General features: G+C 67.6%; 45 protein-coding genes and 1 pseudogene (1 of these 46 running past the window's edge). 18 read left to right on the plus strand and 28 right to left on the minus strand.

From position 1 onward, the window contains the following. The 8 genes and pseudogenes from MHZ91_RS19300 to MHZ91_RS19335 all read right to left on the minus strand — a co-directional run. Positions 1-282: pseudogene (locus MHZ91_RS19300) on the minus strand (hypothetical protein); the annotation flags it as partial. 5 nt (positions 283-287) lie between these two features. Further along, the gene (locus MHZ91_RS19305; protein ID WP_239215238.1) at positions 288-989 is read right to left on the minus strand and encodes a CpaD family pilus assembly lipoprotein; all 702 of its coding nucleotides are present in this window, start codon (positions 987-989) and stop codon (positions 288-290) included. Between the two features lie 20 nt (positions 990-1009). Continuing rightward, positions 1010-2593, minus strand: coding sequence for a type II and III secretion system protein family protein (locus tag MHZ91_RS19310; protein WP_239215239.1), 1584 nt, complete (start codon positions 2591-2593; stop codon positions 1010-1012). Positions 2594-2596: 3 nt separating this feature from the next. Then, positions 2597-3568, minus strand: a complete 972-nt coding sequence (gene cpaB, locus MHZ91_RS19315) for a Flp pilus assembly protein CpaB (protein WP_239215240.1) — start codon at positions 3566-3568, stop codon at positions 2597-2599. Between the two features lie 95 nt (positions 3569-3663). Next, positions 3664-4194: a prepilin peptidase gene (locus MHZ91_RS19320; protein ID WP_239215241.1), complete on the minus strand. Its 531-nt coding sequence runs from the start codon at positions 4192-4194 to the stop codon at positions 3664-3666. 14 nt (positions 4195-4208) lie between these two features. Then, a complete protein-coding gene (locus MHZ91_RS19325) occupies positions 4209-4412 on the minus strand; it encodes a Flp family type IVb pilin (protein ID WP_105241336.1) in 204 nt (67 codons plus the stop codon). A gap of 123 nt (positions 4413-4535) precedes the next feature. Next, a complete protein-coding gene (locus tag MHZ91_RS19330; RefSeq protein ID WP_239215242.1) occupies positions 4536-6089 on the minus strand; it encodes a HAMP domain-containing sensor histidine kinase in 1554 nt (517 codons plus the stop codon). A gap of 4 nt (positions 6090-6093) precedes the next feature. Continuing rightward, entirely contained in the window at positions 6094-6762 is a 669-nt protein-coding gene (locus tag MHZ91_RS19335) for a response regulator transcription factor (RefSeq protein ID WP_056565307.1), read from the minus strand. A gap of 279 nt (positions 6763-7041) precedes the next feature. Here MHZ91_RS19335 and MHZ91_RS19340 point away from each other — a divergent pair, with 279 nt between their 5' ends. Beyond that, positions 7042-7806, plus strand: coding sequence for a lytic transglycosylase domain-containing protein (locus tag MHZ91_RS19340; protein ID WP_239215244.1), 765 nt, complete (start codon positions 7042-7044; stop codon positions 7804-7806). A gap of 4 nt (positions 7807-7810) precedes the next feature. Here MHZ91_RS19340 and MHZ91_RS19345 read toward each other — a convergent pair whose 3' ends face one another. Beyond that, positions 7811-8623 (minus strand): hypothetical protein, encoded by an 813-nt coding sequence (locus MHZ91_RS19345; protein WP_239215245.1) that lies wholly within the window; start codon positions 8621-8623, stop codon positions 7811-7813. A 220-nt stretch (positions 8624-8843) separates the two neighbouring features. Between MHZ91_RS19345 and MHZ91_RS19350 the strand changes: the two genes are divergently transcribed. Then, positions 8844-9881 (plus strand): alpha/beta fold hydrolase, encoded by a 1038-nt coding sequence (locus MHZ91_RS19350; protein ID WP_239215246.1) that lies wholly within the window; start codon positions 8844-8846, stop codon positions 9879-9881. A gap of 46 nt (positions 9882-9927) precedes the next feature. On the opposite strand, the gene MHZ91_RS19355 is transcribed toward MHZ91_RS19350, so the two are convergent. Next, positions 9928-10725, minus strand: coding sequence for an alpha/beta fold hydrolase (locus tag MHZ91_RS19355; protein ID WP_239215247.1), 798 nt, complete (start codon positions 10723-10725; stop codon positions 9928-9930). Between the two features lie 772 nt (positions 10726-11497). Here MHZ91_RS19355 and MHZ91_RS19360 point away from each other — a divergent pair. Next, on the plus strand, positions 11498-11977 hold the full coding sequence (locus MHZ91_RS19360) for a DUF2501 domain-containing protein (protein WP_239215248.1): 480 nt from the start codon (positions 11498-11500) through the stop codon (positions 11975-11977). 40 nt (positions 11978-12017) lie between these two features. On the opposite strand, the gene nhaR is transcribed toward MHZ91_RS19360, so the two are convergent. Then, positions 12018-12926, minus strand: a complete 909-nt coding sequence (gene nhaR / locus MHZ91_RS19365; RefSeq protein ID WP_175123805.1) for a transcriptional activator NhaR — start codon at positions 12924-12926, stop codon at positions 12018-12020. A 148-nt stretch (positions 12927-13074) separates the two neighbouring features. Here nhaR and MHZ91_RS19370 point away from each other — a divergent pair, with 148 nt between their 5' ends. From MHZ91_RS19370 to MHZ91_RS19380, 3 genes are all read left to right on the plus strand, one after another. Continuing rightward, positions 13075-14067, plus strand: a complete 993-nt coding sequence (locus MHZ91_RS19370; protein WP_239215249.1) for a TerC family protein — start codon at positions 13075-13077, stop codon at positions 14065-14067. Between the two features lie 14 nt (positions 14068-14081). Beyond that, a complete protein-coding gene (locus MHZ91_RS19375; RefSeq protein WP_175123803.1) occupies positions 14082-14501 on the plus strand; it encodes a universal stress protein in 420 nt (139 codons plus the stop codon). Between the two features lie 115 nt (positions 14502-14616). After that, positions 14617-15393: a fused MFS/spermidine synthase gene (locus tag MHZ91_RS19380; protein WP_239215250.1), complete on the plus strand. Its 777-nt coding sequence runs from the start codon at positions 14617-14619 to the stop codon at positions 15391-15393. A 13-nt stretch (positions 15394-15406) separates the two neighbouring features. On the opposite strand, the gene MHZ91_RS19385 is transcribed toward MHZ91_RS19380, so the two are convergent. The 7 genes from MHZ91_RS19385 to MHZ91_RS19415 form a co-directional block, all read right to left on the minus strand. Continuing rightward, positions 15407-16732, minus strand: coding sequence for a hypothetical protein (locus MHZ91_RS19385; protein WP_239215251.1), 1326 nt, complete (start codon positions 16730-16732; stop codon positions 15407-15409). Positions 16733-16765: 33 nt separating this feature from the next. Further along, entirely contained in the window at positions 16766-18430 is a 1665-nt protein-coding gene (locus tag MHZ91_RS19390) for a CHAT domain-containing protein (protein ID WP_175123800.1), read from the minus strand. A 26-nt stretch (positions 18431-18456) separates the two neighbouring features. Further along, entirely contained in the window at positions 18457-21276 is a 2820-nt protein-coding gene (locus tag MHZ91_RS19395; RefSeq protein ID WP_239215252.1) for a PAS domain-containing protein, read from the minus strand. 22 nt (positions 21277-21298) lie between these two features. Beyond that, on the minus strand, positions 21299-23323 hold the full coding sequence (locus MHZ91_RS19400; protein ID WP_239215253.1) for a C1 family peptidase: 2025 nt from the start codon (positions 23321-23323) through the stop codon (positions 21299-21301). Positions 23324-23349: 26 nt separating this feature from the next. Next, positions 23350-24804 (minus strand): peptidoglycan recognition family protein, encoded by a 1455-nt coding sequence (locus MHZ91_RS19405; protein WP_239215255.1) that lies wholly within the window; start codon positions 24802-24804, stop codon positions 23350-23352. A 218-nt stretch (positions 24805-25022) separates the two neighbouring features. Next, the gene (locus tag MHZ91_RS19410) at positions 25023-27290 is read right to left on the minus strand and encodes an FdhF/YdeP family oxidoreductase (protein ID WP_239215257.1); all 2268 of its coding nucleotides are present in this window, start codon (positions 27288-27290) and stop codon (positions 25023-25025) included. Positions 27291-27305: 15 nt separating this feature from the next. Next, a complete protein-coding gene (locus MHZ91_RS19415; RefSeq protein WP_239215259.1) occupies positions 27306-28610 on the minus strand; it encodes a chloride channel protein in 1305 nt (434 codons plus the stop codon). A 295-nt stretch (positions 28611-28905) separates the two neighbouring features. Between MHZ91_RS19415 and MHZ91_RS19420 the strand changes: the two genes are divergently transcribed. From MHZ91_RS19420 to MHZ91_RS19430, 3 genes are read left to right on the plus strand one after another with little or no spacing between them, the layout of a single operon-like run. Further along, a complete protein-coding gene (locus MHZ91_RS19420; protein ID WP_175123795.1) occupies positions 28906-29583 on the plus strand; it encodes a CsgG/HfaB family protein in 678 nt (225 codons plus the stop codon). An 11-nt stretch (positions 29584-29594) separates the two neighbouring features. Next, positions 29595-30131: a DUF4810 domain-containing protein gene (locus MHZ91_RS19425; RefSeq protein ID WP_239215261.1), complete on the plus strand. Its 537-nt coding sequence runs from the start codon at positions 29595-29597 to the stop codon at positions 30129-30131. Further along, positions 30131-30787 carry a DUF799 domain-containing protein gene (locus MHZ91_RS19430; protein WP_175123793.1) on the plus strand — a complete coding sequence of 219 codons (657 nt, stop codon included), beginning with the start codon at positions 30131-30133 and terminating at the stop codon, positions 30785-30787. Before MHZ91_RS19425 ends, MHZ91_RS19430 begins: the two co-directional genes overlap by 1 nt. Before the next feature lie 73 nt (positions 30788-30860). On the opposite strand, the gene MHZ91_RS19435 is transcribed toward MHZ91_RS19430, so the two are convergent. Next, entirely contained in the window at positions 30861-31970 is a 1110-nt protein-coding gene (locus tag MHZ91_RS19435) for an alkene reductase (protein WP_239215263.1), read from the minus strand. 48 nt (positions 31971-32018) lie between these two features. Then, complete coding sequence (gene dkgB / locus MHZ91_RS19440; RefSeq protein ID WP_239215264.1) at positions 32019-32822, minus strand: 2,5-didehydrogluconate reductase DkgB; 804 nt, start codon at positions 32820-32822, stop codon at positions 32019-32021. Positions 32823-32944: 122 nt separating this feature from the next. Between dkgB and MHZ91_RS19445 the strand changes: the two genes are divergently transcribed. Together MHZ91_RS19445 and MHZ91_RS19450 are read left to right on the plus strand one after the other, a co-directional pair. Further along, a complete protein-coding gene (locus tag MHZ91_RS19445; RefSeq protein ID WP_175137126.1) occupies positions 32945-33847 on the plus strand; it encodes a LysR substrate-binding domain-containing protein in 903 nt (300 codons plus the stop codon). Between the two features lie 97 nt (positions 33848-33944). Continuing rightward, on the plus strand, positions 33945-34856 hold the full coding sequence (locus MHZ91_RS19450; protein WP_175123789.1) for a DUF4261 domain-containing protein: 912 nt from the start codon (positions 33945-33947) through the stop codon (positions 34854-34856). A 105-nt stretch (positions 34857-34961) separates the two neighbouring features. Here MHZ91_RS19450 and MHZ91_RS19455 read toward each other — a convergent pair whose 3' ends face one another. Next, positions 34962-37655, minus strand: a complete 2694-nt coding sequence (locus MHZ91_RS19455; protein ID WP_239215265.1) for a LuxR C-terminal-related transcriptional regulator — start codon at positions 37653-37655, stop codon at positions 34962-34964. A gap of 180 nt (positions 37656-37835) precedes the next feature. On the opposite strand from MHZ91_RS19455, the gene MHZ91_RS19460 reads away from it, so the two are divergent. The 3 genes from MHZ91_RS19460 to MHZ91_RS19470 are packed head-to-tail and all read left to right on the plus strand — an operon-like array spanning position 37836 to position 41589. Then, positions 37836-39062: an ABC transporter substrate-binding protein gene (locus MHZ91_RS19460; protein ID WP_239215266.1), complete on the plus strand. Its 1227-nt coding sequence runs from the start codon at positions 37836-37838 to the stop codon at positions 39060-39062. Then, complete coding sequence (locus MHZ91_RS19465; protein ID WP_239215267.1) at positions 39059-40171, plus strand: alcohol dehydrogenase; 1113 nt, start codon at positions 39059-39061, stop codon at positions 40169-40171. Before MHZ91_RS19460 ends, MHZ91_RS19465 begins: the two co-directional genes overlap by 4 nt. Further along, positions 40168-41589, plus strand: coding sequence for an aldehyde dehydrogenase family protein (locus tag MHZ91_RS19470; RefSeq protein WP_239215268.1), 1422 nt, complete (start codon positions 40168-40170; stop codon positions 41587-41589). The genes MHZ91_RS19465 and MHZ91_RS19470 overlap by 4 nt, the downstream gene beginning before the upstream one ends. 37 nt (positions 41590-41626) lie before the next feature. Here the strand turns inward: MHZ91_RS19470 and MHZ91_RS19475 are convergent, their stop codons facing one another. Further along, positions 41627-42847, minus strand: a complete 1221-nt coding sequence (locus MHZ91_RS19475) for an MFS transporter (protein WP_239215269.1) — start codon at positions 42845-42847, stop codon at positions 41627-41629. Positions 42848-42944: 97 nt separating this feature from the next. On the opposite strand from MHZ91_RS19475, the gene MHZ91_RS19480 reads away from it, so the two are divergent. Beyond that, complete coding sequence (locus MHZ91_RS19480; RefSeq protein ID WP_239215270.1) at positions 42945-43880, plus strand: LysR family transcriptional regulator; 936 nt, start codon at positions 42945-42947, stop codon at positions 43878-43880. 7 nt (positions 43881-43887) lie between these two features. On the opposite strand, the gene MHZ91_RS19485 is transcribed toward MHZ91_RS19480, so the two are convergent. Both MHZ91_RS19485 and MHZ91_RS19490 read right to left on the minus strand, forming a co-directional pair. Continuing rightward, positions 43888-44826, minus strand: a complete 939-nt coding sequence (locus tag MHZ91_RS19485; protein WP_239215324.1) for an ornithine cyclodeaminase family protein — start codon at positions 44824-44826, stop codon at positions 43888-43890. A gap of 130 nt (positions 44827-44956) precedes the next feature. Beyond that, on the minus strand, positions 44957-45889 hold the full coding sequence (locus MHZ91_RS19490) for an N-carbamoyl-D-amino-acid hydrolase (protein WP_175123973.1): 933 nt from the start codon (positions 45887-45889) through the stop codon (positions 44957-44959). A 470-nt stretch (positions 45890-46359) separates the two neighbouring features. Between MHZ91_RS19490 and MHZ91_RS19495 the strand changes: the two genes are divergently transcribed. Continuing rightward, positions 46360-47880 carry an EAL domain-containing protein gene (locus MHZ91_RS19495; RefSeq protein ID WP_239215271.1) on the plus strand — a complete coding sequence of 507 codons (1521 nt, stop codon included), beginning with the start codon at positions 46360-46362 and terminating at the stop codon, positions 47878-47880. A 174-nt stretch (positions 47881-48054) separates the two neighbouring features. After that, positions 48055-49107: a YafY family protein gene (locus tag MHZ91_RS19500; protein ID WP_239215273.1), complete on the plus strand. Its 1053-nt coding sequence runs from the start codon at positions 48055-48057 to the stop codon at positions 49105-49107. A gap of 16 nt (positions 49108-49123) precedes the next feature. Here the strand turns inward: MHZ91_RS19500 and MHZ91_RS19505 are convergent, their stop codons facing one another. Beyond that, positions 49124-49903 carry a Sir2 family NAD-dependent protein deacetylase gene (locus tag MHZ91_RS19505; RefSeq protein WP_239215275.1) on the minus strand — a complete coding sequence of 260 codons (780 nt, stop codon included), beginning with the start codon at positions 49901-49903 and terminating at the stop codon, positions 49124-49126. Positions 49904-50150: 247 nt separating this feature from the next. On the opposite strand from MHZ91_RS19505, the gene MHZ91_RS19510 reads away from it, so the two are divergent. After that, a complete protein-coding gene (locus MHZ91_RS19510; RefSeq protein ID WP_239215277.1) occupies positions 50151-53561 on the plus strand; it encodes a TM0106 family RecB-like putative nuclease in 3411 nt (1136 codons plus the stop codon). On the opposite strand, the gene MHZ91_RS19515 is transcribed toward MHZ91_RS19510, so the two are convergent. The 3 genes from MHZ91_RS19515 to MHZ91_RS19525 form a co-directional block, all read right to left on the minus strand. Then, entirely contained in the window at positions 53549-56086 is a 2538-nt protein-coding gene (locus MHZ91_RS19515; protein WP_239215279.1) for a TonB-dependent receptor, read from the minus strand. The genes MHZ91_RS19510 and MHZ91_RS19515 overlap by 13 nt on opposite strands. A 147-nt stretch (positions 56087-56233) precedes the next feature. Next, positions 56234-57223: a FecR domain-containing protein gene (locus MHZ91_RS19520; protein ID WP_239215281.1), complete on the minus strand. Its 990-nt coding sequence runs from the start codon at positions 57221-57223 to the stop codon at positions 56234-56236. After that, a protein-coding gene (locus MHZ91_RS19525) for a sigma-70 family RNA polymerase sigma factor (RefSeq protein ID WP_239215282.1) crosses the window boundary here: on the minus strand, positions 57220-57671 show its 3' portion. Its footprint extends 94 nt past the window's final position; only the last 452 of its 546 coding nucleotides appear in the window; its start codon lies beyond the right edge, outside the window; it ends in the stop codon at positions 57220-57222. The genes MHZ91_RS19520 and MHZ91_RS19525 overlap by 4 nt, the downstream gene beginning before the upstream one ends.

Genomic DNA, 57671 nt, shown 5'->3' on the forward strand with positions numbered 1-57671 from the left:
GCCCAGCGCAACGATGCGGCACGCGGGGCCGGTCAGGGCCGCCAGTTCCAGCAGCGCGGCGATCGGATGCGGCTCGCCGGTGATGTCGGCCAGCAGCACGGCGGGCAGCGGATTCGCGGCGCACCAGGCGGCTGCGGCGGCGGGGCCGCCCGCTTGCAGCGCGCAGGCGGGACGTTGCAGGCGGACAAGTTGCTCGCCAATGACGGCCAGGTCGGCCTGGGCGGCAAAGACGGCGGGGCCAGGAGTGGGCGCGCCGTTGCGGGTCGGTGTCGTGTTGCTCATGGCCGTCAGTTGTCGAAGTCGATGTCGATCAGGTCGCGGATTTCGCCGGTCTGGTAGCGGTCGACGGCGCCAGCGGCCGCCTTGCCGTCTGCACCTTCCAGCGCGCGCGGCCGGGACAGGTCGCGCGGGTCGCTGACCATGCGCGCCAGGTTGGCGCGGTTCGCGCAGCCCAGCGTGCCGACGCCGTAGTACGGATGGATCGTCCAGTCGTCGGGATTGGCGACGGTGCAGCGCGTGGCCTGCACGGTCAGCGCTTCGGATTGCAGCTCCAGGTCCCAGCCCGCCTGTGCCGCCTCGGCCAGGCGTTGCGTGTCGCGGGGCATGGATTCGACGCGCGGGGCGCGCGCGCCGCTACGGGCCAGCGCTTGCGCCAGGCGTTGCGCCAGCGCTTCGCCGCGCGCGTTGAACGGCGTCAGCGTCAGCACCTGCGCGTCGATGCGGCCTTGGCGTGTCAGCAGTTCATTGGCGGCGTTCAGCGAATCGGCCGTCAGGCCGTTGCCGTCCGGCGCGGCCTGCAGCGCCAGCGCCACGGCGCGCGGGGCCACGGTGGGCATCTTGGCGGCCTGGCCTGCGCCGAAGCGCTTGGCGCGCATGTCGTTCAACTGCGTGCCGCAGCCGGTGAGCAGCAGGGCCGCCAACAGCGGCGCGGCGGGAAGCAGGCGGCGCAGCGCGCGGCCAGTCGGGGAGGCGGTCTTGTCGTGGTGCATGGCGTGTCTCTCGTCCGCGTTCAGTACAGGTAGCCGATGGGGGCTTGCGGCGGCAGCAGGTCGTCGATGCCGGCCAGGCCCTGGCCGGGCACCTGCAGTTCGCCGGCCGCCACGGGGTCGACCACGTTGGCAGTGACCAGGATGACCAGCTCGGTCTCGTCCTTGGCGGACACCTCGTGTTCAAACAGCCGGCCCAGCAGCGGGATGCTGCTCAGGCCCGGCACGCCGGAGACGGTCTGTGCCTGCGTCGAGCGCAGCATGCCGGCCAGCGCAAAGCTCTGGCCGCTGGCCAGTTCCACGGTGGTGTCGGCGCGGCGCACTTTCAGCGCGGGGATCGAGATGCCTTGCAACGTCACGGCGCCGTCTTCCGTCAGCTCGCTGACTTCGGGCGCGATGTGCAGGCTGATGCGATTGGCCGACAGCAGCGTCGGCGTCATGCGCAGGATCACGCCGTACGACTTGAAGTCGATCTGCACGTTGTTGTTGGTGATGATGACGATCGGCACTTCGCCGCCCGCGGCAAAGGCGGCGCTTTCGCCGGACATCGCGGTCAGGTTGGGTTCGGCCAGCACCGACGCGAAGCCTTCGGCCGACAGCGCCGAGATGAGGCCGCCCATGGTGAAGCGGCCGCGCGTGGTCATGCCGCCGGCCGCGAAGGTCGAGGTCGTGCGGCCGGGAATCAGGCTGGAGAAGTTCTTGCCGGTGACCGAATCGAACAGCGACGGATTGATGGTGTCCGTAACGGGCGCGAAGCCGCGGGCGGCGCTGCCGGTCATGATGCCCCACGCGCCGCTGCCGGAGTTGAGCGTGGCGGCCCAGTCAAAGCCCAGCTCGTGCGACAGCGTGCGCGACACTTCCACGACGCGCACCTGGATGTTGATCTGCGACGACAGCTCCACCTTGAGCTGGTTGATGACGCCATCGCGCGTGCTGCCCGCGCCGCGCGCCCCGCCGCCGCCCTGGGCGCCGGCGGACGTGCCGTCCAGATAGGCCTGCACCTGATCGACGATCTGGCGCGCCTCGATCGGCGTGCGCACGTTGCCGCGCACGATGATGCGGTTGTTCAGCGACGGTTCCAGCTCGATGTCCGCGCCCGGCACCGAACGCAGGATCTGTGTGCGCAGCGTGGACAGGTCGTGTTCGGCCACGACGCGGATCGCGGCGATGACGTTGTCCTGCGCATCCAGCGCGTACAGCGTCGTGGTGCCGACGGATTGGGCGAAGACGAAGATGTTGTTGGGCGACGGCACCTGGAAGCTGGCCACGCGCGGGTCGGCGACCAGCACCTTGGCTGCGTCGGACTTCAGTTTCAGCAACTGGCCTTCTCGCACATGCAGCGTGATCTCGCCGGTCGGCGCGATCTTCTTCAGGTTGGCGGGCAACGCCGTCGGGGTGTTCTTGACGTCGACCGCGGGGCGCTCGCTGGGCGCGGTGGCGGAGGCCGCCAGGACGCCGGCGCCGGTCAGGCACAGTGGCGCGGCCAGGCACAGGCCGGGCAACAGGAGGGCCGCGCCGCGGCGGGGCTGCTTGGGAATCATGGCGTGAACGGAGTTGAGGGCAATGGGATGCGCGGGCGTCGCCGCGGGCAGGCGTTGGGAGCGCATGGGTTACGGGGCGGCGGATTGCGGGGCGGATGCGTCTTGCGGCGCCGCCTTGTCGAAGGTCTGCGCTTTCTGCTGTTCGCCCTTGAACATCTGCACCACGACCGGCTGGCGCGGCGGCTTGTTGAAGATGTCCGTCGCGTCGTTGATCCGCGTCACCGCGCTGATGGCGTCATGCGGCTGTTCGACCGTGTCGGCCTGCGCGCTGCGCAGCGCCAGCTGCAACAGCCCGACTTCGCGGGCGAGCGCAAGACGCTCGGAGTCGTGGGGCGTGACTTCCAGCGTCAGGCTTTCGTAGTAATTGCGAGGCGGCGCGGCTTTCTTGTCCTTGTCGGCCGTGTCGGTGGGCGCATTGCTGGCGGGCGCGATGCCGGCGGGGTTGCCGTTCAGCGCCAGCACACGCACGTTGCGCACGATGGTCTGCGACGCCAGCGTGGTGAACGAGGTATCGGGCTGGCCGGGAAGGGGCGGTTGGCTCGTGTCGCGTTCCAGATGCAGGATCACGTCGACCCGGTCGCCCGCCGACACCAGGCCGGAGTTGCTGGTGACCGCGCTGGCCGGGATCGACACGGCCCGCATGTCGGGCTTGAGCACCGAGGCGACAAAGCCATGATCGCCGCTGAACACCAGCCCGTCGCGCGTCAGCGGCTGGCCGTCCTGCAGGGCGCGGCGCGGGGTGGAGCCGGCGACGGTGCGCTCGACCTTGCGGCGTTCTTCGTCGGTGTCGGCGGTGTAGTGTTCAGCCCGGATCTCGCCGGCCGGCAGTTCGCGCCACGCCAGCGTGCGGCCCGCGACGAAGTCGCCGGGCGCGAGCGGTCCGGCCGCCGACAGCACCATGCGCACCGGCGCGCGCGGCGCCTCGACCTGCTTGACGATGGTCACGGGAGGCGGCGGCCGCATGAGCGCGCGGCCCACCAGGGCCGCTCCCGCGGCCAGCGCGATCGCCGAGGCAAGCAGGATCAATGATCGGGTCTTCATAGCAAATAGGAGTGATTTGTCTTTTCAATTGCATCAGAAGTGCGCAATGACCCCTGATGGCGCGCCGTCGGCGCATGGTCGTGCCTGGATGAAAGCTAGATGGCGCTCCAGAGCACGAAGACCGCGCCGCAGGCAATCGCAAGCCCGTAGGGAATGCCTTGCATGGGCTCGTCGCGCAGGGCGTGCGGCGTGGGAATGACGAGGCCGGACAGCCAGACGTTGATCCGCATCAGGAACAGCGCCAGCGCACGCTCCAGCGCGCGCAGCAGCGGCAGCGCCAGGGCCATCGCGCCGCCGGCCAGTGCCGTCACGATGAGGAAGACGAAGGTGTGCTCGCCCAGCCACAGGCACAGTACGGCCATCAGCTTGGCGTCGCCGGCGCCCATCCAGCGCATGGCAAAGAGGCAATACCCCGCCACCAGCACGCCCGCGCCGGCCAGGATGCCGGTCGTCAGCGACGCGCGCAGCGCGGGGTTGCCCTGCGCCAGCGTCCATCCGGCATACGCGACCCATGCCAGCAGCAACGCCAGCACCAGGCGGTTGCTGATGCGGCGATAGAGCAGGTCGGACACCACCACCCACGCCAGAGCGGGCAGGAGGATGATGCTGGGCAGGGAGTACGCCACGAAACGTCCGGCGATCAGCCGCCCGAGCGGGCGTCGGTGCCGGCTTCGGTGATGTCGCTGGCGATGGCGCCGAACTTGTCGCGCAGCGCGCTGATGAACGCGCCGTCGGAGCCGAAGATCACGCCCACGGCGGCGGCCATGGCAGCGGCGAGGATGCCGTATTCAATTGCGGTCACGCCGCTTTCGTCACGAAGGAATTGTTGGATGCGGGAGGTCACGGAAAAGTCCAAAAAAGAATCGTCGTGAAGGAAAAAAACGAAGGCTTTGACAGCCGTCATTGCGCAGACGATATTAGGATTCATTTGCAGCTAGCGATCAACCTGCGAATCATTAAGACTCGTTCAGGAACTCCTGCTGGCCGCGCTTCTACAGGGCAGGCGCAGCACGGCAAGCAGGCCGCGCGCGGTGGCGCGTGCGTCCGGATCGCGCGCATCCAGATCGTTGTCGGCAAGCACCAGTGACCCCCCGTGCAGCGCGGCTACCGCGTGCACCAGCGCGAGGCCCAGGCCATGTCCGGAGATCGTCCGGTCGCGCGTCAGCCGGCGGAAACGTTGCACGGCCTGGCCGCGCTGGTCGGCGTCGATGCCGGGGCCTTCGTCGGCGGCGCCCAGTTCGATCCAGGCGCCGCGCCGCCGCGCCAGTAGCGTGACGACGGTGCCGGACGGCGCGTACTTGATGGCGTTGTCGGCCAGGTTCACCAGCGCCTGGAACAGCAGCGCGCGGTCGCCCAGCAGCGGCAGATCGTCCTCGATGCGGGTCTGCAGGACCAGACCGCGCTGCTCGGCCAGCACGTCGTAGTAGTCGTGCAGATCGGCCAGCAGGGCGTGGATGTCCAGCTCGGCGGGTTCGTGGTGGCAGCGTCCCGTCTCGACCTCGCTGATGCGCATGACGGTGCGGAACAGGTACAGGATGCGGCGCACCTCTTCTTCGGCCAACGCCATCTCCGCTTCCGCCGCGGGGTTGTTGCGCATCGACTCGGCGGCGTTGCTCAGCCGCTGCTGCAGGCGCGTGAGCGGCGTGCGCAGCTCGTGCGCGATGTGATTGGTGGCATTGCGCACCTCTTCCATCAGGAAGTCGATACGTTCCAGCGCCTGGTTCACGTCGTGTCCCAGTTCGTCGAATTCGTCCTGGCTGCCTTGCAGCGACACGCGCGCGTTCTGGTCGCCGCGTGCAAACCGCGCCATGGTCTGCCGGATGCGCGTGACGCGGTTGGCGGCGCCGATGCTGAACAGCAGGCCCGCGCCCAGGCTGAGCAGCAGCGCGGTGAAGACGCTCAGCCCAACGACCAGCGGCACGGGATAGATGCGGTTGAGCATCGGCAGGATGTCGTACGCGATGACGTAGCGGCCGCCGTCGGGCAGCAGCGACGCATGGCCCAGCCATTCGCTGGAGCCTTCGCCCGTCGTCAGCGAGGCGCGCAGCCAGCCGCGGCAGGGTTGCTGTCCGCCCCGGCACATCAGCGGCGACAGCAGTTCGCCGGCGCCGTAGAGCAGGCTGCCATCGGCTGCCTGAACGGCGATTGCGCGCTCGCGGCGCGGCACGGCGGCTTCGCGCTGGCGCAGCGCGCGCGCCAGGTCCACCGCGCTGTCGCGGCTGCTGAGCGTCTGGTGCGCGCGGATTTCGGCGGCGACCATGTCCTTCACATGCCGCACCATGACGTGCTCGAGCAGGTTCTGGCCCCAGGCGATGGAACCCAGCGTGACCAGCAGGAAGATGAACGCGAAGCACGCCGTGTAGCGGAAATGGCTGGTGGTGCGCGGGGGCGGCGGCTCCGACGCGCTCTCGGGCACGCGACCGTCGCGCCAGAACGATCGCCACGAACCGAACAGGCGGGACAGCGGTCCCTGCCTGAGCGCCCGCAAGGTCTCAGGAAAATCGAACGGCACGGTATTCATCGGATCAGCTCAGCACGTATCCCATGGCCCGCACGGTCTTGAGCAACGGCTGCGCGAAATCCTTGTCGATCTTCGAGCGCAGCTTGGAGACGTGTACGTCGATCAGGTTGGTCTGCGGATCGAACTGCAGACCCCACACCTTCTCCAGCAGCATGCCGCGCGGCACGGTCTGCCCGGCATGTTCGGCCAGCGTGCGCAGCAGCAGGAATTCCTTGTCCGTCAGGCTGATCTCGCGGCCGGACCGCGTGACCTTGCGGCGCAGCAGGTCGATCTGCAGATCCTGCACGCACAGACGCGCGGTGTTGGGCGGCGTGGCGTCGTGCCGCTGCACCAGCAGCTCCATGCGCACCATCAGTTCAAGAAAGTCGAAGGGCTTGCCGATGTGGTCCTGCGCGCCGGCGCGCAGCCCCTCGACGCGATCCGAGGCCTGGTCGACGGCTGACAGGATGATGACGGGCGGGTGCGGACGGCCTTGCAGGCGGCGCAGCACCTCGATGCCATCGATGCCCGGCAGCATGCGGTCCAGGACGGCAATGTCGAAAACCTGGCGGTCCAGGGCGATCAGCGCCTGTTCGCCCGAGTCGACGGGCACGCATTGGTGGCCGCTAGCCTGGAACTTGCTGGCCAGCCAATAGCTCACTTTGCTGTCGTCCTCGATTAACAGTATCCGCATGAATTTCCTCGCTCGCGTGTGCCTTCATTCCGCCAGCGTTTGTCGCCGAACTTCTCATGCCGCACGCATCAGAAATTCATCCCGGTAAGCCGCGAGGCTTGCGCCTTCGAGCCAGGCGCTTATGGGATCACGATTCATATCGCAACAGCAACGGGCTAAAAGTTAACAAGATTTAATCTTATTGTAAATAAGAATGATTGTTATTCTTGTAGAATTCGCTTCGTTCTGTTGATCCGATGCCCTGGCGGCTGAAGCGCGCCGTGGCTGATGCCTGCTGCCATGACCGCATTTCTTTCGCGAAGCTGCCGCTTGCTGGGCGCGGCCTTGTTGTCGCTGTCCGCCACCGCAAGTCTTGCCGCCGATGTCTACGTGTCGTTTGACGCGCAAGGCATGGCGCACTTCGCGCCCACCGCGCTGGACGACAGCTACCGGCTGCTGTTCCGCGACATGTCCGCGGGCAGCCGCGGCGCGCGCCGCGCGGCCGAACCCAGTCCGGAAGTCCGCAAGGCGCTGGAACAGGCCGCGCAGCGGCACGGGCTGGATTACGCCCTGCTGCATGCCGTGGCGCAGGCGGAGTCGGGCTTCAATACGCTGGCGGTGTCGCCCAAAGGCGCCGTCGGCCTGATGCAGCTGATGCCCGCCACCGGCAGCCAGTACGGCGTGCCCGGCACGGACGAAGCACTGCAGGCCAACCTGCGCAAGCTGGACCTGAACGTCGATGCCGGCAGCCGCTACCTGCGCGCCCTGCTCGACCGCTACGACGGCAATCTGGAACTGGCGTTGGCCGCCTACAACGCGGGCGAAGGCGCCGTGCAACGCGCCGGCAACCGGATTCCGAATTTTGAAGAGACCCGCAACTACGTCAGCCGGATCATGGCGGCGTATCAGCCGGCGGCTTCGATCACGCCGCAAGTGCAGCAGCCCCCCGCGGTGCTGGCCGACAACACCGGCATGACCCCTTCCATGTGGACGATCCAGGGCGATCAGAAAGCGGTCAGGCAGTTCGAGGCCGGCTTCATGGTGGTGCCGCCGCGCAAGCGATAACGCTTCAGGCCGGCGGGAACGGGCGGACGGTTGCGTCCGCCTCGCGCTTGCGATGCGCGAAGTTCAGCGTCACCATCAGCCCCGCCACCATCGAAAACAGATGCTTGAGCGTGTGCCCGCTGAGGAACGCAAAGGTGTCGTAGATCTGATGATCGAGCAGCTCGGCAGCCTTGGCCAGCACGTAGAACCCGATCGCCGCGCCAAAGTACAGCCGTTCCCGCATGGGTGTGCCGTTGCGCCATTGCAGCAGCGGCACCAGCACCAGCGGCATGAACTGCACGAAAAGGTACGGACGCAGATCGCCCGTCGACGTGTGATCGGTGTACCACCACCACGCCACGCTGCCCACCGCCAGCGTGGTCCACAGCACATCGACCCAGCGGCCGTCGCCCACGGTTTCGCGCCACACGGCGGACAGGATGCCGGCGCACAGCAGCGCAATGGGCAGGCGGTCCCAGATCAGGCGCGCATTGTCCGGCACCAGGTGATACCACCCCGACCCGAAGGCGGTCAGCAAAAGCGCAACGAAGAACACCGTATAGCCAGGCCGGATCGCGTCCAGCGCAGGGTGCCGGCGCGAGTGCAGCACCAGCGCCAGGCCATACCACCCGACCACCGCAAAGCCCAGGTTGGACAGCACATCGCCCGCGTTGGGAATGCCCATCCACGAGCGCTTGTCCGCAAAGTCGTGATAGTGCTCAAGCTGCGGAATCGGCCCGTAGAGCGCCAGGCCCAGCGCCACCAGGATCACCACCGTCCACGGCAGCACGCGGCGCGAGCGGGGGGAGGACATCGTTGCGGCAGATCGAGTGCTCATGCGGATTCATCCCCGGCAGGCGGGTGTGCCGGCTAGCAGTGATAGTAAAGGTGCCGCCCGGCCGCCTCCAGCCCTTCCAGGGCCCGTCCTTCAGCTTTTTTATGTCCTTGTGTATCCGCCCGCGCGGCGCGTACATGCCGACACCCAACGCCCGGCGGCCTGCGCCACAGTGACGTCCAGCAGTCATGTCCCCTTCAACACGACTTTCTGGAGCATCACCATGTCGGAACCGGTAAACGTCCAGCGGCGCCGCCTGCTGGGTACCACTTCTTCGCTGGCGGGCGCCAGCCTGCTGGGCCTCGCGCTCGGCGGCAACGCGATCGCCAAGTCCGTGGCGCAGGCCCCGCAAGGCCTCATCCCCACGTTCAACAACATCCGCCAGATCCGCGCCGGCACGCTCGACGTGGGCTACGTGGACGCCGGCCCCGCCGACGGCCCCGTCGCCATCCTGCTGCACGGCTGGCCCTATGACATCCACAGCTTCATCGACGTCGTGCCGCGCCTGACCGCCGCCGGTTACCGCGTCATCGTGCCCCATCTGCGCGGCTACGGCACCACCCGGATCGTGTCGCCCGACACCCCGCGCAACGGCGAACAGGCCGTCGTCGCCGTCGACATGATTGCGCTGATGGACGCCCTCAAGATCCGCAAGGCCGTCGTCGCCGGCTTCGACTGGGGCGCGCGCACCGCCTGCATCATGGCCGCGCTGTGGCCCGAGCGCTGCGAAGCGCTGGTGTCCGTCAGCGGTTACCTCATCGGCAGCCAGGAAGGCAACCGCAAACCGCTGCCGCCGCAGGCCGAACTGCAATGGTGGTACCAGTTCTACTTCGCCACCGAGCGCGGCGCCGCCGGCTACGCTGCCAACGTCGACAGCTTCAACAAGCTGATCTGGCAACTGGCCTCGCCCCAATGGCGCTTTGACGACGCAACGTTTGCGCGATCCGCACGCGCCTTCAACAACCCCGACCACGTCGAGATCGTCGTGCACAACTACCGCTGGCGGCTGGGGCTGGCGCAGGGCGAAGCGCAGTACGACGCGCTCGAGACGCGCCTGGCGCAACTGCCCAAAATCGGCATTCCGTCCATCACCATGGAAGGCGACGCCAACGGCGCCCCGCATCCGCCACCCGCCGCCTACGCCGGCCAGTTCACCGGCAAATACCAGCACATCGACGTCGGCACCGGCATCGGCCACAACCTGCCGCAAGAGGCGCCCAAAGCGTTTGCCGACGCCGTGCTCCGCGTCACGCGCCTGTAGCGCAGAAACGCGTCACACCGCATCACACCGCGACACCACGCGCCGCTCAGCCGGCGCGCGGCAGCCAGTCCGACACCGTCGCAAGCACCTGCTCGGGCATCTCCCGGTGCGGCACATGGCCGCAGTTCTCGAAGATAACCGGCCGCGCGCCCGCCAATCGCGCAATGCGCTCGGCGTGCACCGTGGACCCGTATTCATCATTGTCGCCATGCAGCGCCAGCGCCGGACACTTCACCTGCGCCAACTGCGGATCCAGCGTCCAGTCCGCGAAGTCCGGCGACAGCCACGTGTCGATCCACGCGCTCAGCACCCAGGCCGCCTTCTCGCCGTGATACTTCTTCAGGCGGTCCAGCTGTCCCGGCTGCGCGAAAGACTCGCGCGCCTGGCGGATCCCTTCCAATGTGCGTTCCTCGGCATAAACCTGCGCCGACTCGGTAATCAGCGCGCGGCAGGACTGCGGATAAGCCGCAGCGCTGGCAATCGCCATCCCCCCACCCACGCTGTGCCCGAACGCAGCGAACTCTTCCAGTTCAAGCGCCTCGCGCACGGCGCGAAATCCCTCGATAGCCTCGCGCACCACAAAGTCCACGCCCAGCGTGCCCTTGTACGGATCGGACCGGCCGAACCCCAGCCGGTCGTAGGCAATGACCTCGCAGCCCGTTGCGCCCGCCAACCGCTCCGGAAAGTCGCGCCACAACTCCACGCATCCAAGAGAGTCGTGCATCAGCACGATCGGCACGCCGTTGTCGGGAGACGAACCGGACGCAGCGGGCGTCCAGCGCCGCACGAAAAGCTGGCCGCCGGCGGCGGGGACGAAGATATCTTGGGGTTCGACGGAAGACATCAAGGATTCTCACGAAGTAGATGGCACGGGACACGTCAAGAATGCGGCGGCGCTACGCCAGCCGCCTCCCGGGGACAGTGCGAAATAGTAGCGTAGGCGCAGGCCACCGCTTCATCGCAGCCTGCACTGAACCTCATCAGCGGACTGAAGACATCCGCGCCGACGGCCAACAGCACACCGAAGCACAACACTCGAAAGCGCACCACCCCGCCAGCGCGCAGCGCACACCGCCACGACGCCCCACGAACCCGATGCCGGGTTGCCGCCGTCCGGGCGGCAGCAACCCGGCGGCCCCGCAGATTTCCTGCCCTGAACACAGGTCTTGTAGCGCCCATACCAAAGACCCTGGCAGCACGGCGTCGTGGTCACCGGGGAGGCGAGCGCCGTCGATGCGCCCGAGGGAATCGGAAGGCAGTCGCCGGAGGCGACAACGACGATGACGACGGGGGAGTCCGGAGCGAAGGCTCCGGACCGCAATCGTGGGCGATCGCCTCCCCGGTGACCGCGGCGTCGGGCGACCTACGAAGATCCACGTGGCAGCAAGATCACCAACCGCGAAGCCCTCACACGCCCGTCGCCCGCCCGACGTTCAACACCCTCACCCATCACACCGGTATCAAACCCGTGACGTTACGAATGCAATTGCTACGGCCCCACGGCGCACGGTATTCCCATGCACATCATTTGTCGCATTACACGCCCCGCCCGCAAGCCGATCCGCGCCAGCGCGCCGCTACGATGGCCGCACTCACCACCGCACCAGGAGCAAGTCATGAAGATCCCTTTCCGCCACCTAGCCGTCGCCGCAGCCCTCATCGCGGCGCAGTGCTACGCAGGCGCCGCCAGCGCCCAGTGGCTCGATGCCGTAAAGGGACAGATGGAGAGCCAAGGCAGCTCAACCCAAAGCGGTACAACCCAAGGCGGCATCCTGCAAGGCCTAGGCAACAGCCTGCCGCTCTCTTCGCTTACCCCCGCCTCAGCCGGCAACGCAGCCGGCGTGCTCGAGTTCTGCATGAAGAACAACTACCTCGCCGGCGGCGACGCGCAAGCCCTGAAAGAAAAACTGATGGGCAAGATCGGCGGCGGCTCAACGCAGAAAGCCAAATCGGATTCCGGATACCTAGCCGGCCTGCAAGGCCTGCTAAACGGCAGCGACGGCAAATCGGTCGACCTGAGCGGCGGCGGACTGAAAGAGGAACTCACCCGCAAGGCCTGCGATCAGGTCCTCAAACACGCGAAGTCGTTCCTGTAATCAGGCGCACACAGCGGTGCGCCAGCCTTCGCGCGCCGCGTCACTTCACCGTCCCAAAAATATCCTCCCGCGCCGCACGGCTCAACGCCACCACCGCCGGATGCTCCAACCGCTGGTCGGTCGTGATCGCGTAGAACTGCTCCTTCACGTCCGCCGCGTGCCCGATCACACGCACCCGATACTGCTTGCATAGATAGGCCGCCGTCGCCGTCGGCGCCACAAACAGCCCCGTTCCCGTCTGCCCGAAAGAATTCATCAGCGCACTATCGTCGAATTCACCCACGATGCGCGGCCGGATGTCATGCTCATCGAACCATTGCAGCAGCCGCGGCCGGATCGCGGCGTCTTCGCCCGGCAAGAGGAAGGGCGCCTGGTCCAGCAGCGCCGGGAACGTCCCCGTCAGACTGTCCAGCAACGGCGGCGATCCAAAGAACGTCAGCCCGCATTCCCCCAGCAGATGGCTGAACCCCCGCACATTCAGATTGTTCGGCATCGGCCGATCCGCGATCACCATATCGAAGCGATGCACCGCCAGATCCGCCAGTAGAAACGGCAACCGCCCCTCACGGCAGATCAGCCGCACGTCCTGGTCCAGATGCAATGCCGGCTCGATCATCCGATACACCATGGCCTTGGGCATCCCCTCAGCCACACCCACCTTGAACTCCAGCGCACGCCGCGCCGGACGCTCGCGCAGGTCGTCCAGCAGTTCGTCGCCCATCGTGAAAATGCGATCCGCATACAGCAGCGCATGGCGGCCGACATCGGTCAGTTCCAGACCGCGCCCCGCGCGCCGGAACAGTTCCGTGCCGAGTGTGGATTCCAGCTCCTGGATCTGGCCGCTGATCGATTGCGGCGTGCGCTGAAGCTGCTGTGCCGCGCGGGCGATGCTGCCCGCCTTCGCGACCGTCCAGAAATAGCGCAGATGCTTGTAGTTGAGAGTGACCATGGCTGATCAATCCAAAAAATCTGACTATCGGGTCATCATAATGCGGATTGTTGGAGGAATCGCCCCGCACTAGACTGGCTTCGTGCGATTGCAGTACCTGTTTTCCCATTGCGTGGCGCACGCGGCGCGATGGAAGGAGGCGCCTCTCATGAACCGGGTCGAAACCTTTGCCACGCTGCCGATGTGGGCGGGGTTCGTGGGATTCGTGCTGATCGTGCTGGCGCTGGACCTCTATGCGTTCGGGGGTCGTCGCGCCCACCGCGTGTCCTCGCGCGAGGCGCTCTGCTGGGTGGGCGCGTGGATGACGCTTGCCACGCTGTTCGGGGGCCTGATGTGGTGGTATCTGGACGCCACCCTGGGCCGGGCGGTCGCACATCAGAAGGCGCTGGAGTTCTACACCGGCTACCTCATCGAACTGTCCCTGTCCGTGGACAACATGTTCGTCTTCTCGCTGATCTTCACGTACTTCGCCGTGCCGCTGGAACTGCAGCGGCGCGTGCTGCTCTACGGCGTGCTGGGCGCCATCGTCATGCGCGTCAGCATGATCCTGGCCGGCGTGTGGCTGCTGTCCCAGTTCGTGTGGCTGTTCTATGTGCTGGGCGCCTTCCTGATCTTCACGGGCTTGAAGATGCTGTTCACCGCCGGCCGACAGCAGGACATAGCCCGCAATCCGCTGGTGCGCTTTCTGCGATCCACCATGCGGATCACCAAGGACTATCACGGCCAGTCGTTCTTCGTACGCATCGACGGGTTGCGCTACGCGACGCCGATGTTCGTGGTGCTGATTGTCATCGAAGCGACGGACGTGGTTTTTGCCGTGGACAGCATCCCCGCCATCTTTGCCGTGACGACCGATCCGTTCATCGTCTTCACATCCAACATTTTTGCCATCATGGGCCTGCGGGCGCTGTATTTCCTGCTGGCGGACATGGTGGCGCGGTTTCACTATCTCAAGTACGGCCTGGCATCGGTGCTGGTCATCATTGGCGGCAAGATGCTTGCCGAACAATGGGTCCACGTGCCGGTGCACTGGTCGCTTGGGGTGGTGGGCGTGATCCTGCTGGCGTCGGTGGGCGCAAGCTGGGTGATGCCCGGAAGGGGCGCGCACAAGCCCGCGCGCAACGAAGCCAGGAAGTCATGAACCGGAGGTCTGCCATGAACACGATCATTCTTGCCACCGACGGCTCGCTGCACAGCGATGCGGCGGCCCGATTTCTGGTGGAAAGTCCCTTGCTGAACCGCGATTTCGTCGTGCACGTGGTGCACTGCGAGCCCGATGTGGCCGGTGACGTGAAGTCCTTCATCGGCAAGGCGGACATCGACGCCTGGCACCACGAGGAAAGCGGCAAGGCGATGCAATCGGTGGTCGGCATCCTGACCGCCGCCAACGTCGGCCACGAATGCCACGAGCTTGTCGGCTTCACGCCGGAGAAAATTGTCGAGTATGCAAAGCAGATCGATGCCGGGGCGATCGTGATCGGCTCGCATCATCACAGCCCGCTGATCAACGCCATCCGCGGCTCGGTCAGCGGGCGGATCCTGGCGCACTCGCCCTGTCCGGTGATGCTGGTCTGAGGCGGCGGCACGGCGCAGAGCGCCGGCCCGTTTTGACACGCCGATCCCCCGGCGCGGGCCGCGGGGGTGTGGCAGTGGTATCTTCTGCGAATCTTTCGCTTTGCACCCTGCGCCCATGTCCGACGTACCCGTTCCCGCCGATTCGCCCGTTTCCGACGGGCCGGCGGCCCCCCACCGGCCCTTCATCCAGAATGCCGGCACCCGGCGCACCCTGCATTTCACGCAGCAGGAGATTCAGAGCAGCATGTCGCTGCTGAATCCGGATGCGCTCGAAATCGAATACACGCGGATGATGATGGGCTTCGTGCTGTTCAAGCCGGAGCCGGCGGACATCCTGATGGTGGGCCTGGGCGGCGGGTCGCTGCCCAAGTTCTGCCACCGTTATCTGACGGGGGCGCGCGTCACGGTGGTGGAAATCGATCCCGCCGTCATCGCGCTGCGCGACGCCTTCATGGTGCCGCCGGACAGCGCGCGCTTTCAGGTCATCCAGGCCGATGCGGCGCAGCATCTTGCCGGGCTGACGGACGCCGCCGATGTGATCCTGCTGGACGGATTCGTGGCCGGCGGCATTCCGGATGCCCTGTGTTCCGCCGCCTTCTACGCCGACTGCCATCGCGCCCTGCGCGACGACGGCATCCTGGTGATCAACTTCCACGTCAACCACCCCATGCATCACGAATACCTGGACCGCGTGCGCGCCGCGTTCGGCTCGTCGATGTTCGAGGTGGTCGACGACGACATGACCAACAGCATCGTGTTCGCCTGCAAGGGCAACCTGCTGGACAACCCGGCGGCCGCGCAACTCACGCGGCCAGCCGCGATGCCCAAGGATGCCTGGCGCCAGCTCATGCCGACGATGCGCGTGATCGGGGCGACGCTGGAACTGCGCTGATTCTGGCATTGCGCTACGCCGGATCGCTCAGCATGATGGAAAGCAGCTCCCGGGTGGCGCGCGACAGGGCGCCGGGCGTCTGCGCGCCACCTTTCTCGCCGAGTGTTTTCGTCAGGTTCGACACCGTCTGCGCGACAGCGTCGTCGTCCAGCACCTTGGGTCCGGTGTCTTCTGTTGGGACGGGCGGCGGCGTGATGTGCTTTTTGGCCGCCTTCAGCAGCTCCGCCACCGGATCGGCCTTGCCCCGCGCGTTGACGCGGTCCGTCATCGCGGTGGCGAGGCTTTTGCCGCCGCTGCGGGTACGCAGGCCGGATCGCTCGCTGGCGGCCTCCCACGCGCCGCGTTGCGCCGCATAGGCCGTCAGCAGCGCGAAGCGGTCCGCGTCGATGAGCAGCGGCGATTCCGCCACCGCGATCAACAGGGACTGGTACGCGGCGCTGGCGGCCGTGGCGTCGTTGCCGATCAGCGCCTTGGAGACGTCCTTCCACAGATGATGGAACGGCAGCGTAGTGGCCGCGGCGAACATGTCCGCGCCCAGCGTTGCGCGCTGCTCAAACGCCAGGACCAGATAGTCGACGTCGTTGACCGGCTCCGGTTTGCCTGCGCCGTTCTGGCGGTGCAGCACGCCATCGACGAGTTGCAGCCCCGACAGCTTGTCCTGCGAATCCGCGCCCGCCAGGACGCGATAGCCGCTGCGCCGCAACGCGTCGCCATCGTAGACGCCAAAGCGCACGCTGACGCCGTCGGTGCCGAACAGTTTGGCAAGCGGCGTGAGCAGGCTTTCGCCTGTCTTGACGATCGCCCCGCCGACCGGGCCGCCCAGCATCGTGACCGCGGTGGACACGAAATCCAGGATGCCGCGCGACAGGCTGCTGTCGGCGAAACGGCACAGTGCCGCGTACATCTCCAATCCATCGCTGGCGTACGGGACGTTGCGCGCAACATAGACATCCCGAAAGGCCACACGGCGCGCCCCGGCGTCGGGCGCCGCCGCGCCCAGCGCCTGCTGGATGAGGTCGTAGCCGACGATGTAGGGAATCTCGCGCCGGGTGCCCTCCGCGTCGTAGCGCAAGAAGAATGTGCACAGCGGCAGGAACTGGCTGAGATAGTTGCCCGCGTCGCACAGGCGCATTTCGACCAGCCGGACGCTGAAGTAGCACTGGCCTGGCACGAAGGCGGCGCCGTCGATGCCCGCGGTCAGCGCGGGCGTGCCGCCGGGCGGCTCGATCTCCGCGTAAAAGTTGCGTCCCGCAGGCACGGTCGGCAGCAGCGCGCCCGCGCCGTCGCCGCCAGCTGCCTTGCCGCCGATGCCGCGCAGCATGCCGAATATTCCGTCCATGTCAGCTCCTTGTGCCGCGGGACCGCCGCCCGCTCAGTCGCGCACGATGGCCATTGCCGATGCCCACGTTGGCAGGTCGCCCGCGTCGCCCTGCGCGGCCTTGCACGCATAGCGGTAGGCCTCCGCCAGGTCCTTGGGCTGCGTCGCATCCAGGTACACGTCGTAAAAGCGCTGGATGTAGCGGGCGCAGGATTCTTCCTCGACCTGCCAGCGAAAGGCCAGCACGCCGGCCGCGCCCGCGCGCATGACCTCCAGCGCGGTGCGCACCGACGCGCCGCTGCACGAAGACAGCACCAGCAGCTTGCACTTGCCCGCCTCCATCCACTGCCCGATCAGCCGGATCGACAATTGCCAGGCCTCGCCGTCCTCGCCGGGCAGCACCAGCATCGTGCTTTCGCCTTCGGACACCGAATGGCCGGCAAAGTGGAAGATGTCGTAGTTGCCCGTCCGCAGACGCTCTTCGATGCGGCGCTGCAGGTCCGCACCCACGAGCCCCGCTTCATCGGCGGCACGCACGTGGTCGATGATCAGGTGCCCCGGCGCGCGCGCGGCCAGTTCCGCAAGGTGCTCGCGCTCCTTGGCCACGGATTGCAGCGGCCCGAACTCCATCGCTGGCAGCGCGGGCCCGCCGTCCTCGCGCCGGAAGGTGACGGTGCCAAACACCGAACTGGCGTCCATGAACAGCATCCGCACCGGCTGGCCGGGCGTGCGCGCGTCCGGCTCCCAGCGCGGCGCGGGCGCCGTGCCGTCCAGATGCAGGCGCCGCGCCATCGGCAGTTCCAAACACAGGTAACGTCCGCTGTCGGCGCCGAACTCGCGGCCCATCTCGAAGGGCAGGTTGAACAGGCGCGACACCTCCTGGCTCGCCAGGTTGAATTCAAAGCGCAGGTCCAGACCCGCGAAGGCCCCCGCGCCCGGCGACACTTCCTCGTCGCGCGCCCGCTGGATCAGCTTGGCGACCGGCGCGCCCAGGCTGTGGGTCACCATGGCGCTGAAGACGTCCTCGCCCACGCCGCTCAGGTCTTTCAGCCATTGCGGCGCCTTGGTCTCGCCCAGATAAGGACTGAAGGTCTCGATACGGCCCACCAGCGCGGAGATGCGGTCGCGCTCCTTGTACGGCATGTCCTGCGACGAATACTCGTGGCGTCCCATCTGGATGCGGTAGGTGATGGAGTGCTCGCCCACGCGAATGATCAGCCGCCGCCGGCGCTTGGGCGCAAGCGGCGTCAGGCAGGTGAGCACGGTGGCGACTTCCGCGCCGCTGTTGACGTTGGCTTTCGCATCGTTGGTCCACATGAAGACCTGGGGACGTTCCAGCACATAGCGCTGCACCAGTTCGGGCGGGTCGACCGCCAGCACCAGCAGCGGGACCGACGAGCGCGCGGCGATCCATTCCAGCAGTTCCACGGCTGCCGCGCCGGGCTTGCCGCGTTTGCTGGCCGTGGAGCCGAGCCGGGCGTCGATGATGACGAGCCGGGGTTCGATGCGGGGTGTGGACATGTCCCACGATTCGAGCTGCGTCTTGGCGCTTTCGAGCGACGTGCGGCGGCGCAGCTCCGCGCCGACGAACGGCGCAATCGCGGGGTACTGCTGCACAAGGCGATGCAACTGGGCAAGGTTGTTGGCCCAGTCGTCCTCGTGCTCGTCGTTCATGCTGGCCAGCAGAATGAAATTCGGTCCGGCGGCGTCTTGTTCCATGATGGCGATTCCATGATCCCGATGGCCTAGCCGGCCCGCAGCGGCAGGATCAGCGTGAACGCGCGCCACGGCGGCGTGACGGACTCGTAGGCCTGCGGCGGCGCATCCGATAGCGGCGGGTCGGTGACAAGCGCGCCGCCGTGGTCGATCACCGTTTCCTGGATCTGCGTGATGGCGATGCTGGCGCCGTCGTGCGCCGCGCGTTCGGCGTTGAGCAGCGCGTCGTCGGGCACGGCGTGCACCGGCGGGTCGGACTCCCACACCTGCTCCTCGCTCAAGCCAAAGCGGATCTCGCAGCCGTCCGGCCCGGTGTCCAGGTCGATCGTGACGCGGGCGTCGTCCGCGTTGCGACTGCGCAGCAGGTAATCGATCATCGACCGGAAGGCCGCGGACAGCGCCTGCGCATCGCCCGACACGGTCGGACCGTCGCGCGAGGGCGAGTGGTTCGTGAACGCGATCCGGCGCTGATCGCGCGCGGGCAAGGCGGTCACCACCTCCTGCAGGCGCGCGCCCACTTCCACGTCGCTATGCATGGCGCGCGTGCGCCGCCGCGATTCGCTGGCGCCGGCCAGCCGCTCGAACGTGATGTCGGCCTTGCCGATCTCGGCCACGATGCGTTGGCTCAGATCCTGCGCCTGCGCCGCAACGACGTCCGCCGGCGCGCCCTGGCGGGCGTCGTCGTGCAGCAGCACGGTCTGCGACGTCAGGCTGCACGCCAGCGACAACGAGGTGCGTGTCTGCCGGGCCACTTCGGCCACGGTCTCGCGCAGATAACGCAGGTCGCGCGCCCAGCCCAGATCCGCGATGTCGGTGAAGAACCAGATCGACATGTCCAGGCTGGGATCCAGGTCGGTCCGCGTGGCCAGGACGGAACGCGGCTGGCCGGTGCTGTCCAGCAGTTCGATTCGCTCGCGCTTGACGGTAAAGGTGGAGGTCAACACGCCCAGCGTCGCTTCGTCGCCCGCGATGGCGTAATCGGTGATCGACGGCGATTCGGTCTGGCTGCGTCCGCGCCGCGGTTCCGCGCCCAGCATGTCGGTCGCCACGCGGTTCATCTCGATGACGGCGCCCTCGCGTCCCACAAACACCACGGCCTGCTCGGTTTCCGCCATGAGGCTTTGCTTGGTCTGGCTGAGCAGATGCTGGGCCAGGCCTTCTTCCAGCGACGCGATGATCTGCATCAGGTCGTCGATATCCGGGCCCTTGAACGCATGCGACACCGAGGACTCCACGTCCAGCAGCCACCGTATCCGGCCGTTCAGATGGATGGGGACGGTCATGGCCGAGCGCAGCGGCCGTTTCGGGCCGCCATAGCCGTGCTGCGCGTAGATGGGGTTGCCGATGTCGTCCACCGCCAGCAGGCACCCCTGCGCCAGCGTCGCGCCCAGCATGCCCTTGTCGGTGGGTTGCTGATAACCGGGCGGCAGCGCGTAGGCGGGCGCCAGGCTGTGCTGCGTGACGACTTCGAACCGGTTCTCCTGGCGGTTGACGCGGTACAGCGCCACGTGGTCCCACGAGAAATGCTGCGCGAGCTGGACGATGATCTCATCGGCCGCCTGGCGCAGCGAGGCAGCGGCCATCACCTTGCGCCGCAGGGAATCCGCGAACTCGGCGCGCTCGTCGTCGCGTTCCTTTTCAAAGCGCATCAGCACGGGTTCAAGGTCCAGCGTGCGCAGCATCTCCAGATGCCGCTCCCCATACGCGCCCGGCTGCCGCGAGCACAGGCTGAGCGCCGAGCTGTAGCCGTCCGCGCGTGTTACGGGCAGTGTGACCGAGGCCTCGATGCCCAGGTCCTGGTAGCAGCGCACGACCTCGTTGCCGGGTTCGGGCATGTTCTCGCGGACGAATGTGCCGATCTCGTCGACCCACGTCCGGCCGGAATCCAGGAACGCGCGTATCGTCGGCGGCAGGTCCATCCAGCGCGCGGGCCACAGCTCCACGCCCTCCGGACGCACGGCGATCGCGCGGAACAGCGACACGTCGTTGCCGTAGATGCCGAACACCGCGTGTTCGAACGGGATAAGACGCCGAATCTGCTCCAGGATGCGGTCCAGCTTGGCGCGCCAGCCGCCAATCGCCGGGTCCAGGGCGATGCGCCGGATCTCGTCGCGTGCGGATTCCAGCGTGCGCGACTGGATGACGGCAATCACGCCCAGCAACTGGCCGTTCGGCGCGGGATCGGGCGTCATGACCAGCTCGAACTGCCGGTCGGCGTCGTCCGGGACGGGAATGGCGATGGTCACGGCGACCATGGCATCGCCTTCCGTGTCCTCGATGCAGCGCAGGATGGCGCGCTGCACCGGTCCGCCGTCGGACGGCCGGAAATGTGCCGCCAGCCGGGTGCCGCACAGCGCGTCGCGCGGCAGGCCCAGCGTGCGCGCCGCCTCGGGGTTGGCAAAGCGGATCACGCCTTGAATGTCCAGCCGGAACACCGCGTAGGGCGTGCGCTCGAACCGGTGGGCCTCGGCGTCGCGGAACGGCGAGCCGTCATTGACCAGCACGATGAGTTCGCCGCTGTCCAGCGTGCACAGCGGGATGAGCTGCGCGGGCACGCGCGCGCCGCCGGGGCGCCGATACACGACGTCGACGGCGCCGTCGCCCATGCGCAGCGGTTTGGCAAGGCCGTAGACCTGGCTGACGTGGCGGCCGACGAGCGCATCGCGCGCCAGCGGCAGGACGCTGCTGGCCGCCACGATCTCGCCGGTGGCGGCCAGCACGAGGCAAGGCACGCCGACCTGGGACAGCACGCGCGCAACCTCCGCGGGCTCGCCAAACAGGGAAAACTCGCGCAGCGCCGCGTCCCGGGGAAGCGCCGGGGCGTCGCGATAGGGTTCCATCTCTGTCATGACAAGACCTCTTCACCTGCCGTCACCGCTTGATGAACGCGATGACCTGCTGTTGCGTGCCCTTGTCGTTGTCGAATCCGCCGTGCGTGCTGGACGCCACCGGCGCCACTCGGGCGGTGGCGGACGGGCTGCCGGCCGGCGAGACGTGGACCGCATCGCACGGAATGGCGGCCTCGCGAAAGTAGCGTTCCATGCCCAGCAGCGGCGTGGTGGTGCCGCCTTCGAACGATTCGCTGACCAGGTACAGCAGCGAGCGCCGGTACGGCCCGCAGGTCGGGTCGTCTTCTTCGGCGCGATCCGACAGATGGAATTGCTGATAGCGCTTCACGCGGCTGCCCAGGTGCGGCACGACCAGGTCCTGGAAGGTCTTCATCGTGACGGCGGGCGCCATCAGGCTCAGCGATTCCAGTTCCCCGCCGTCGGCGGTCAGGCGCTTGACGAAGTGGCTGGCGACGATGGCGCCCGCCGAATGGCCCACGATGTGCAGCCGCACGCGGCCACGTGCGACGTGCGTCTTGAAATGCTTGTACAGCAGGATCATCGCGGCCTCTTCGCCGCCGTTGATGGCCGGCTCGCTCATGGCTTCGGCGTTCTGCTTCATCTCGCCCCAGATCACCGTGCCGGGGCGCGCCAGCCAACGCTCAAGCCGCTGATTCCACCAGCGTTCCAGCCGCTCGCCGATGCCGCCGGTGGTGCGCGGCACATTGCTCGCCGCGTCGCGGATGATGTTCTTCACGGTGCTGATGAAGTCCGTTTCCCACATCAGGAAGACGGGGAAGATCTGGTTGTCGTACAGCAGCGGAATCCATTCGGCGGCGGCCTCGGCCGCGTCGTTCTCGCCGACCAGGCCGCCGTGCGCGTAGACGCAGACATCCATCGGCTTGTCCTTCAGATTCCAGCGTTCGCGCGCGGCGCCCATGTGCACATCCACGATGGCGCGCAGGTCGTCCTGTGTGGTGCGAAAGGCCCCGCTATTGCTGAGCTTGCCGTTGTTGCCGACGTTGACGATGAAGGGCGTAAGCTCGCGATCGCGCAGCACCTTGCCCGCCGCCAGCGTCACCTTCTGACCTTCCGTGCGCAGGCTGATGCTGTTGGCGATCCGCTCGTGCTCGTGTGTGACCACGCCCAGTTGCACGACCCAGCAGTCCATTGCGTTGCGCAGCCAGTCGTCATAGGTCAGCACGGCCATGCCGTGCGTGCCCCATTCCTCGCCCCACGAGTTCTGGATCAGAAAGCCGTCCTGCGTGTAGCCGACGATGACGAAGGCGTGGCCCTGCATCGCCATGTCCTGCCCGGTGGTCGGAATGACCCAGAACGGCCGGGTGACGGGCGTGGGCTCGTCATCGTGCGGCGTGACGCCGTGGCCGTCGTCCCAGCCGTCGTGGCAGCCCGCGCTGGCGTACAGAATGCCGACCTCGTTCAGCGCGGCGTGCATTTCCACGATGCTGCGCGTGTCGATCCGGTAGTAGGCGCCCAGCGGCCGCTTGACCGCGTCCAGCCACCAGTCGTCTTCGGGGCGCTTGGCGGCAGGCGGCATGTCGATGGTGGGGAACAGGCCCTGCGCGCAGGCGCCATGCCGGAACCAGCCTTTCAACGCGCCGCGCAGGCTGGAGCCGCTGTCGTCGACCGATCCCGGAAACTCGTCATAGCGCCGGGCCATGGAATACAGCATGTAGGGCGAAATGGCGGGGCGCGAGTCGCGCTCGGACTTGCGCAACAGGTATTCGACCACCGTGGACAGCGCAAAGCCGGTGCAGGCCGACGTTTCGCCCTGGTGCTTCACCGTCAGTCCCATCACGGGAATCATCTCTGCCTTGGGCGTGACGGAAATGTTGGGCCGGAACAGGATGTCGCGCGCGTCGAAGGCATCGGGCTTGGCGGACCGCTCAAATAGCCGCGCGGCCGGGGCGTCATCCTGCTTGCGGCGCTTGCGGGCCTTCGCGGGCGGATCTTCCGGCGCCGGGGCGGACGCTTGCGTCACGCGTTTGGGCTTTTTCTTTGCCGCGGGCTTGGCCGCCGTGCGCGCTGCCGCCTTTCGGGTCGCCATGTCGTTCTCCCAATGCCGGCGGCCGGCTAGGACGCCAGCTTCAAGCTGGCGATGTAGCGCGGCGCGTCGGCGGCCAGCTTGGCCTCTACGTCGTCGCGCAGCTGTTCATACAGGGCGGCGTTCAGCGTCAGGCGCTGCGCGCAGGCCCAGAAGTTCACCTGGCGCGCGCCCCACTGCGCAAACAGGAAACGCTTGCGGCTGTCCACGGCGCGAAAGTAGTAGGCGCCCAGCGCCATCGACAGCCCGCCGCCGCGATCGCGCTGCACCGCGCCCAGCTGGAAGTTGCCGCCCGACTGCGACGACGCGTGAAAGTCGAAGAGCTTCACGGTGTCGTCGTCTTCGGCCAGCTGGCCCAGCGCGGTCACGGCCTGGTCCAGCACTGCCAGCTGATCGCGCCGCGCGACGGCCAGCAGCAGGTCGACGGCCACCTGGTCCATGCGGAACTCGCGCTCGTCTTCCTCGTGATGGGTGAAACTCATCTGTCCGCTGGTCCACCCCAGGTTCTCCAGCACTTCCACGTAGGTCTGATACCAAGCCTGCGACTGGGTGAATCTGTCATGCGCGGCGCTGGCCGCGCGTTGCGCCAGTTGCAGCGAATACAGCACGTCGCCGCGTTCCTGCTCCTGCAGGCCCGCCGCAAACGACAGCACGCTGCCGGCGTTGATGCTGGCCTGCGGCGCCTGCCGTGCGGTCTTGCCCGCGGCGCCGGCACGCAAGACGGCGCCAGAACGTTTGGCGGGCGCGCGCCGCCGCGCGACGGGCATGCCGGGCGGCTCCAGCGTCTGCACCGCCAGATCGTTCAGGTAACCGTGGATACCAACCGCGTTGACGCCGTGGTCCGGCATGGTCGAGGTGGGCGCGGCGCTTTTGGATGCACGGCGCGCGGCCGGACGCGGCGGCGGGGCGGGCGACACCAGCGCCCCATCTTCCGAGAACGTGGCGGCCAGGATGAAGTCCGCTTCCGCCGCGGAATAAGCGGGGTCCCAGTGCGAGTTTTCGGGGACGTGGCAGTGGCCGAAATGCCCGCTGGCCGAATCCCAGATGGCGGGGTCGCGGTTGTGGCCGCCGGGATCCTTGCCGTTCTTGGCTGGCAGCGGGCGGCCAGACGGCCACTTGCGGGGGATGCCGTGCTGTTCCTCGATCCAGCGGCACAGGCGCGCCACGTTGGTCAGCGCGCGGCTGTCCTTGGGCAGATGCGCGAATCCCACCAGCTCGATCTGCACCGCCGAATCGCGGTTGGTCTGCACGCCGCCCGCATCGTTGCGCAGCGCTCGCGCGCCTTCTGCGGTGTCGACGTGCTGGAAGATGGTGGTGGCGTCGACCGTGAAGTGGGGGTCGGAGCGGTTGCGGCGGAACGCGTCCATCGCACCCTGCGCGGTGCTGCCCTCGGTGGTGTGATGGACGATCTTGAAGGGGCCGCCAAGATGAGGCCCGCACGAACCCGATATGGGCCGCCACGTCGCAAAAGGACATCGTGCCATCGATGGTCTCCTGGGAACGGGCGCGGGTGTTCTTGGCAAGACGACATGACGACGATGATGCGGCGCCCATTGCAGGGATATATATGCGGACCTCATCCGCCTTGCTAGTAGCCGAAAGTATTAATCCTTGAATTTGCAATGGTGCTTACGCATCATCCGGCCCCGCTTGCGCTCGTCCAGAGGGATGAGGCGCGGCGGCCGGGGGCATGCGGCGGCGCTCAGGCCGCTTTCTGGATCCGCACCGGAATCGACTTGTAGCTGGGCGTGCCGCTTGCCGAGTCCTGGTAATCCAGCGGGCACAGGTTGTTGGCTTCCGGGTAGTACGCGCCCACTGACCCTGCCGCGATGTCATGCTGGATGGCCGTCAGCCGCAGCCGCCGGTGCGTCTGGCCGGGCAGGCTGGTGACGATCTCGACCTCGTCGCCGTGCGCAATGCCGTAGCGCGCCAGGTCGGCGGCATTCATGAACAGCACGTCGCGCCGGCCGAACACGCCGCGATAGCGGTCGTCCATGCCGTAGATCGTCGTGTTGTACTGGTCGTGGCTGCGCAGCGTGGTGAGCCGCAAGATGTTGCCTTCGACGATATCCGGATCTTCGCGCAAACCCGCGAACGGAATGAATTCCGCCTTGCCCGACGCCGTCTTCCAGATGCGCTCGGTGGGCGGCAGCGGCAGCCGGAAGCCGCCGGGAATGCGGATTCGTGCGTTGTAGTCGCGGAAATCCGGATAGATCTTTTCGATCAGGTCGCGGATGCGGTCGTAGTCCTCGATCAGGTGCGCCCAGTTGACGCGGCTGTTCGGCAGCGTCGCCTGCGCCATGCCGGCGATGATGGCCGGTTCCGAACGCAGGTACGGCGAGGCGGGAACCAGCTTGCCGCGCGAGGCATGCACCATCGACATCGAATCCTCGACCGTGACCGATTGCGCGCCGCCGGCCTGCACGTCGCTCTCCGTGCGGCCCAGCACCGGCAGGATGATCGACGCCTTGCCGATCAACAGGTGCGAGCGGTTCAGCTTGGTGTTCAGATGCACCGCCAGATCCAGTTGCCGCATGCCGCGCTCGCAGGCCTCGGTATCGGGCAGCGCAATCGCAAAGTTGCCGCCCAGGCAGATCAACGCCTTGGCGCGGCCCGCGGCCATCGCCTTCATGGCTTCGACCGCATCATGGCCGGTGCGGTTGGGAGGCCGGAAGCCGAAGGTCTGCTCGACGTGGTCGAACATGGTGTTGTCGATCTTCTCGGTGATGCCCACCGTGCGGTTGCCCTGCACGTTGGAGTGCCCGCGCAGGGGACAGATGCCTGCGCCCGGCTTGCCGAAGTTGCCGCGCATCAAGAGCAGCGCGGCGATCTGCTGCACGTTGCTCGTGCCTTTTTCGTGCTGCGTGATGCCCATGCCGTACGTGACGATGGTGGCGTTGGAACGCGCATAGGCCTCGGCCACCAGCTCCAGGTCGCGCCGGCGCAGTCCGCTGGCCTGTTCGATGTCGGTCCAGCTCGTGGCGTCCAGGTCCTGCGCGAAGGCCTCGTAGCCGTTCGTGTGCCTCGAAATGAATTCGTGGTCGAGCGTGTTGCGCCCGTCGCGGTCCGCGTCCATCAGCGCCTTCATGATGCCCTTGAGCGCGGCGGCGTCGCCGCCGACCTTGACCTGGTAGTACGTGGAGGCGATGGCCGTGGAGCCGAAGGTGCCCATCTCGATCGGGTCCTGCGGATCGGCAAAGCGCTCCAGCGAACGCTCGCGCAGCGGGTTGAACACGATGATGGGCACGCCGCGGCGCGCGCATTCATGCAGGGTGCCCATCATGCGCGGATGGTTGGTGCCGGGGTTGTGCCCCATCGAGATGATGAGGTCGCACTCGTCGAAGTCGTCCAGCGACACCGTGCCCTTGCCGATGCCGATGGCCTTGGGCAGCCCGACGCTGGTGGCCTCGTGGCACATGTTGGAGCAGTCGGGGAAATTGTTGGTGCCGAATTCGCGGGCGTACAGGCTGAAGAGAAACGCGGCCTCGTTGGATGCGCGGCCCGACGTATAGAACTCGGCCATGTCCGGGTCCGGCAGGCTGGCCAGCGTCTGGCCGATGCGTGCAAAGGCGGCGTCCCATTCGATGGGCTGGTAAGTGTCGCTGGCGGCGTCGTAGGCCAGCGGATGAGTCAGGCGGCCTGCGTTCTCCAGGTCGTGATCGGTCCAGGTCAGCAGTTCGGTCACCGTGTGCGCGGCAAAGAACTCGGGCGTCACGCGCTTGCGGGTGGCTTCCCATGTGACGGCCTTTGCGCCGTTTTCGCAGAACTGGAACGTGGACGTATGCGCCTTGTCGGGCCAGGCGCAGCCGGGGCAGTCGAACCCGTCGGGCTTGTTGGTGCGCAAGAGCAGCACGGGCGCTTCGGCAATGCGCATCTGGTTGGCCACCGCCTGCGCGGTCGCCTTCAACGCGCCCCAGCCGCCCGCCGGGGCGTCGTAGCGGTGGATGCCAGTGGGTTTGCCTTGGGACATGCGGATCTCCGGATTTCAGGAAGCGGTGCGCGCGGCGGCGGGGGCGTCGGCAAGCCGCGCGCCGCGGGCGGCGAGGTAGCGGCTGGTCAGGACCGAGCCGGCCACGGCCACGATGATGGGGACAAGAAAGGCCTGGTCGACCCGGGTGAATTCCAGGATCAGCACCACCGCGGTGAGCGGCATGCGCATCGACGAGGCCAGAAAGGCGGCCGCGCCCACGACGGCAAATGCGCCGGGCGGCGAATCGGGCCAGGCCAGGCTCCATAGGCCGCCCAGCACGACGGCCATTGATGCGCCGACGGCGATGGCGGGGGTGAGCAGACCGCCCTCCGCGCCCGCGCGCAGCGTGCAGGCGACCACAACCACCTTCATCACGGCCAGCGTGGCGGCCAGGGCGATAGTCAGTTCATTGTCGAAACTCAGTTGCGCCGGCCCCTTGCCGTTGCCCAGCAGCGCGGGAAGATAGATGGCAAGCAGACCGATCAGTGTGAAATTGACCAGGCAGGCCACGGGCAATTGCCAGCCCCGGGCGGCCTGGGCGCGCGCCGCGGCGGTCAGCCGCTGCCAGCCGTGGGCCGCGCATCCGAACAGCGGCCCGGCGGCGATCGCCCAAACCACGAGGCTGGCGTTGATCTGCATGGCGGGTACGGCGTACTGGATGTCGTTGCCCAATCCCGCCCAGGCCACCACGGCGCCAATGCAGCAGGCAATGAGCGCCGCGACGACAGCAGGCCAGGCGAACGAGCCCAGCAGGACTTCCAGCACGAAGAGCGCTGCGCCGAGCGGCACGTTGTAGACGGCGGCCAACCCCGCGCCGGCGCCACAGGCGATGACGATCCGGTGCTGCGCGGGGGCAAGCCGCAGCAGCGCGGCCAGCCGGCCGCCCGCCAGCGCGCCGACTTCGCGCGGCGCCACCTCGCGTCCCAGCGGCGATCCCAGGCCCACCGTGATGATCTGCAGGATGGCGTGCGCCATCGTTGTCGCCGGGGGCATGGCTTGCGTGGGGTCTGACACCGCGTTCTTGACGCTGACCAGGGGACGGCCATAGCGATAGATCAGCCACCATCCGCCGCCGGCCGCCAGGCCGCACAGCACCAGCGCCAGCACGCGGCGCGGGCCGCTGGCGGCCTGTACGCCTTCAAGAAAGGATTCGTGGCTGATGATGTGGCCGCCGCCGTAGCCGTATGCCAGGTGCTGGACGGCGTGCAGCAACATGCCAAGCAGCATGCCGCCCAGACCGGCGAACAGGCCGGTCAGGACGACCGCCAGGAGAAACCGCGGGCGCAGCCAGGAGGGATCGTCGGGCGTTGGATCGTTCATACCAGGAGGGGCTCCCGTCGTTGGCGCGCTGACCGAAGGGCCGTGCAAAGGCTGGCGCGCGCTGCGATGAGGCAGTGTATGGCCCGGCGCCGCCGCGCTGGGCGTCCGGCGCCCGAAAACCATACTTATTGGTTAGGCGGTAATCCGCAGTTTCCTTGTTGAGCGTCAAAAAGGACCGGAATTTGGGCTTTATTTCAAATAGTATCTAAGTAATTCAGTACATATACTCCGGGTTCAATTCAATGGACGGATGCCGCCCGCCGCAAATGGCGCCAGGAGCGGCCTGGAGAAAAAGATGTTGAACAAGGTTGTAAAGATCGGGGCATTGGCCTTGCTGTCCACCGTGGTGGCGGGTTGCGCCACCGAGCGTTCCCAAGCCGTGGCCGTGCCGGCCGTCGCGGCGGCCAGCAAGCCGTACGCGGGCGTGCGCAGCCCCATTTCCGTCGGCAAGTTCGACAACCGCACCAATTACCTGCGCGGCGTGTTCTCGGACGGCGTGGACCGCCTGGGCGGCCAAGCCAAGACGATCCTGGTCAGCCACCTGCAGCGCAGCGGCCGATTCCAGGTGATGGACCGCGACAACCTGTCCGAAATCGCCCAGGAGGCCGCGTTCAACAAGAAGGCCGCCCAGATCAAGGGCGCGCGCTACGTCGTCACGGGCGACGTGACGGCCTTCGGCCGCAAGGTCACCGGCGACCAGCAACTGTTCGGCATTCTGGGCCGCGGCAAGGAACAGGTGGCCTATGCCAAGGTCGACCTGAACGTGGTGGATGCCACGACCTCGGAAGTGGTCTATTCCGCGTCCGGCGCCGGCGAATACAGCCTGTCCAACCGCGAAGTCGTGGGCTTTGGCGGCACCGCCGGCTACGACTCCACGCTGAACGGCAAGGTGCTGGACCTGGCCATCCGTGAAGCCGTGGACCGCCTGGTCGACGGCATCGAACAGGGCGCCTGGCAGCCCGCCCGCAACTGACGGAGGCCGGGATGACCATTCATACCCACCAACCCCGCACGGGCGCCGCGCGCGCGGGCCGCGCACTGGCGATCGCCGCCCTTGCCGGCGTGCTGTCGGCCTGCGTGCAGCAGCCCAAATCCATGTATAGCTGGCAGTCCTATCAGGGCTCGGTCTATTCCTACCTGAAGGACGACGGCGGCGATTACGCGACCCAGACGCTCGCCATGGAACAGAACATCGAGACGGCGCGCGCGTCCAACGCCGAACTGCCGCCCGGCTTCCGTGCGCATCTGGGCATGCTCTACATGAAGATGGGCGACGGCGACAAGGGCGTCGAGCAGATGCAGGGCGAGAAGGCGGCCTTCCCGGAAGCCGCGCCTTTCATGGACTTCCTGCTGCGCAACGCGGGCAAGCCGCAGACGGTTGCCGCGCAGGGGGCGGGTACGGTGGCTGCGGGGGCGCCTGCCGCGGGTTCGCCCGCCGCAGGTTCGCCCGCTTCGGTCAAACCCGCTGCCGCCGCGCCGGCCGCGCCCGCCGAGGCCGGCACGTTGAAGAAGGGATCGTGATGATGAACAAACTCATGCGCGCCGGCCTCGTGGCCATCGTGGCGCTGCTGACCGGCTGCGTGGCGCCGCCCCAAAACAACGTCGACTACACCGCGTTTCGCGAAAGCAAGCCGGCGTCGATCCTGGTGCTGCCGCCGCTGAATACGTCGGTCGACGTGTCGGCCACCGCGGCCGTGCTGTCGCAGGCCACGCGCCCGCTCGCCGAATCCGGCTACTACGTGATTCCGGTTGGCGTCATGGAAGAAACGTTCAAACAGAACGGCCTGACTTCGCCCGACGACATCCACGAGCTGCCCGCCGTGAAGCTGCGCGAGATCTTCGGCGCCGATGCGGCGCTGTACATGACGGTCAAGCAGTACGGCGCCAGCTACGCCGTCCTGGCCAGCACCGTTACGGTCTCGATCGACGCTGAACTGCTCGACCTGCGCAACGGCGCCAAGCTCTGGAGCGGCTCCAAGCAGGTGGTGCATGCCAACAACAACAGCAACGGCGGCCTGATCGGCATGCTGGTGCAGGCGGTGGTGGATCAGGTGGTCAACAACCTGACGGATCGCAGCTACAGCGTGGCCGGCATGACGAACGCGCAACTGCTCAGCGCCGGCACGCCCGGCGGCATGCTGTACGGGCCGCGCTCGCCGCGCTACGAAGCGCAGTAAACCGGCCGGATGACGGCTTACCGCCCGCGCGCCAATTCTGGCGCGCGGGCGGCTTCGTTTGGGGCGTGTGGATTTACCGCGCCCCGAACACCGGATAGTCCGTCAACCCGCGCGCATCGCCACCGAACAGCGTGTTCCTGTCGTGCTCGGCCAGCGGTTCGTCGTGACGCAGGCGCTCTGGCAGATCGGGATTCGCCACGAACGGACGGCCGAAGGCGATCAAGTCCGCCCAGCCGGCTTGCAGCGCATCGCGTGCGCGCTCGGCCGTGTACTTGCCGGCGTAGATCAGCACGCCGGGATACGCGCGGCGCAGCGCCGCTTTGAAAGACAACGGCATGTCGGGGGCGTCGTCCCAGTCGGCTTCGGCGATGTGGATGTAGCCCACGCCGATCTCGCCCAGGCGCTTGGCGGCCGCGGTGTACGTGGCGACGGGGTCCGCATCCACGCAGCCGTTCAGCGTCGTGAGCGGCGCCAGACGGATGCCGACGCGGGCCGGGTCGCCCAGGGTTTCGACCAGCGCGCGCGCCACTTCGTCCAGGAAGCGGATGCGGTTTTCCAGCGAGCCGCCGTACGCGTCGGTGCGGTTGTTGGCCTCGGAATCCAGGAACTGGTTGACCAGATAACCGTTGGCCGCGTGCAGCTCCACGCCGTCAAACCCGGCCGCGATCGCGTTGCGCGCGGCCTGGCGGTATTCCTCGACGATCCCCTGGATATCCGTGACCGACAGCGCGCGCGGCGCCGAGGCCTGCACGAAGTTGGGGCTGCCGTCTTCGTTCTGGATGAAGACGTTGACGCCCTCTGCCTGAATCGCAGACGACGACACCGGCGCCTGTCCGCCCAGCAGGCTGGTGTGGCTCAGCCGGCCCACGTGCCAGAGCTGGGCGTAGATGCGACCGCCGGCGGCGTGGACGGCGTCGGTCACGCCGCGCCAGCCGGCCACCTGGGCGGTCGTGCATAGGCCGGGCGTGCCGGCGTAGCCCTTGCCCATCGGCGAAATGTACGTGCCCTCGCTGACGATGAGGCCGGCGCCGGCGCGCTGCGCGTAATAGCGCGCCATCAGCGCGTTGGCGCAATCGCCGGGCTGCGTGGCGCGCGAGCGTGTCATCGGCGGCATGACGATGCGGTTGGGCAGCGTCAGGCTGCCCAGCGCCAGCGGTTGGAACAGCGGATCAGTCGTGTGCATGGTTGAATTCCGTTCAGTTCAGTCGCGTTCGGTTCTGTCCGCTTCGGGTTAATCCCATTCCGCCGCCAACCCTTCCGGGCTGACTTCGCGGCCGTTGCGTTCCAGCGCGGCGATCTGCGTCATGTCGTCGTCCGTCAGGCGCAGGTCCTGGGCAAGGAGGTTGCTGGCCAGGTTGTCGCGCTTGGTCGACGACGGGATCACGGCATAGCCCAGTTGCAGGGCCCAGGCCAGCGCGACCTGCGCGGGCGTGGCTTCGTGGCGCTGCGCGATCTGGCCGATGACCGGATCCTTGAGCACCTTGCCGTATGCCAGCGTCATGTACGAGGTGACGTGAATGCCCTGTTCCTTCAGGAAGGCGGTCAGCGTGCGGTTCTGCAGGTAGGGGCTGAGCTCGATCTGGTTGGTGGCGATTTCTTCGCGGCCCACGGCGGCGATGGCGGCGCGCGTTTGCGCGATGGGGAAATTGGAAATGCCGATCTGGCGGGTCAGACCTTGCGCCTTGGCGTCGGCCAGCGCGGTCATGAATTCGTCGACGGAAACGCCGTTGTCCGGCGCGGGCCAGTGGATCAGCGTCAGGTCCACGTAGTCGGTGCGCAGCTTGGCCAGGCTGTCCTTCAGGCTGGGGACGAGCTTGTCCTTCGCGTAATTGGGCACCCAGATCTTGGTGGTGATGAACAGGTCTTCGCGGGCCACGTTGGACTCGGCGATGGCCTGGCCGACGTCGGCTTCGTTCTCGTAGATCTGCGCGGTGTCGATGGCGCGGTAACCGACGTCCAGCGCGTTGCGCACGGAATCGATGACGGTCTGGCCTTGCAGACGGAAGGTGCCGACGCCAAAGGCGGGGATGCTCATGTAAAACTCCTGGGGGTGTGCGTGGCCGAACGTGCAGTGTTCGGGAATGGACGTAGTGTGCCCGCCGTATCCTTGCGGAAAAATACCGGTATCGGCGAAATACTTTTGATAAAACGTCAAATATGAAAACCACCCTCGACGAAATGCAGGTCTTCATCGCCATCGTGGACAGCGGCTCCATCACCGCCGCCGCCGACGTGCTGGGCCAGACCATCTCCGCCACCAGCCGCACCATGAGCCGGCTGGAAGAAAAGCTGCAGACCACGCTGATGCGGCGCACGACAAGGCGGCTGGCGCTGACCGAAGAAGGCAAGGCCTACCTGGAGCAGGCGCGCCGGATCATCGCGTCGGTCGAGGAGGCCGAAGAGCTGATGAACCTGCGCCGCAACCAGCCCGCGGGCCTTTTGCGCGTGGATGCGGCGTCGCCCTTCATGCTGCACGTCATCGCGCCGCTGGTGCCGGCCTATCGCAAGCGCTATCCGCAGGTGGAGTTGGAGCTCACCAGCAACGAAGGCAACATCGACCTGCTGGAGCGGCGCACCGATCTGGCGTTTCGCATCGGGCGTCTGAAGGACTCGTCGCTGCACGCGGTGGCGCTGGGCACGAGCCGGGTGCGTGTGCTGGCCAGCCCGGGTTATTTGGCGCGGCACGGCACGCCGCGGCGCGCTGCGGATCTGGCCTCGCACGTGCTGCTGGGCTTTGCGCAACTGGAACCGCTGAACGAATGGCCGCTGCTGGATGCGGACGGCCAACCGGTGCATATCAAGCCGCAGGTGCGCGCCCACAGCGGCGAGACGCTGCGCCAGCTTGCGCTGAACGATGGCGGCATCGTGTGCCTGTCCGACTTCATGACGCGCGGCGACCGCGCAAGCGGCGCGTTGCAGCCGCTGTTCGTAAAGCATTTGCTGGAAGTGCGGCAGCCGATCAACGCGGTGTACTACCGGAATACCGCGATCTCGTCGCGCATCAAGTCCTTCATTGATTTCGTGGTCGAGACGGTGGGGACGCGCGGATTCGAGGAGTAGCGGGCGCGCGAAGATGTATCCAATGGCGACCTCGGCGGTGCATGCGCCAGCGGGATCCTTATACTGTCCCCGTTTTTATTTCGAACCCTGGACACGCATGAGCCTCTTCTCCCGTTTCTTCGGCCGCAAGGAAGCCTCCACCGACGCCGCTGATCCCGCGGATTCCAACGCCCTGCTGGCGAATCCGGACATCGCGCAGCCGTTGAGCCTGCAGGTCCTGTTCGCCGCGCCGCTGGCGATTTCCGAGGCGGCGCTGACCGATGCGTTGCGCGCGTATCACCCGACGATGCAACAGGCGCGCGCCGAAATCGCGCCCGACATGCCGGAATTCCTGGGCATGGTCGGCTGGGACAAGCACGTCGTGCGGCTGGTAGGCTTCAATGCGCCCTACCCCAAGGACGCGCTGGAAACCTGCGTGGCGCCGTCTCACTATCCGGCCACGGTGAAGGACGAGGTCCGCGCGCATGTGAGCCACATCATCCTGTATTACGCGGGCTACGAGACCGATCCGCTGGAGCAGTACGTGGCGATGGCCGCGGTGGCGGGCGCCTTGGCTAATTTCAAGGCGCTGGCGGTGCTGAACGAGCATGCGCATACGTCGCTGCCGGCCGGCGTGTTTGCCGACGAGTCGCTGGGCGACGAAAGCATGGACCTCCTGCGCACGCTGCCGCTGAACATGCTGTATTGCGGCTTCGTGAAGTATGAAGTGGAAGGCGTGCAGGGCGTGTGGATGCGCACCTATGGCGGCGATGCGTTCGGCCTGCCGGATTTCGCGGCGCTCGCGACGGGCCATGACGAGGGCGAGATGTACTCGACCATGTTCAACAACATCATGGGCTACATGCTGGAAAGCGGCGCTGAGCTGGCTGCAGGCCACACCATGCAGATCGGCGAGGACGCCTACATGAAGCTTCGCGAGCCGGCCAAGGAGGAGTATTACCTGGACGGTCCGGGGCAGGTGCTGGTGGCGGAGATCATCTCGGCGGATCAGATCAACACGCCGGAATAAGTCAGGTCCGCGCGTGCCGCGATTGGCGCGCCGCGATCGGATGGGCCGCGATCGGTCGGGCCGCGCCAGGCCGGGCCGCGTTGGACCGAGTCACCACCGGCTCGGTCAGAGCAGGCCCGCGCTGCGGGCCCGCGCCACCGCCTGCGTCCGGCTGTCGGCGCTGAGCTTGACGTTCAGGTGGCGCAGATGCGTGCGCACGGTGCTCTCGGAAACGAAGAGCTGCCGCGCGATGGCGCTGTTGGAATGACCCTCGGCCAACAGGCGCAGCACGCGCAGCTCCTTGGGCGTAAGGCCTTCCGCGCACGGCGATTGGGCGACCGGCGTGATCGGAGCGGCTGCGTAGGGGTCGACCTGCGCCAGGTAGCGCTGCCACCACGCACGCGCGCCTTCTGACGCCAACCACGCGTTGCCGGCCGCTGACGCGGCATGGCGCTGCAACAGGTCGGCCAGCGCCGCGCCCTCATCCACCAGCACGCGGCACAGGCCTTCGGATTGCGCCGTCTGCAACAGCGGCGCAAGCTGCGCCGCTGCCGCACCATCGTCCTGCATCCGCGACAGCGCCACCGCGCGAAACAACTGAAGCTTGTACGCGCGCCGCACGCGCCGCGCCGCCAACGCCTTTGCGATGTCCTGATCCAGTTCAAGCAGCGCGGCGGCGGGATCGCCGTCATACGCCGCGCACCGCAAACGTCCCAGCCGCGGATACAACAGGTCGTTGGCCGGCAGCCGCAGCGCTTCCACGCGGCGCCACAGGTCGGCGTCGTCCGCGCGCAGCAGTTCGTCGCGCGCGGCCTGCGGATGGCCCTGCATCAGCAGCACGCGTGCGCGCTCGACGCGGGCGCTGGCCGCGATGCGCGGCAAGCCGCGCTGGTGGCCCAGATACTCCAGTTCGCCCAGCAGGTAGAAGGTCTGTTCGGCATCGCCTTCATAGAACGCCACACGCGCCTGCATCAGATAGCCCAGGATCAGATGGTCCGGCAAGCCGACGTCGCGCCCAAGCGGCACATAGACCTGCAGCAGCCGCGCAGCCTGCGCGAGGTCGCCGGTCTCATACACCCACGCGGCATACAGCACGCCGGCCCAGGCGTTGCCGTTGGCCTGTCCGTAGGCGCCCTTGCGCGTGGCGCGCACCGCCATGCGAAAGCGCGCGCCCGCCTGGCGCATGCGCCCTTCCTGCAGGTCGATGATGCCCTCGACCGCTTCCGAGTACATCAGGTTGAAGGTGCTGGCGCTGCGGCTTTGCGCGCGCCGCGCGGTGTCCAGCAGCGCGCGCGCTTCGTGGTAGCGGCCCAGGACGGCGCTGACGTTGGCCATGGCGTTGGCCAGCGCGGTGTCGGTGAACGACAGGGCGTCGCCCAGCGAGGCGACGCTGGGCATCCCGGCGGCGTAGGCTTCTTCCTGACGATCCATCATGGACAACAGCAGCGGCTGCAACGCGCGCACGTGTGCTTGCACCGCGGGATCGGCGCTGCCGGCCAGCTTCAGGTCCGCCATCAAGGCGGACGCCTCGCCGGGACCGCGCGTGAAACAGGTGGCCCATATCTGCATGGCCTGCAGCAGCGGCCGCGTGGCAAGCACGGCGGCGGGCAACTGGCCCAGCCAGCGCGACAAGAGGCGCATCCGGCCCTCGGCCAGCAGCGGCCCGGCGTGCGTCTGCAAGAGCGCCAGCGCGCGGCCGAAGTCGCCGCCGTCGATGGCGTGGTCGATGGCCGGCACGGGCCGGCCCTGCGCCTCATACCAGCGCGAGGCCGCAAGGTGCAGGTGCGCGATGTCGCCCGGCGCCTGCGCGCGTAGCTGCGACTGCAGGTAGCTGGCGAACAGGCTGTGATAGCGGTAATGACGTTCGTCGGTGGCGGTGCGCGTGAGCAGCACGTGGCCGTCTTCCAGTTGCTGCAGCAGGTCCGCGCAGTCCAGGTCGGGCACGAGGGCCTGGCACAGCGGCGCGCTGAGCTGCTTGAGGATGCTGGTGCGCAGCAGGAAGCGCCGCAGCGCAGGTGTCTGGCTGGCCAGCACGTCCTGCGCCAGGTAGTCGGCCACGGACTGGTCGCTGCCGGAGAACCGTTCGATGAAGGCGGCGGCCGACGGCTGCCGCGCGAGCGAGGCGGACGCCAGGCACAGCGCGGCCGCCCAGCCCTCGGTCTTGCGATGCAGCAGCTCGACCTCGGCAGGCGTCAGCATGGGTTGGCGGCGCGCGAAGAACTGCGTGGCCTCGTCCACCGAAAAGCACAGTTGCGCGGCGTCGATCTCCAGCAGCTGATTGGCCGCGCGCAAGCGGCCCAGCGCCAGCCCGGGCGTGTGCCGCGAGCCGATCAACAGCCGGCCGTGCGCGGGCAGGCGCCCGATCAGGTCCTGCACCAGGTCCAGCACTGCGGGGGCGGTGATGGCTTCGAACTCGTCCAGGACCAGGGCGAACGGCGCCTCGTGCGAGGCCACGGCCTCGACCAGCGCCAGCGCCAGCGTGTCCTCCGAATCGTGGGCGGCGAACGCCGCGCTGGCGTCGCCGGACAGCGCACCCAGCGCCGCCATCAGGCAACGCAGAAAGCGCGAAAGGTCGTTGTCGGCGCGGTCCAGCGTCAGCCAGGCGGTGCGCATCGGCGCGCTTTGCAGACGCGCCTGGCATTGCGCCAGCAACGTGGTCTTGCCGTAGCCCGCAGGGCCGCGCGCCACCACCACCTTGGGTCCTTCCGGACGGCAGATCGCCTCGCACAGCGCAAGCCGGGCGACGTGATCGCCATGCGCGGCCGGGGCATTGAGCTTGCCGCTGGCCAGCGCGTGTTCCATCGAGAACGAATGACGCATGGGCTGCCTGTTCGAGGACTGCGGTTTGCGGGGATCGTTGCGGGAAAACCCGCGATGCGCGCGAAAAATCGTCGCTTTGGACGAAGGCGAAATCGCGTGCCTACGATACAAAAGGACGCTCCCCGGAGCAATACGCACACCGCCGCAAAGACGGCGTAAACCGATAACGGAGACAAGTCCATGGCAATACCCAAACTGACGTTCGCGCTGGCGGGCGCGATCCTGGCCGCAAGCGGCGCGCACGCGCAGAACGCTGCGGCTCCCGTGAAGATAGGCATCATGGCCGACATGAGTTCGGCGTACTCGGACATCGGCGGCAAGGGGCTGGTCGAGGCCGCGCGCATGGCGGTGCAGGACTTCGGCGGCTCGGTGCTGGGCAAGCCGATCGAGCTGGTCTTTACCGACGGGCAGAACAAGGTGGACGTGGCCAGCGCCGCCGCGCGCCGGTGGTTCGACCAGGACGGGGTGGACATGATCACCGACCTGCCGACGTCCGCGCTGGCGCTGGCGATCAGCGAACTGGGCCGCGAGAAGAAACGCGTCGTCATGGTGACCAGCGCGTCCACGTCCGAACTGACGGGCAAGGCGTGTTCGCCCTACACGGTGCACTGGACCTACGACACCTACGCCCTGGCCAACGGCACCGGTGCGGCCGTCACGGAACAGGGCGGCAAGAACTGGTTCTTCATGACGGCGGACTATTCGTTCGGCTACGCGTTGCAGGGCGATGCGTCGGCGGTGATCGAACGCAACGGCGGCAAGGTGCTGGGCGCGGTGCGCTCGCCGCTGAACACGCCCGACTTCAGCTCGTACCTGCTGCAGGCGCAAAGCTCCAAGGCCGGCATTATCGGCCTGGCGCTGGGCGGCAACGACGTCATCAGCGCGATCAAGCAGGCCGCGGACTTCGGCATCGGCCGGCCGGGCAGCTCGCAGCGGCTGGTGGCGCTGCTGGCCTTCCTGTCCGACGTCAAATCCATCGGCCTGCCGCTGGGCCAGGGACTGCTCCTGACCGAAGCCTTCTACTGGGATCAGAACGACGCCACGCGCGCATGGTCGCAGCGCTTTCAGGACAAGGTTGGCCGCAAGCCCACCATGACGCAGGCGGGCACGTATGGCGCCGTCACGCACTACCTGAACGCGGTCAAGGCCGCGGGCACCAAGGACGCCGACGCCGTCATGGCGAAGATGCGCGAGATGCCGATCAACGACTTCATGACGAAGGACGGCAAGCTGCGCGTGGACGGCCGCGTGGTGCGCGACATGTACCTGTTTGAAGTGAAGAAGCCGGCGGACTCCAAGAGCGAGTGGGACCTGTACAAGCAGGTTGCGGTGATTCCCGGCAACGTGGCGTTCCGTCCGCTGGACAAGGGCGGCTGCGCGCTCGCCAAGTCCGGAGGCGCGGAATGATCAGCTATCAGGTCACAGCGTTTGGCGAACCGCTGACGCGCGCCGAACGCGCGACGCCCGCGCCGCAGGGCAGCGAGGTGCTGCTGCGTGTGCTGGCCGCGGGCGTCTGCCACACCGACATCCACACCTGGGAAGGCTCGTACGACCTGGGCGGCAGCAAGCGACTGAGCATGCAGCAGCGCGGCGTGACGCTGCCGTTGACGCTGGGGCACGAGACCGTGGGCGAAGTCGTTGCCACCGGGCCGGACGTGCCCGAGGACGTGCAGCCGGGGCAGCGTTACCTCGTCTATCCCTGGATCGGCTGCGGCGACTGCAAGGTGTGCCGACGCGGCCGCGAGAACCTGTGCGCGTCGCCGCGCTTTCTGGGCATCTTCCGCCCCGGCGGCTACAGCGATCACATCGTGGCCCCGCACGCGCGCTACCTGGTCGATATCGGCGAACTGCGGCCCGAGCAGGCCGCGCCCTACGCGTGCTCGGGCCTGACCACGTACAGCGCCATCCGCAAGATTCCCGAGGACGTGCTGGCCGAGGAATCGGTGGTGGTGATCGGCGCGGGCGGGCTGGGGCTGATGGGCGTCACGCTGCTGCGCGCGATGGGATGCGGCAACGTCGTCGTGGTGGAGCCGGACGGCGCGCGCCGGGGCGCGTCGCTCGCGGCAGGCGCGCATGCGGTCATCGACCCTGGCGCAGCCGATGCCGCCGCGCAGGTTCGGCAGGCTGCGGGCGCGGTGTGGGCCGTGATCGACTGCGTGGGCGCGGCCAGCACCGTGCAGTTGGGCCTGGAGCTGCTGACCAAGGGCGGCCAGCTCATCCTGGTGGGCCTCTTTGGCGGCGAGCTGTCTCTGTCGCCCGCGCTGGTGCCCATGCGCGCCATCAGCATCGAGGGTTCGTACATCGGCAACCTGGACGAACTGCGCGCGTTGATGGCGCTGGTGCGCGAACGCAAACCCATTGCGATTCCCACCGCGTGCCGCTGCCTGGATAACGCGCAGTCCGCGCTGGCGGATCTGGCCGCGGGCCGCGTGGTGGGCCGGCTGCTGCTCACGCCCACCGACGGCACGGTTCCTGAAGCATCCCCGGTCACTCTTGAACAGGCAACACAACCATGAGCATCAATCTGGATTCCGATTACACGATGACGGTGAACGGCCGCGCGGAGACGTCGCCGCAGACCTTCGACGTACTCAACCCGGCCACCGAGGAGCGCATCGCGGCCGTGCCCGATGCGTCGCTAGACCAGTTGAATGCCGCCATCGCGGCGGCCCGCGCGGCGTTCGGCCCGTGGCGCGACCGCCCTATCGGCGAGCGCCAGGCGGCGCTGCGCAAGATGGCCGATGCACTTGAACAGCACGCCGACGGCTTCATGCGCCTATTGACACGCGAGCAAGGCAAGCCGCACGCGGACGCGCGCGCAGAAGTGGGCCGCTGCGTTGCCTGGCTGCGCGCCTTTGCCGCGCGCGAGCTGCCGGTGGCGCATCACGACAGCGGCGCGGGCCATCGTTTCGAAACGCGTCGCGTGCCCATCGGCGTGGTCGCCGCCATTGCGCCGTGGAATTTTCCGATGACGCTGGCCATCTGGAAGATCGCGCCGGCGCTGCTGGCCGGCAACACGGTGGTGCTCAAGCCCTCGCCGTACACGCCGCTGACCTCATTGAAGATGGGCGAACTGTTTCGCGGCCTGCTGCCGCCCGGCGTGCTGAACGTGGTCAGCGGCGGCGACCGTCTTGGGCCGTGGCTGACCGAGCATCCCGGCATCGACAAGATCGCCTTCACCGGCTCCACCGTGACCGGCCGCCGCGTCATGCAAAGCGCGTCAAGCCGGCTCAAGCGGGTGACGCTGGAGCTGGGCGGCAACGACGCGGCCATTGTGCTGCCCGATGTCGACGTCAAGGAAACGGCGGCCAAGCTGTTCTGGGGCGCGTTCCGCAATTCGTCGCAGTATTGCCTGGCGACCAAGCGGTTGTACGTGCACGAGTCCATCTATGACGCGTTTGCCGACGCGCTGGCGGGCGAGGCGGCCAACGTCGTCGTGGGTGACGGTTCGCAGCCCGGCACCGGACTTGGCCCCATCCAGAACCGCGCGCAGTTTGAACGCGTGAAGGACCTGATCGCCGACGCGCACCGGACCGGCGTGCGCTTTCTGACGGGAGGCGAGGTGCCGGAGGGCAAGGGCTACTTCGTGCCGGTCACCATCCTGGACAATCCGCCCGACGATGCGCGCAGCGTGGTCGAAGAGGCCTTCGGGCCGGTGCTGCCGCTGTTGAAGTACCGCGAGATCGATGAGGTGATCCGGCGGGCCAACGACACCGAGTACGGATTGGGCGGTTCGGTGTGGTCCAAGGATGTGGCCCTGGCGCAATCGATTGCGCGGCGGCTGGAGACCGGCACCGTGTGGATCAACCACATCCACGTCATGTCGCCTGACGTGCCCTTTGGCGGGCACAAGCAGTCGGGCGTGGGTGTGGAAAACGCGCTGGACGGACTGCTGGAATACACCAACACGCAGACGGTGTCGGTGCTGGTGTAGCGGCAAGGGCCGGCGTGGTGATACGCCGGCCCGATCCTCACGCCGCGTAGCGGCTGGCCTCGCCGTTGCGGTTGCTGGCGGGCCACAGGCGCAGGGCCAGGGCGGCAGCTGCGGCGCCGGCGGCGGTCAGCGTCACGCCGGTCCAGCCCCAGTGGGCCAGCGCCAGGCTGCCCAGTGCGCCGCCGGCGGCCATGCCGATGAAGACGCCCGTCATCAGGATGGCGTTCAGGCGGCTGCGGGCGGCCGGATCGATGCCGTAGACGATGCTTTGATGCGCGATCAGCGAGGTCTGGATGCCCAGGTCGAAGCCGACCGCGGCGCCGCCGATGAGCCACAGCGCGGCATGCGTGGGCAGGAAGGGCAGGAAGATCATCGCGGCAAACGACACCATCGTCAGGCCGGCGCCCAGGCTGGCGACCGCCAGCGGCCCCCGTGTATCGGCCACGCGGCCAGCCAGCGGCGCGGCCAGGGCGCCCGCGGCGCCGGCAAGACCGAACGCGCCGGCAGCGCCCGCGCCCAGGTGAAACGGCGCGTCGTGCAGCATCACGGCCAGCGTCGACCAGAAGGCGCTGAAGCCCAAGGACAGCAAACCCTGCGCGGTGGCGGCGCGGCGCAGGCCGGGGTGCTGTCGCCACAGCGTCAGCAGCGAACCCAGCAGCGCGCTGTAGGCCAGCCGCGTCGACGGCTCGAACCGCGGCAGGCCGCGCCACAGGGCCGCGCCCAGCGCCACGATGCTGACGGCGGCGGCCGCGAACATCATGCGCCAGCCGAACTGCTCCGCCACGAAGCCGCTGACCACCCGCGACAGCAGGATGCCCAGCAACAGGCCCGTCATGACGGTGCCGACAATCTTGCCGCGCTGGTCGGCGGGGGCCAGATGGGCGGCGGCCGGGACGATGTCCTGCGCCAGTGTGGCGGACAGGCCGATGGCGAAGCTGGCGGCCAGCAGCAGGCCGATCGTCGGCGACGCGCCGGCCAGCAGCAGCGCCAGGGCCAGCACTGCCGCCTTGATCAGGATGATGCGCTTGCGGTCATAGCGGTCGCCCAGCGGCGCCAGCATCAGGATGCCGAAGGCGTAGCCCAACTGCGTCAGCGTCGGAATCCAGCCCAGCGTTTCTGCGCTGGCGTGGATATCCGCGCCCAGCACGCCAAGCATCGGCTGGCTGTAGTAAAGGGAGGCGACGCCCAGGCCGGCGCCCACGGCCAGCAGGAAGACGAGGCCGCGCGATAGGGAGGGGTGGGAAGTGGGGGATGACATGGTGGTGTCCGGTGGCTTTGGGTACGGGGCAGATTCTGGGCGTGCCGCCGGGGTTTTGGTAGCCGACCTTCGGGTACAGGCGTTATACGATAGGCGTATGACCGCCTCCGCCCTCCCCGCCGCAGCCGGCACCGACCGCATGCTGCTGATCGAAACCTTCGTGCGCATCGTCGAGGCCGGCAGCCTGTCCGCCGCCGCCGCCCAGATGGGCGGCACTCAGCCTACCGTCAGCCGCCGCCTGCAACTGCTGGAACGCACCATGGGCGTGCGCCTGTTGAAGCGCTCCACCCACGCCATCCGCCTGACCGAAGACGGCCAGCGCTGCTACGAGCGCGGCAAGGAGCTGCTGGCCAGTTGGCAGTCGTTCGAGAGCGAGGTGCGCGGCGCGGACGACGACCCGGCCGGAATGCTGCGCGTGGTGGCGCCGCACGTCTTCGGCCAGGATCAGTTCATCGAGCCGCTTGCCAGGTACCTGAAGCGTTATCCGAACATGCGGGTGGAGTGGCTGCTGCATGACCGCATGCCGGACCTGATCGCCGAGAACGTGGATTGTGCGATCCGCGTCGGGGCGGTGACCGATCCGTCAGTGATTGCGGTGAAGCTGGGCGAGGTGCCGCGCATCGTCGTGGCGTCACCGGACCTGCTTGCGGGCGGGCCGGTTCCGCAGGATCCGTCGGATCTGGCGCGCCTGCCATGGCTGGCGCTGCGCACCTTCTATCGCACCGAGGTGACCCTCACGCACTGCGGCAGCGGCGACAGACAGTCTTTCGACATCCAGCCGCGCCTGTCCACCGACGGCCTGCACGCGCTGCGCAACGCGGCCATCCAGGGACTGGGTGTGGCACTGGGCTCGGCCTGGGCCATGCAACCCGATCTGGCCGCCGGCCGCCTGGTGCACCTGGCGCCGCAGTGGCGCGCGGACGCCCTGCCCGTCTTCCTGGTCTATGCGCCGTCGCGCTTTCAGCCGGCGCGCCTGCGGCGCTTCATCGAGATCATGCGCGAGCATCTGCCGGTGGAGCTGGCGGGCACGTGACGGTCCGCTACGCGTCCCGCACGGATTCGTACACCAGCGTCGCCAGCGTCAGGTCTTCCAGCGCGCTGCCTACCGCCTTGAACACCGTGATCTCCTGATCGTTGCGCCGTCCGGGGGCCTCGCCTTTGGCGAGCTGGTGCAGGTTTCCTTTGATGCCTTCGCGCGTCAGCACGCCGGCGTCGAATGCCGACAGCAGGTCGCCGGACTTGGTCGGCGCCTCGTCGGTATCGACATAGACGGTGGTGCCGTCAAAGCACGCGGGATCGGTCTCGCGCATTTCCGGCTTGAAGCTGCCGATCAGGTCCAGATGCGTGCCGGGGCGCAGCCACGCGCCATGGATAAGCGGTTCGGTGGACAGCGTGGCGCAGCTGACGATGTCGGCCTGTCCGGCGGCCGTCTGCAGGTCGGTGACCGCCTGCGCATCGAAGCCCTGCTCGCGCAAGCTGGCCGCCAGCGTCTCCGCGCCGGCCGGCCGCACATTCCACACCAGAACGCGCTGGATCGGGCGCACCGTGCGCATGGCCTGCGCCACCAGGCCGGCAATGCGGCCGGATCCCACGATCAGCAACGTGCGGGCATCGGCGCGCGCCAGGTAGTCCGCGCCCAGCGCCGCCGCGCCCGCGGTGCGGTACACGGTGACGATATCGCCGTCGACCTGCGCAACCGGCACGCCCGTGGTGGCGCTGTACAGGTTGTACGTGGCGTGCAGGCCCGGCAGGCCCTGATGCGTGTTCTCGGGAAAGATGTTGATGATCTTCACGCCAAAATACCCGCGCTCGCTCCACGCGGGCATGATGAGCGACGTGCCGTGCGCGTTGCCGGACTGGATGGCGTGCACGTGGCGGGCGGGCACCGTGGCGTCTTCGCGGAAAGCGATCCGCAGGGCGGGAATGACGGTGTCGAAGGACAGGGCGTTGCGGGTCTGTTCGGTGTCGATTAAGCGCATCGGATCGTTGCCTGCGTGGTCGGTCAATCAAGGGGCCTCGGGCAGTCTAGCAGCGTGCGGGGCGCGGCCGCCAAAAGAAAATTGCCCGCGATGACGCGGGCAATGGGTCGCTTACCGCAGGCGAACGGCGTCAATCCACGTCGGGCCGGGGCAGCGGATCGCCCGCGCCGGTGCGCTCGACGATGAGCTTGTAGTGATGCGGGCTGCGATGCTTGGCGAAGTTGAACACGTGGTCGCGGAAGGTCTGGCCCATCCCCAGATCGATGCGCGCGGTGATGACTTCGTCTTCCTCGCCGCTGGCGCGGGCCACGATCTCGCCGGACGGCGCGACGATCATCGAGCTGCCGATCATGTGATGGCCGTCCTCGTGCCCGCACTTGGCGGCCGCGCCGATCCACACCGCGTTCTGGTAGGCGCTGGCCTGCAGCACGATCTCGTGCGTGGTGGTGCGCAGGTGCGCGGGCTCGTTCCAATGGATGTTCAGCGACGGCGTGTTGTAGCCCAGCACGATCAGTTCGGCGCTTTGCAGCGACATGACGCGGTAGGTCTCGGGCCAGCGGCGGTCATTGCACAGGCACATGCCGATCTTGACGTCGTTGGTCTCCCACACGCCAAAGCCCAGGTCGCCGACTTCGAAGAACTTCTTTTCCAGATGCTGGAAGGGGGCGTCGACCTTGTGGTCCGAGTGGCCCGGCAGGTGGATCTTGCGGTACTTGCCGATGATCTTGGCGCTGCGGTCCACCAGGATGGCCGTGTTGAACTGGCGGCCTTCCGGCGTCAGTTCGGCATAGCCCAGGTAAAAGCCGATGCCCAGCTCGCGCGCCGTGTCGAACAACGGCTGCACGTCGGCGTTGGGCATGGTTTTTTCGAAATAGCGCTCCACCGCTTCGGCGTCGTCCATCCAGTAGCGCGGGAAGAACGTCGTCAGCGCCAGTTCGGGAAACACGACGAACTCGGCCTGGCGGGCGGCGGCTTCGCGCATCATCTCGACGAGGCGGCGCACGACCACCGCGCGGGTGTCGGCCAGATTGACGGCGCCCATCTGGGCGACGGCCAGGCCCATTTTGCGGGACGGGGAAGAGGGGGTCACGGAGATCTCCAGAATCTTGCGAAGGGGCCGCCACGCGGGGGCGCGTTCCAGGCCGAAGGCGCAAGCATGCCCGCGCGCGGGCGGATCGGAAACCGCGGTCTGGCCGTCTGGCGCCGCGTTGCATTGGCCCCGTCCCGGCATGCAACCCACTGATCTGAATGGGAAAAACCCGATAAGCCGCGCCATCGCATCCGGCCCTGTGCATAACGCGGGATCATGGGCGTCGCGCAAAGTTTTATATCGGGTTTCCCCGTAGATCCGGTGATTCAGAGGCACTTTGGCGCGGACTGCCCACCGGTTTTCCTAGCAACGCGCCTGATTCCGAAAGCCACAATTAGCGGGTCAGGAGGGGCGATTTTGCCGTTTAGGCTGCGGGAAGTTCGGTTACATTGCCTTACGCGCAGAATTGCATGCCACGCGCCGCCCATGTGCACCGGTCCCCCATGTCACGTTCCAGAATTGCGGCTTTCGTGTTGTTGTTGTCGGCGCTTGGATTCCTCGCTGGGGTGCTGGCTGGACGCCAGATCGAACTGAACCAGGCCGACGACAAACTAGCCGGGCATAACGCCCGGCTGCTTGCGCACGCGCTGCGGGTGGCGCAGGAAAGCCATCGCCTGATGGCTGCGGCCACGCAGGGCGGCCCGCTGTGTTCCGAAGCCGATGTGGCGACCCTGCGCGTGCTGCTCTTCAATTCCACCTATATCCGCGACATCGGCCGCACGCTGGGCGGCATGCTGCGCTGTTCCGCGGCGTGGGGCAAGCTGCCCGATCCGCTGACCCTGCCGCCGCCGGCCTTCACGTTGGCCAGCGGGCTGCAGCTCTGGGTGGGCGCCGCCAATATCGTCGACCGCCGCATCATCGGCGACATGGCGGCGATGCGCGACATCATCGTGTTCACCGCGCCGGGCGCGTTCGACGGATTTCCGGAACCGGGTTCGGGCATCGACGCCAAGATCGTGACGCGTGACGGCGACCATGTGTACCGGCGCTTTGGCCGCGCGCACGATCTGGACATGCCGCGCGAGAACGTGGACGACCAGGGTTTCGCGCCTGAACGGCGCGCCTCGCTGTGCGCGCCGGACGGCGGCCCCGACATCTGCGTCGTGTCGCGGCTGCGGTCCGACGCCTGGTTCCAGCTTCCGGCGATGGTGCTGTCCGTGGTCGGCGCCCTGGCCCTTGCCTTTCTGGCGGGTCTTTGCGTCATGTGGCGCATGCACGCGGGCAGCGCCAAGAGCGAGCTGCGCAAGGCCATCCTGGGCGGCGACATCCAGGTCCACTACCAGCCGCTGCGCCAGCTTGCCTCCCGGCAACTGGCGGGTTTCGAGGCGCTGGCACGGTGGCGCGCCCGTGGCCGCGATGTGTCGCCCCTGCTGTTCGTGCCGCTGGCCGAAGCCATGGGGCTGGGCCGCGCGCTGTCCCGGCTGGTGACCTCGCAGGCGCTGCGCGACCTGCACGAGCGCCTGCGCGGCAATCCCGCGCTCTACGTCAGCATCAACGTGTCGGCGGCCGATTTGAAAGACGCGGGTTACCGGAACTTCCTGTTGGACGCGGTCAGCGAGCGCGGTCTGAAGCCCGGCAACGTCGCGCTGGAAATCACCGAAGGCACGCCGTTGTCTGATGGCCATGTGCTGGCAATGGTCAAGACCTTGCGCGGCAAGGGCTTCAAGGTGTTCATCGACGATTTCGGCACGGGGCATTCCAACCTGAACTATCTGGCCGAAATGCAGGCCGACGCCATCAAGCTGGACCGCAGCTTCACCAGCGCGATCGGCGCCGAGGACGCGGGCACGCTGATCATCGACCACGTCATCGCAATATCCCGGGAGCTGGGCATCAGCCTCATCATCGAGGGCATTGAAACCGAGGCGCAGGCCAGCTATCTGCTCGCCCGCCAACCGGCCGCAGTGGGCCAGGGCTGGCTGTTCGGCCGTCCGGTTCCGCTTGCCGACATCGTGGCCGATTGACCGATGGCAGGCAGGTTGTCGTATGTCCATTTTATTTTTGGCACAACCGACATAATGCAGCGCCGTCGCCCAAACTACGCGGCCCGCATTATCTACACCCCGGCAAAACAATATGCGCCGCTTTTACAGATAGAATGCGGGCGGTATTTAACGGGTTAATTTGCTGCATCTGCCATGGGACATAACCAGACGCTCGTCGACAACCTGCTGCGCATCCTTCCGTATGTCCAGAACGAAGAAACCGATGCGATGGCGATGGGCATGGGCATGGCGGAAATCCGCGACCGGCTGGCCGCGCTGCAGAACCCGGTGCCCGGCGACAAGCAGATCCGCCGCACGCTGCTCAAGCTGGACAGCGTCGGCAGCGTGGGCGCCACGCGCGGCAAGCTCTGGTATCGCACCATCCAGCGCGCTGATTTCCATATCCAGAACATGAACGCGAACATGGCAATGGCGATGTGCGCGCTCAAGCAGGTGGCCGACCGCCACCTGCCGGCCGTCGTGCTGGACGATCTGGAGACCACCTTCGACAGCGCGTGGCGCTACCTGGAAACGCACCGCTCCCAGCCCGGGATCGGGCCGGCACACGACTGGGCGCGCAAGATCCTGCGCATCGACGGCACCCATCCCACCGTGTTGCCCACGGTGTCTGCCGAGGTCTACCGCCAGGTCAGCGGCGCGCTGTACTTCAACCGCAAGCTGTCGTTCCGCAACACGCCCTTCGGCGAGAAGAAGCCCGCCGACCGCCTGTACGTCATGACGCCGCTGGCGATGGTCGACCGCGCGGGCGTGCTGTACATGGTGGCGTGGGGGGCGCGCCAGCCGGGCAGGCGCTTCCTGTTCCGGATGGACAGGTTGTCCGAGGTCCGGCTGCTGGACGAGGCGGCGGACATGGATCCCACATTCGACCTGCAGGACTTCGTGCGCCGCGAGGAAGCGCTGAACTTCGATCCGGGCGAGGAAACCCGCATCCGTCTGCACGCCGCCGAACCGGTGCTGGACGATGGCCGGCGCCAGCGTCATCCGCTGCGCGAATTCTGGTTGTCGGCGGACCAGATGATCGACGAGGACGAGCGCGGCTTCACGCTGACAGCCACCGTGCGCCCGTCCGTCATGCTGTGGCAACTGCTGCACGGGCACGCGTCCTCGATCGAGGTGCTGGAACCCGAAGACATCCGCGACCGCTTTGCCCAAGAGGCCCGCGAACTGGCGCGCCGCTACCTCTAGTCCGCCGCCCGCGGCGTCAATCGGCGGGCCAGGCGCGCGCCAGCAGCAGCGGCAGCACTTTCTCTGCCGCGCCCCGGATGCTGTGCGTCGCCACGCGATCCAGCGTTGTCGGATTGGGATTGATCTGCACCAGCTGCGCGCCGCATCCGACCGCCTCGTAGCAGAGCTCGGCCGCCGCGGATGTCTGGCACGACGTGCCCGCTGTCAAGATCAGATCGGCGTTGGCCACCAGCCCCTTGGCCACCCGCCAGACGGCGGGCGCGGGCGCCTCGCCGTGCCACAACCGCCCCGGGCGCACCAGTTCGCCGCAGATACGGCAGGCGGGCGGCGCGGGGTACGGGCCGTGCCGCGCGGACTTGTCCGGCGGGGCGGTCAGCGTGTGGGGCATGCCACAGCCCGAGCAGCGCGGCTGGTCGAACCGGCCCTGCAGATGCAGGATGCGCGGGCTGCCCGCCTGTTCATGCAGCGTGTCGCCGTTCTGCGTCACCACGAACGTGCCCGGCACGCGACCGGCCAGCGCCGCAATGGCGCGGTGCGCCGCGTTGGGCGTGGCCAGCAGCGCGCGGCGCCGCCGTTCCTCGTGCCAGGCCCACACCAGCGACGGATCGTTGCGGTAGCCGGCATCGGTCGCCAGGGCCGCGGCATCGTAGCGCGCCCACAGTCCGCGCATGCCATCGCGGGTTTGTGGCAGGCGGCTGGCGGGGTTCAGACCCGATCCCGTTACGACGACGATCAGACGCGCCGCGCGCAGCGCTTCCACCAGGGGATCAGGGATATCGAGGGAGCGAAGTTTCATGCGAACCGCCCGCCGTTTGAATGGGCCGCGGCGCGGCCAAGGCTGCAGTTAAACGTATCGAACAAACCAGGCATGTCGCTTCCATTTACTGAAACAGCCTGGATTATGAAACTGCATTCGGACAATTCAGGGTTGAATTAATCGGAACGGATTTCAAGGGATTACTCAGGTATTGGCCGGATAATGTCCAAATTCCTGTTTTGCTATTCTTGGCCTCCGCAAATTGCGCCCGGCCTATTTACGCACCATGCAAAAAACCGGCGACCGCCTGTTGTTTTCCGCCTCCGACCTGGTCGGTTTCCTGGAATGCGAGCACCTCACCACGCTGGATCTGCTCAACCTCGAATCGCCGTTGCCGGCCGCGCCAGAGGACGAGCAGCTCGAACTGATCCAGCAGAAGGGGCTGGACCACGAGCGCGCGTATCTTGAACGGCTGCGCGCGAGCGGCCGGCACATCGTCGACGTCAGCGATGCGGGCGACGGGCTGACCGCGCGCCTGGCCCGGACGCGCGAGGCCATGGCCGACGGCGCGGATGTCATCTACCAGGCGGCGTTTCGGCATGGCCAATACATCGGCCATGCCGATTTCCTGCTTAAGACCGAACGCCCCTCACGCCTGGGCGATTACAGCTACGAGGCCAGCGACACCAAGCTGGCGCGGTCGGCGCGCGCCAAGTTCGCGATCCAGCTCTCGTTCTATTCATGGCTGCTGGGCCTGGAACAGGGCGCGGCGCCGCTGCACATGCACGTGGTGCTGGGCAGTGGCCGCGAGGTGTCCCTGCGCGTGGCCGACTATGCCCATTACTTCCGCCAGGTCATGCGCCGCTTCGAGGCGCACGTCGATCAGCGGGACGCTGCGTCCACGTATCCCGACCCCTGTGAGAAATGCGCCCAGTGCCGCTGGGATCCGCTGTGCAAGGCGCGCCGCGCGGAAGACGATCACCTGTCGCTGGTCGCCAACATCACGCGGCAGCAGATCCGCAAGCTGAACGCGCAGGGCATCCGCACGCTGGAACAACTGGGCACGCTGGCGCCGGATGCGGCCGTGGCGCGCCTGGAGCCCGCCATCCTCTCCAAGCTGCGATCGCAGGCGGCGCTGCAGCTGCGCGCCCGGACCGACGGCGGCCGCCATTGGGACCGCATCGTCAAAGACCCGGACGACACCGCGCTGCGCGGCTTTGAACGCATGCCGCAGCCCGACGCGGGCGACATGTTCTTCGACATGGAAGGCGATCCGCTGGAGGAAGGCGGGCTGGAATATCTGTTTGGCCTGTACGTCATCGACGATGGCCAGGAACGCTTCGTGCCGTTCTGGGCGCATAACCGCGGCGAAGAGAAGCTGGCCTTCGAGGCCTTCATCGATTACGTCGTGGCGCGGCTGCACCGCCATCCCGATGCGCACATCTATCACTACGCGCCCTACGAGGCGACGGCGATCAAGAAGCTGATGTCCGTGCACGCCACGCGCGAGGCAGAGGTCGACAACCTGCTGCGCATGAACAAGCTGGTGGACCTGTACCAGGTCGTGCGCGAAGGCGTGCGCGTGTCCGAGCCGGGGTACTCCATCAAGAACATCGAACATTTCTACCTGCCGCAGCGCGAGGGCGGCGTGACCAACGCCGGCGCCAGCATCGTCTACTACGAGCGCTGGAAGCGCACCGACGAGGCGAAATTGCTGCAGGACATCGCCGACTACAACCGCGACGACGTGCTGTCCACGTACAAGCTGCGCGAATGGCTGTGCGCGCTGCGTCCTGACGGCATGCCGTGGGCGAACCGCCGCGACTCGCAGCAGCAGATCGACGCCGCCCGGTTCCAGGTCGGCGAAAAGACCGCAGCCGAACTGCGCCTGGAGCCGTATCGCGCCGCGTTGCTTGGCTCCCTGCCCGCCGACGAGCTGGACTGGTCAGCGCGCGACCGCTATCGCGCGCTGGTCTACCAGTTGCTGGATTTTCATCGCCGCGAACAGAAGCCGGAATGGTGGGCCATGTTCGCCCGCATGGAGGCCACCGATGCCGAACTGATGGAAGACAACGAATGCCTGGCCGGACTGGTGCGTGACGACACTGTGGCGCCCGAACCCGTGGCGCAGTCACTGCGCTACACCTACCGGTTTCCCGCGCAGCAGACCAAGCTGCGCACCGGATCCCCCTGTACGGACGTGCGCGGCGGGCCGGCGATCAGCCGGCTGACGGTGGATCCTGCGGCCGGCGTCGCCACCTTCACCCTGTCGCGCAAGGCGACCCCGCCGCAGCGCCTGTCGCTCGGGCCGGGCAGGCCGGTCAGCATCGACGAACTGGCCAACGCCATGTTCCGCTACGGCGACGCGCTGCTCGCCTCGGACGATGGCGCCAGCACGCCGTTCCGCGCGGTGGATGCGCTGCTCAAGCACGAGCCGCCGCGCATTGACGGCGTACCGCCCGGCACCCCGCTGGCCGACCCGGGCGCGACGCTGCTGGATCAGGTCGTGGACATCGTCGGCCGCATGGACCAGACCACCCTCTTCCTGCAAGGCCCGCCCGGCGCGGGCAAGACCTACACCGGCTCGCGCGTGCTGGTGAACCTGCTGCGCCAGGGCAAGCGCATCGCGGTCACGTCCAACAGCCATCACGCCATCAACAACCTGCTGGCCGGCCTGGAGAAGGCGGCGCGCGAGGCGGGCCTGACGTTCACCGGCGCCAAGAAGTCGGGCAAGGAGGGCGACGACTCCTGTTTCAACGGCGACTTCATCGAAGACGTCTTTGCCAACGACAAGATCGACCTGGCGCGCCATCAACTGGTGGCGGGCACGGCGTGGCTGTTCAGCCGCGCCGACTTCCAGCAGCAGTTCGACTACCTTTTCGTGGACGAGGCCGGGCAGGTCAGCCTGGCGAATCTGGTGGCGCTGGGCCAATGCGCGCGCAACATCGTGCTGCTGGGCGACCAGATGCAGCTTGGCCAGCCGACCAAGGGCACGCATCCTGGCCGCTCGGGCGAATCCACGCTGGAATACCTCTTGAACGGCCACGCCACGATCGCGGCCGATCGGGGCATCTTCCTGGACACGTCCTATCGCATGCACCCGGCGATCTGCGGCTTCATTTCAGACGCCATCTACGACGGCCGGCTGCGCGCCGCGGAATCGGCCGCTGGCCAGGGCCTGGTGCTGGGCGCGGACGCACCGGGCGCGCTGGCCGCCAGCGGCATCCGGTACGTGCCGGTCGTGCACGAGGGCAACGCGCAGTCCAGCGACGAGGAAGCGCGCGAAGTCGCCGCGCTGTACGCCAGCCTGATGCGGCAGCGCTATCTGGACAAGCACGGGCGCGCGGTGCCGATGACGCCCGACGACGTGCTGGTGGTGGCGCCCTACAACGTGCAGGTCAACACGCTGCGGCAGGCGCTGCCCGAGGGTGCGCGAGTAGGCACCGTCGACAAGTTCCAGGGCCAGGAAGCGCAGGTGGTGATCATTTCCATGGCCACCTCCAGCGGCGAGACCATGCCGCGCGACATGGAGTTTCTGTTCAGCAGGAACCGCCTGAACGTGGCGGTGTCGCGGGCCAAGGCGCTGGCGATCCTGGTCGCCAGCCCCGCCCTGTTGTCGGTACGGTGCCAGACGCCGGAACAGATGGCGCTGGTCAACACGCTGTGCTGGGTGGCCGAGGCGGGTCAGAACGTGTAGCGCGCCGTCAGCGTGACGCTGCGAGGTTCACCAAAGAAGTTCGCGTCCGTCATCGAGCCCACGCTGGCGTAGTAGCGGCGGTCGAACACGTTGTTCACGTTCAGCGCAAAGTTCAGCTGCTTGTTCACGTCCAGCCCCGCGTTCAGTCCCACGACCGCATAGCCGCCCTGGCTCACGCCCCAGGGCGTGTAGATGCGGTTCTGTACGTGCAGCGATCCACCCACGCGCCAGCGGTTCCATTCGCCGGGCAGGCGGTAGGTCGTGAAGAGCTTGAACAGGTGGCGCGGGATGTTGGTGCCGTAGCGGTCGCCGACCGAGAACGTACCCGTCGGGTCGTAGCTGGAGGATTCGCCGCGCCGCTTGGCCGACGCATAGGTGTAGCCGGCCGCCAACTGCCAGCCGGGCAGGATCTCGCCGGAGATCTCGGCTTCGAAGCCTTGGCTGCGCACTTCGCCGGCCGGCGCGTAGCAGCTTGTCAGGCCCCCCTGGCATTGCGAATTGGGCAACTGGTCGGGCAAGTTGTCCAGGTCGATGCGAAACACGGCCAGGCTCGTGTTCAGACGTCCATCCAGGTATGCGCCCTTGATGCCGATTTCATAGTTGGTGCCTTCCTGCGGCGCCAGCAATCCGCCGCTGGCGGTGGCGTAGTTCTGCGGATTGAAGATCCGCGTCCAGCTCGCATACACCGAATGCACCGCGTCCAGGTCATAGACCACGCCGGCATACGGCGTGAATTTGCGCACCACGTCGTACTTGCCCTCGCCGTAGGGGTAGTCGCCGTCGTACTGCACCGTGTCCATGGAGTACCAGTCCACGCGGCTGCCCAGGATGACGGACAGCCTGTCGGTGGGCCGCATCCGCGTCATCGCGTACAGGCCGCTCTGCCTGACCTCCTGCTCCTTGCGCCATTCGCCGTACTCGCCGATGGTGGGCAGCGGGATCGCGCCCGGGTTCCAGTTCAGCGGATTGAACGTCGCCAGCGTGAAGTCGCCATCCTGCGTGGCGCCGCCGCCGACATCGTGCCAGCTGCTGCGGCGATGGCTCGCGCCCACCACCAGATCGTGCTGGCGGCCAAACAGCGAGTACGGTCCCGAGAGCGACGCATCGAAGGTTTCCTGGTCGCGGTCGTAGTTGTAGCCGCCGCCGCGCAGCGTCATGGAAGGATCGCCGTTCTCGTCCCACGTCGATTGGCCGATGTACGTGCCCAGCATGTCCATCTTGCTGCGGATCGCGGCGGCCGCGAGCTTGCCTTTCCAGCCGTTGGCGAATTCGTGATCAATGCCACCGAAGATCGTGACGCTGCGCTTGTTCCAGTACGACCAGTCGGGGCTCATGCGCGTCGAACGCGGAATCGGCAGGAAGCGGCCGTCGGGATAGGTGCCCATGCCGTTCCAATCGACGCCGGGATTGTCTTCCTTGCTGTACGAGGCGCCGAGGCTGACGGTGGTGCGCTCGGTCACGTCGGCCTCCAGGATGCCGTACAGCAGCGTGCGCTTGTTGCGGTAGCTGTCGATGTACGAATGTTTGTCCTGATAGGACATGACGCCGCGCGCGCGCAGGGTGCCGGCTTCGTTCAGCGGGCCGCCCGCGTCGAGGTCGGCCAGGTAGTTGTCCCAACTGCCGGCGGCGGCGGTGAACGCGCCCTGGAACTCGCGCGTGGGGCGCTTGCGGATCAGGTTGATCGAGCCGCCCGGCGTGCCCGCGCCCTCCATCAGCCCGGACACGCCGCGCACGATCTCGACGCGGTCGTACATCGACATGGGGCCGGTGGACAGGGCGGCCTCTTCGTATTCGATCGGCAGTCCATCAACCATCAGGTTGTTGATCTGGAAACCGCGCGAGGTATAGCGCTCGCGTTCGCCGCCCCATTTGGTTACCGTGAGGCCGGGTGTGGCCTTGACCGCGTCGCCCAGCGTCGCGATGTCCTGGTCCTCGATGCGCTGGCGCGTGATGACCGAGACCGTCTGCGGCGTTTCGCGCGGCGACAGTTCGAGCTTGGTGGCCGAACCCATCGCGCGCGTGGTGTACGACCCCGTGCCTTCCGTCAGCCCGCTCAGCGCGGTGGCGCTTACCGTCACCGCGGGCAGCACGGCAGCCTGCGGACCTTCGGGTACGCGGCGCAGGACATAGCCGCCGTCCTCGCGGCGCACGGCCTGCAGTTGCGTGCCTGCCAACAGGGTGTCCAGCGCGGCCTGCGGCCCGTAAGCGCCTTGGAGACCGGCGCTTTGCCGGCCGTCGGCCAGCGCGCTGGCGCCCGCGACGTAGATGCCCGACTGGTTGGAGAAGCGCGTCAGCGCCTCGGACAGCGGGCCTGCCGGGATGTCGTATCGGCGCGTTGCGTCAGATGCGGCGGACGTGGCGGCGGGGGCGGCTGCCGGTTGGGAAAATGCGGGCGGCGCAATCGCTGCGGCCAGCGCCGCAGTCAGCGTAGTGACCGATGCGGCGTGCCGGACCGGGGCAAGCCGCGAGCGGCTCAAGGGCTTTGAAGTCGCCCGCAGGCGCGCGGCGGTGTGAGGATGACGCATGAAATCCGGCTTCCAGATGGCGGTGGGTTGAGGAGGCGCGGGCCCGCGCGCGCCGGTCGAACCGGCGGGCGGGGGCAGCAAGACTCGCTTCCTTTCCCTGTAAGTCGGATAGGTCGGAAAAAAGCGGAACTGCGCAGTGAAAAAAGTTCAGGGCCGGGCGTCGATGCTGGTCCACCACGGCAAGGGATGGCGGATCCGGATCGGCAGGACGTCGGCCAGCAGCGCCAGCGTCTGATCGGTGTCGTGCAGCGGAAAGCCGCCGTACACGCGCAGATCCGCCACGGCGGGGTCCAGGCTCAGATGCCCCCGGCGATGACGGCCCAGCTCGCGGACCACGTCGGCCAGCGGTATGTCGCGCGCCAGCAGGATGCCCCGCGTCCAGGCCTCGCGCGCGGGGTCGGCGGGCGCGGTGGCGTCGATGCGGTCGTGCGAGAAGCGCAGCTGCCGGCCGGCGTCCACCACCTGCAGGGCCTGTCCGGACCCGGTTCGGACCTCGACGGCGCCCTGGTAGACGGCCAGCAGCGTCGAATCCGCCTCGTGGCGCACGGTGAAGCGCGTGCCCAGCGCCCGCAGGCGGCCCTGCGGGGTGTCGACCACCAGCGGGCGATCATCCTTGGCGGTATCGACGAGAATCTCGCCGGCCACCAGCGTCAGCCGGCGCAAGCCTGCGCGGTAGTCGACGTCCAGCGCGCTGGCCGAGTTAAGCCAGACATGCGTGCCGTCGGCCAGGCGCACCATTCGCGTCGCGCCGGTGGGGCTGCGATAGTCCGCTGCCATCGCCAACGCGGTGTCGCGCACGGCCAGCGTGCGCCATGCCGCCAAGCCCAGTACGCCGACGCCCGCCAGCAATGCCAGCGCGCGGCGCCGAGGCCGGTGCAGCGTGCGCGCGCGCTGCAAGGCGGCGGCGGCGGTGCGGGGATCGGGCTGCTCCTGCATCGGCGCAAAGCGCCGGCTGACGCGTTCGACATAGCTCCAGGCGCGGCGGTGGTCCTGGTGTCCTTCCAGCCAGCCGCGCCACGACGCCTGGTCGGCGGGCGTCGCGGCGCCGGAGGACAGCAGCGCGAACCATTGCGCGGCCTGCTCCATCGCCGCGTGCGGCGGCAGTGCGTCCTGCGCGGGGGCGTCCGCCATGCTCATGGCGCGTTGCCGGTCTGAGCCTGCCCCGGCGCGGGATGGCGGGCTTCATGCAGGATGCAGTGCAGCGTGGCCTGCGCCACATACTTGCGAACCATGCGTTCGGACACGCCCATTTCCGCGGCGACCTCGCGGTGCGTCATCTCGCAGCCGACGGCCAGCACGAAGGCGCGCGCGGCGCGTTCGGGCAGCGCGCGCAGCATGGCGTCGATTTCCTGCAGCGCCTGCAGCACGATGAGCTGATCTTCGGCGGAAGCCGCGTAGGCCTCCGGGCGCTGCGCAAGCGTTTCCAGCCATGCCTGCTCGACCTCGCGGCGGCGCCACAGGTCCGCACACATGTTGCTGGCCATGCCGCGCAGGTAGGCGCGGGCATGGCCGGCATCGGTGAATGTGCGGGGCTTGACCAGCAACCGCAGGAAGGCTTCCTGGGCGAGGTCGGCGGCTTCCCAGG

The sequence above is a fragment of the Achromobacter sp. ACRQX genome (genome assembly GCF_022346505.1).
In the GTDB taxonomy this organism is placed as follows: domain Bacteria; phylum Pseudomonadota; class Gammaproteobacteria; order Burkholderiales; family Burkholderiaceae_B; genus Achromobacter; species Achromobacter animicus.

What these genes read in the sequence shown, in the direction of transcription:
- MHZ91_RS19305 (WP_239215238.1), bottom strand. Translation starts at nt 989, where the DNA reads ATGCACCACGACAAGACCGCCTCCCCGACTGGCCGCGCGCTGCGCCGC.
- MHZ91_RS19310 (WP_239215239.1), bottom strand. Translation starts at nt 2,593, where the DNA reads ATGCGCTCCCAACGCCTGCCCGCGGCGACGCCCGCGCATCCCATTGCC.
- cpaB (WP_239215240.1), bottom strand. Translation starts at nt 3,568, where the DNA reads ATGAAGACCCGATCATTGATCCTGCTTGCCTCGGCGATCGCGCTGGCC.
- MHZ91_RS19330 (WP_239215242.1), bottom strand. Translation starts at nt 6,089, where the DNA reads ATGAATACCGTGCCGTTCGATTTTCCTGAGACCTTGCGGGCGCTCAGG.
- MHZ91_RS19335 (WP_056565307.1), bottom strand. Translation starts at nt 6,762, where the DNA reads ATGCGGATACTGTTAATCGAGGACGACAGCAAAGTGAGCTATTGGCTG.
- MHZ91_RS19340 (WP_239215244.1), top strand. Translation starts at nt 7,042, where the DNA reads ATGACCGCATTTCTTTCGCGAAGCTGCCGCTTGCTGGGCGCGGCCTTG.
- MHZ91_RS19345 (WP_239215245.1), bottom strand. Translation starts at nt 8,623, where the DNA reads ATGAGCACTCGATCTGCCGCAACGATGTCCTCCCCCCGCTCGCGCCGC.
- MHZ91_RS19350 (WP_239215246.1), top strand. Translation starts at nt 8,844, where the DNA reads ATGTCGGAACCGGTAAACGTCCAGCGGCGCCGCCTGCTGGGTACCACT.
- MHZ91_RS19355 (WP_239215247.1), bottom strand. Translation starts at nt 10,725, where the DNA reads ATGTCTTCCGTCGAACCCCAAGATATCTTCGTCCCCGCCGCCGGCGGC.
- MHZ91_RS19360 (WP_239215248.1), top strand. Translation starts at nt 11,498, where the DNA reads ATGAAGATCCCTTTCCGCCACCTAGCCGTCGCCGCAGCCCTCATCGCG.
- nhaR (WP_175123805.1), bottom strand. Translation starts at nt 12,926, where the DNA reads ATGGTCACTCTCAACTACAAGCATCTGCGCTATTTCTGGACGGTCGCG.
- MHZ91_RS19370 (WP_239215249.1), top strand. Translation starts at nt 13,075, where the DNA reads ATGAACCGGGTCGAAACCTTTGCCACGCTGCCGATGTGGGCGGGGTTC.
- MHZ91_RS19375 (WP_175123803.1), top strand. Translation starts at nt 14,082, where the DNA reads ATGAACACGATCATTCTTGCCACCGACGGCTCGCTGCACAGCGATGCG.
- MHZ91_RS19380 (WP_239215250.1), top strand. Translation starts at nt 14,617, where the DNA reads ATGTCCGACGTACCCGTTCCCGCCGATTCGCCCGTTTCCGACGGGCCG.
- MHZ91_RS19385 (WP_239215251.1), bottom strand. Translation starts at nt 16,732, where the DNA reads ATGGACGGAATATTCGGCATGCTGCGCGGCATCGGCGGCAAGGCAGCT.
- MHZ91_RS19390 (WP_175123800.1), bottom strand. Translation starts at nt 18,430, where the DNA reads ATGGAACAAGACGCCGCCGGACCGAATTTCATTCTGCTGGCCAGCATG.
- MHZ91_RS19395 (WP_239215252.1), bottom strand. Translation starts at nt 21,276, where the DNA reads ATGACAGAGATGGAACCCTATCGCGACGCCCCGGCGCTTCCCCGGGAC.
- MHZ91_RS19400 (WP_239215253.1), bottom strand. Translation starts at nt 23,323, where the DNA reads ATGGCGACCCGAAAGGCGGCAGCGCGCACGGCGGCCAAGCCCGCGGCA.
- MHZ91_RS19405 (WP_239215255.1), bottom strand. Translation starts at nt 24,804, where the DNA reads ATGGCACGATGTCCTTTTGCGACGTGGCGGCCCATATCGGGTTCGTGC.
- MHZ91_RS19410 (WP_239215257.1), bottom strand. Translation starts at nt 27,290, where the DNA reads ATGTCCCAAGGCAAACCCACTGGCATCCACCGCTACGACGCCCCGGCG.
- MHZ91_RS19415 (WP_239215259.1), bottom strand. Translation starts at nt 28,610, where the DNA reads ATGAACGATCCAACGCCCGACGATCCCTCCTGGCTGCGCCCGCGGTTT.
- MHZ91_RS19420 (WP_175123795.1), top strand. Translation starts at nt 28,906, where the DNA reads ATGTTGAACAAGGTTGTAAAGATCGGGGCATTGGCCTTGCTGTCCACC.
- MHZ91_RS19425 (WP_239215261.1), top strand. Translation starts at nt 29,595, where the DNA reads ATGACCATTCATACCCACCAACCCCGCACGGGCGCCGCGCGCGCGGGC.
- MHZ91_RS19430 (WP_175123793.1), top strand. Translation starts at nt 30,131, where the DNA reads ATGATGAACAAACTCATGCGCGCCGGCCTCGTGGCCATCGTGGCGCTG.
- MHZ91_RS19435 (WP_239215263.1), bottom strand. Translation starts at nt 31,970, where the DNA reads ATGCACACGACTGATCCGCTGTTCCAACCGCTGGCGCTGGGCAGCCTG.
- dkgB (WP_239215264.1), bottom strand. Translation starts at nt 32,822, where the DNA reads ATGAGCATCCCCGCCTTTGGCGTCGGCACCTTCCGTCTGCAAGGCCAG.
- MHZ91_RS19445 (WP_175137126.1), top strand. Translation starts at nt 32,945, where the DNA reads ATGAAAACCACCCTCGACGAAATGCAGGTCTTCATCGCCATCGTGGAC.
- MHZ91_RS19450 (WP_175123789.1), top strand. Translation starts at nt 33,945, where the DNA reads ATGAGCCTCTTCTCCCGTTTCTTCGGCCGCAAGGAAGCCTCCACCGAC.
- MHZ91_RS19455 (WP_239215265.1), bottom strand. Translation starts at nt 37,655, where the DNA reads ATGCGTCATTCGTTCTCGATGGAACACGCGCTGGCCAGCGGCAAGCTC.
- MHZ91_RS19460 (WP_239215266.1), top strand. Translation starts at nt 37,836, where the DNA reads ATGGCAATACCCAAACTGACGTTCGCGCTGGCGGGCGCGATCCTGGCC.
- MHZ91_RS19465 (WP_239215267.1), top strand. Translation starts at nt 39,059, where the DNA reads ATGATCAGCTATCAGGTCACAGCGTTTGGCGAACCGCTGACGCGCGCC.
- MHZ91_RS19470 (WP_239215268.1), top strand. Translation starts at nt 40,168, where the DNA reads ATGAGCATCAATCTGGATTCCGATTACACGATGACGGTGAACGGCCGC.
- MHZ91_RS19475 (WP_239215269.1), bottom strand. Translation starts at nt 42,847, where the DNA reads ATGTCATCCCCCACTTCCCACCCCTCCCTATCGCGCGGCCTCGTCTTC.
- MHZ91_RS19480 (WP_239215270.1), top strand. Translation starts at nt 42,945, where the DNA reads ATGACCGCCTCCGCCCTCCCCGCCGCAGCCGGCACCGACCGCATGCTG.
- MHZ91_RS19485 (WP_239215324.1), bottom strand. Translation starts at nt 44,826, where the DNA reads ATGCGCTTAATCGACACCGAACAGACCCGCAACGCCCTGTCCTTCGAC.
- MHZ91_RS19490 (WP_175123973.1), bottom strand. Translation starts at nt 45,889, where the DNA reads ATGGGCCTGGCCGTCGCCCAGATGGGCGCCGTCAATCTGGCCGACACC.
- MHZ91_RS19495 (WP_239215271.1), top strand. Translation starts at nt 46,360, where the DNA reads ATGTCACGTTCCAGAATTGCGGCTTTCGTGTTGTTGTTGTCGGCGCTT.
- MHZ91_RS19500 (WP_239215273.1), top strand. Translation starts at nt 48,055, where the DNA reads ATGGGACATAACCAGACGCTCGTCGACAACCTGCTGCGCATCCTTCCG.
- MHZ91_RS19505 (WP_239215275.1), bottom strand. Translation starts at nt 49,903, where the DNA reads ATGAAACTTCGCTCCCTCGATATCCCTGATCCCCTGGTGGAAGCGCTG.
- MHZ91_RS19510 (WP_239215277.1), top strand. Translation starts at nt 50,151, where the DNA reads ATGCAAAAAACCGGCGACCGCCTGTTGTTTTCCGCCTCCGACCTGGTC.
- MHZ91_RS19515 (WP_239215279.1), bottom strand. Translation starts at nt 56,086, where the DNA reads ATGCGTCATCCTCACACCGCCGCGCGCCTGCGGGCGACTTCAAAGCCC.
- MHZ91_RS19520 (WP_239215281.1), bottom strand. Translation starts at nt 57,223, where the DNA reads ATGAGCATGGCGGACGCCCCCGCGCAGGACGCACTGCCGCCGCACGCG.